The following is a 57671-nucleotide window of genomic DNA, read 5'->3' on the forward strand; positions in this document are numbered from 1 at the left end:
GGAGCGACACACGAGGTTCGAACTCGTGACCTCAACCTTGGCAAGGTTGCGCTCTACCAACTGAGCTAGTGTCGCATCAACAACGTTTCCGCTGTTTAGGGCTGCGAATTATAAGAGCATTTTTTTGTGATGCAAGTCCTTCCTTCAAAAAAACTTTATTTTTTTACTGAACGACGAAAAAGCAATCAAAAGCGATATAAATTACAACAATTTGGATCGCAACCTTAACAGTTAAATCTTGAAAATAGTACCTCGATAGTACTTAAGTTCTGCGATGGACTCACGAATGTCGTCCAAGGCCAAATGTGTTCCCTGTTTTGTGAACCCATTTAGCACCTCAGGTTGCCAGCGACGTGCTAGTTCTTTAAGAGTACTAACGTCAACATATCGGTAATGGAAGAACTCTTCCAACTCAGGCATATGCTTGTATAAAAAGCGGCGATCCTGCCCAATGCTGTTACCACATATTGGCGACGCCCCTTTTGGCACCCATTTTTCTAAAAATTCAATGGTTTGTGCGACTGCGTCTTGTTCTGAGATTTGACTGTTTCGAACGCGCTCCACCAAACCGCTTGCCGTATGCGTATTAGTACACCAGTCGTCCATTTTCGCCAGTTCTTCTTCCGGCTGATGAATCGCTAACACTGGACCTTCAGCCAAAATATTTAGTTCGCTATCCGTGACAATAGAAGCAATTTCGATGATTTTGTGCGTTTCAGGATCAAGCCCTGTCATCTCTAAATCAACCCAAATTAGGTTTTGATCGCTAAAGGACATGGTTACGCCGCCTATTTGTTTATCGATAAAAGAGGTACTATACCTCAAAATACGAGAAACACGATACTCATACACGGAGCCAAGAGTACGGCTCAACCATTTGAGTAAATTCACATAAAGTACAGAATTGTGGCAAAGAAGAAAAAGTTAACCAAAGGTCAGGTGCGACGCGTACGTAGCAACCAACAAAAGCGTTTGAAGAAGCAAGAAGATTCCATCCAGTGGGATGAAAACATGCTAGGCGCCAGCAAGCAAGGTCTCGTGATCACTCGTTTTGGTCAGCACGCGGACATTGAAGACCTTGAAACAGGCGAAATTCAACGCTGTAACCTCCGCCGTGGTATTGAGTCTCTAGTATCTGGCGATCGTGTTTTATGGCGCGAAGGATTGGAGTCTATGGCGGGCATCTCTGGTGTTGTTGAAGCGGTAGAACCTCGCTCTTCAGTGCTCACTCGTCCAGATTATTACGATGGTCTAAAACCCGTTGCAGCCAATATTGATCAAATGGTCATTGTCTCTTCGGTATTACCAGAGCTATCGCTAAATATTATTGACCGCTATCTCGTTGCATCAGAAACACTGAATATTGCGCCATTGTTGGTCTTAAATAAGGTCGACCTTCTAGAAGCCGATGACCGTGCAATGTATGAAGAATGGCTCAAAGAATATGAACGTATTGGCTATAAAGTGCTTCTGGTCAGCAAGAAGTCTGGAGAAGGCATTGCTGAACTAGAAACCCTACTGCGTGATCGAATTAACATCTTTGTTGGTCAATCAGGCGTAGGGAAATCCAGCTTAGTCAATGCGTTAATGCCGGAACTAGAGAGCGAAGTGGAAGAAGGCGAAGTCTCTGAGAACTCTGGCTTGGGCCAACACACCACGACGGCTGCACGTTTATACCACATTCCAACGGGTGGCGATTTGATCGACTCACCTGGAGTACGTGAATTTGGTCTTTGGCATTTGGAAGCAGAAGAAGTAACAAAAGCATTCGTTGAATTTCGACCATATTTAGGCGGTTGCAAGTTCCGAGATTGTAAACACAATGATGACCCAGGCTGCCTTCTACGCGAAGCTGTCGAGAACGGGGAAATTAACGAAACTCGCTTTGAAAACTATCATCGCATTTTGGAAAGCATGGTTGAAAACAAAGCAAATCGTCAGTATTCACGTAATAAAAAAGCCGATCTGTAATTGAGTTAAGGCTGTAACTGTGTAAAAAGTCTTCACCTAATACTGACAAGCAAATTAAATTTCAGTAACATCACGCGCCCTAAAGCGCGAATCTAACAGAAGTATCGGAATTAAAGATGGACAAGTTTAAAGTTGGACTGCAGTACTGGATCCCACAACACGGCCTCACTCGCCTAATGGGTAAACTGGCTTCAGCAAAAGCTGGCGGTCTAACAACAGCAGTTATTCGTTGGTTTATCAAACAATACAATGTGAATATGGATGAGGCAAAGCACTCAGATCCTAAGCATTTTAAAACGTTCAACGAGTTTTTCGTTCGTGAGCTAAAAGAAGGCGCACGCCCAATTTCTGAAGGCGAAAACGTCATCACTCATCCAGCCGACGCTTGTGTTAGCCAGTTTGGCCCTATTGAAGATGGTCAACTTATCCAAGCAAAAGGTCATCACTTCTCAGCACAAGAATTGCTGGGCGGTGACGCGAATTTAGCTGACGAATTTAAAGATGGTTCTTTTGCAACATTGTACCTATCTCCGCGCGATTACCACCGTGTACACATGCCATGTGACGGCACTCTGCGCCAAATGATTTACGTACCAGGTGACCTGTTCTCAGTAAACCCTCTGACAGCAGAAAACGTACCGAACCTATTTGCACGTAACGAGCGTGTGGTGTGTATCTTCGATACTGAGTTTGGTCCAATGGCACAGGTGCTTGTTGGTGCGACAATTGTTGGTAGCATTGAGCAAGTATGGGCTGGCACGATCACTCCGCCTCGTGGAAACACTGTCTACAAATGGGATTACCCAGCAGAGGGTGACAAGGCCGTGATCTTGAAAAAAGGCGAAGAGATGGGCCGCTTCAAACTGGGTTCTACTGTTATTAACCTGTTTGCCAAAGACGCGATTGAGTTTGACGCAAGCATGGAAAACGGTAAGCCAACCGTTATGGGCACACCTTACGCCTTGAAAAAATAAGCAAAACTCCGTTAAAGAGCCCTTTATTAAGGGCTCTTTTTATTGATAAAAAGCAAAACTCCGTTCGAAATTTAGCCTCTATTTCTCAAACTCATACCTGCCTCTAAGACCCTCATTCCACAATCAATTATCCTGCGCTTAGAATGAATATTTAGAGGGGCAGCCAATGCCAAAGATGAGTGTAAACACGTTGGCGAAATTGCTGGTGTGCTTTTTAATTCCGCTTGGTGTTTTGATGATGCCGATCGATGCTATTCCTATTGACGATCTCACTTTAATTCAGCATCGCCTGTTGGCTATTTTTCTTCTTGCTGCCCTACTTTGGGTTCTCGAGCCGGTTCCCGTTTTTGCTACGTCCATTTTTATTATCGCTCTTGAACTGATCATGATATCGGATAAAGGTTTGCATCTATTTCGCAATCCACCAGCGGGGCATGATTTAGGAGAGTTAATTGCTTACACCGATATTTTCTCGGCCTTCTCTTCACCGATCATTATTCTTTTTATGGGTGGTTTTGCTCTCGCGATTGCGGCTTCCAAATACGAGCTCGACAACAACCTCGCCCGAGTACTATTAAAACCATTCGGCACCCAACCTAAGTTCATCATGCTGGGCTTGATGTTAATTACCGCCGTTTTTTCAATGTTTATGTCCAATACTGCCACGACCGTGATGATGCTAGCCCTGCTTGGCCCCATCGTCGCTTCAGCACCTAAAGGGGATTTAGGGATTAAAGCGCTGGTGCTGTGCATTCCAATTGCCGCGAATACAGGCGGCATTGCGACTCCGATAGGCACGCCACCTAATGCGATAGCGCTTCAATATCTCACTGGGGAAAACGCGATAGACTTCCTATCGTGGATGACAATGGGTCTACCATTTGTGTTGGTACAACTCACTGTAGCTTGGTTCTTGTTGCAAAAGCTGTTTCCGTCTAGCGAACCAGAAATGAAACTAAAGCTAGATGGTACATTCAAAAGGAGCTGGCGCGCGATCGTCGTCTACATCACTTTTGCACTAACCATTGTGCTTTGGATGACGACAAAAGTGCACGGCATGAACACGTATGTTGTTGCGATTATCCCGCTTGCGGTCTTCACCTTAACGGGCATTATGGGCAAAGAAGAACTCAAGCTGATTAACTGGGATGTTTTATGGCTAGTTGCCGGTGGTATAGCAATTGGCATTGCCTTAGACAAAACGGGCTTAGCCGAAGCATTAGCGCACGCCATTGATTACAGCCTGCTATCACCATTTGCCGTTGTTTTAGCCCTATCAGTAGTGTGTTGGTTAATGGCGAACTTTATGTCTAATACCGCAACAGCAAACTTATTGATGCCTATTGCTGCCGCTATTGGTACATCCATGCCAAGCCTTATTGCGGTTGGTGGCCTACAAGGTTTACTTGTTGTCGTCGCCTTCTCCGCATCACTTGGCATGATCTTACCGGTTTCCACACCACCAAACTCTTTGGCTTATTCAACAGGCCTCATCGAGAGCAAAGACATGGCGAAAGTGGGGCTGATTCTTGGTTTGATTGGTCTACTTATCGTGTATGGCGCAGTTTTGGTACTGTTTTAATCGAAGAGCTCCATGAAAAAGCGTGTTGTCATGGAGCTGCTCTCCAGCTACTGCCCTTACAGAGCGGCTTTTACATCCCATAAATTTCGTGCATATTAAGACTCCTCTACTCTACAAGGACGTCGACACATCATGGGTTACGAATGGCTTGCTTTATGCTCCGCTTTTCTGTGGGCAGTTTCTAGCCTAATTTCGGTCATTCCTGCACAACACCTAGGCGCATTTTCTTACAGCCGCTGGCGTATGGGCTGCACAGCCGTGATCTTATCAACAATGGCCTGGATAACTGGCGGCTGGTTAACGGTTTCTTGGGAACATGTAACGCCAATGATGGCCTCAGGACTGATTGGTATTTTTATTGGCGATACCGCTCTATTCGCGTGTTTGAATCGTATGGGGCCAAGACAAGCCGGGTTACTCTTCTCTTGCCACGCCGTGTTCTCTGCCATCTTGGGCTACTTCTTATTTAGCGAAGTCATGACCACAATAGAACTACTGGGCGCATCATTGGTATTTAGCGGCGTGGTGATGGCGATATTCTTTGGCCGAAGAGGTCAAGTGAATAACGTCTTGGAAGACATTAAAGGTAACATCTGGGTGGGTATTGGACTTGGCTTAACCGCAGCAATGTGCCAAGCATTGGGCGGCATCATCGCCAAGCCAGTAATGCAAACCAGTATTGACCCAGTTGCGGCTTCTGCTATTCGAATGATCAGTGCCTTTTTCGCCCACAGCATGTTGTTAATTCTAGGAGTCAAAGTCGCTCGCTCGACGCAACACATTACTTGGCGCATATTTGGTATTACTGCGCTTAATGGTTTCTTGGCGATGGCCGTCGGCATGACGCTAATCTTATACGCACTGCAAGAAGGAAATGTAGGTATGGTTGCACTTCTATCTTCAACCACGCCAATTATGTTGCTACCACTGCTCTGGATTTACACTAAACGCCGACCAAACCGATTTGCATGGTTGGGCGCAGCCCTAGCTGTGATTGGTGCGGGCATTTTGGTTCAGTAACCTTACAGACCAGCCCTTATTGCCAGATACAAAAAAGCCCGAGTTTAAACTCGGGCTTTTGTCATTCGGAGCCGTTAGTTAATTATTTATTTAACTAATACTTCACCCGTCATTTCTGCTGGGATTTCTAGACCAGCTAGAGAAAGCATGGTTGGTGCAAGGTCAGACAGTTTACCGCCTTCTTTGAATTCAACCGCTTTGTCACCTACATAGATTAGAGGCACTGGTAGGTTAGTGTGAGCAGTGTGGATGCCGCCAGTTTCAGGGTCGATCATCATTTCCGCGTTACCGTGGTCCGCAGTGATCAATAGTTGACCGCCAACTTCTTTGATTGCTTCAACCACTTTACCCACGCTTTCATCTAGAGCTTCGATTGCTTTCTCAGCCGCTTCATAAACGCCAGTGTGACCAACCATATCTGCGTTCGGGTAGTTACAGATGATGGTATCGAACTTACCAGACTTGATAGCCGCAACCATCTTCTCTGTTAGTTCTGGAGAGCTCATTTCAGGCTGCATGTCGTACGTTGCAACTTTTGGTGAAGCAACCAATTGACGCTCTTCGCCTTCGAATTCGTTCTCAACACCACCGTTGAAGAAGAAAGTCACGTGTGCGTATTTCTCTGTTTCAGAGATACGTAGCTGAGTTTGACCTTGTTTAGATAGCCACTCACCGTAAGTGTTTTCTAGAGACGCAGGTGGGAATGCGATAGCTAGAGGGATATCAGCCGCGTATTGAGTCAGCATCACAAAGTTAATTGCTGGGAATGCTGCACGCTCAAAACCGTCAAATGCAGGAACGAATGCACGAGTGATTTGACGTGCACGGTCAGCACGGTAGTTCATGAAGATAACCGCATCGCCATCTTGCATGATTGCGTCTTCTTGACCTTCTGCTTTGATAGCTGTTGCTTTAACGAATTCGTCGTTTTCTTCACGAGCGTAAGCCGCTTCTAGACCTGCAACTGCCGTTTCTGCTGTGAACTCAGCTTTAGCTTGAGTTAGAAGATCGTAAGCAACTTGGACGCGATCCCAGTTGTTGTCACGGTCCATTGCGTAGTAACGACCTACTAGAGAAGCAACGCGGCCTTTACCTAGTTTCGCAAATAGGTCTTGGAAACGTTGTAGTGAGTTTTCAGCACTACGTGGTGGTGTGTCACGGCCGTCTAGGAAGCAGTGTAGGTAGATTTTCTCTGCGCCACGCGCCGCTGCCATTTCAACTGCTGCGTAAATGTGGTCTTCGTGAGAGTGAACACCGCCTGGAGACATCAGGCCCATGATGTGTACTGCTTTTTCAGCTTTCACAGCAGAGTCGATTGCTTCAACTAGCGCAGGCGTTTGTTCGAACTCACCATCAGCAATTGATTTAGTGATACGAGTCAGGTCTTGGTATACAACGCGGCCTGCACCAATGTTAGTGTGACCAACTTCAGAGTTACCCATTTGACCATCAGGAAGGCCAACATCCATGCCTGAAGCAGAGATTAATGTGTGTGGGTTATTCGCAATCAGAGCATCCATTACTGGTGTTTTCGCATTCGCAATTGCGTTACTTGCTGTGTCTTCACGGTAACCGTAACCGTCAAGGATAACTAGAGCCAATGGCTTCTTAGCTGACATAGTGATGACCTCATCAAATTTAAGTAACTTTTGGCGTAGGGCCTCGCTGCCCTATCTAACCTTGAAACAAAACTAGCGTAATTTTACTACACTTTTTAACCAAAACTGTAGGTTAAGATCAAATAATGTTTGCGATTTATTGTTGCTATCTTACAAGTTAAGCGAACAACGAGTCAGTGCCGACAATCGTGTTCCACAAGCATAGTCATTTCTAATACGCTTTGTACACCCCAGTCTAAGTTCGGTTTTCTTACGCTTCTCATTCTTATTTTTGCACTTGAAACAGCGCTAATTTAAAGCAACATCAAACAAGATGGGTTAATACCTATTGTTCTCTTTTCTCAGTAAAACAGAAGTCACTTAAACCGATAAGTCCAATAGGCAAAAACAATCAAGCTACCAGAGCAAAATGTACGGATAGTAAGGGCATAACGGGTTTATAGAGATCTCAATTATTCGTTAGAAAATTTTAACCCTCTCGCCTAAGAGCCGTAACCTCGCTATACTCCTGCTTTATTTTTCCGCCAACAGCGTAAGAGCTCAAGACATGCAAGAGTACATTGAATTTTTCCAACAGAACATGATTCTATCTTTGGTTTGGGTAGGTCTTCTTGTCGCCTTTATCATGAACATCGTGAAGTCAGCGACAGCCGCATACAAAGAAATCAACGTAAACCAACTGACTCATCTTATGAACCGTGAAAACGGCGTTGTAGTGGATATCCGAACCAAAGACGAGTTCAAAAAAGGTCATATCACCGACTCACTTCACATTTTACCGTCAGACATCAAAGCGGGTAACTTGGGTAGCCTTGAAAACCACAAATCAGACCCAATCATTGTGGTATGTAAGACAGGACAGACCGCTCAAGAAAGCGCAAACCTACTAGTAAAAGCAGGCTTCGAAAACGTGAGCCTACTAAAAAATGGTTTGATTGCGTGGAACGAAGCGAACCTGCCGTTAGTTCGCGGTAAGAAGTAGGAACGTGGCAAGAACGAAAGTTCGCGTTTAAACGCGCTTTTACCAAGCCTCGCGGACAAAAAACTGAGCAAATTGAAAGCAGTTGGAGCACTAAGTTGTGACGCTTTGCACGTAATACACGCTTCATCTAGTCAAGGTAGATTGGCTCAGTTAGTCTCAGGACATACCAGTTTTCTGAGCTTAGACGTTTCTAAGCTCAACAAATATTGATTTAAGGATTAAAAAATGGCTGAAGCAGCACCTCAAGACGCACAACAAAACTTCGCAATTCAACGCATCTTCCTAAAAGACGTTTCTTTTGAAGCGCCGAACTCTCCAGTAATTTTCCAGAAAGAGTGGAACCCAGACGTTAAACTAGACCTAGACACTCAAAGCCGTGAGCTTGGTGAAGGCGTTTACGAAGTTGTTCTACGCCTAACCGTTACTGTGAAGAACGAAGAAGAGACTGCGTTCCTATGTGAAGTTCAACAAGGTGGTATCTTCACTGCTGAACAAATGGAAGCTGGTCAACTTGCACATTGCCTAGGCGCATTCTGCCCGAACATCCTATTCCCATACGCTCGTGAAACTATCTCAAGCCTAGTCGTTAAAGGTACGTTCCCTCAACTGAACCTAGCGCCAGTAAACTTTGACGCGCTATTCATGAACTACCTACAACAGCAAGCTCAACAAGGCGAAGCTGAAGCGTAATTCACGTTTTATAAGTGACGAATAGCCACAGTGCTGACGTCACCGAATCAAATAAAATGCACAGAGCGTCTACCATCCGATGCAATGTGCATTTTTTATTTCTGACAAAAGTTCCTAGTTCCTAATCGCCAGAAGGCGTAAAATTTGACGATTAGGAACTAGATTCTACTAGTAGCAAGACAATTAGGCGGTAGCATGACACAAGCAAATACAAACAATGCTTACGGTAAAGACATCGCAATGACTGTGATTGGCGCAGGCTCATACGGCACCTCTTTGGCGATCTCACTCGCTCGTAACGGCGCGAACGTTGTCCTTTGGGGACACGAGCCAGAGCACATGGCTCGCCTAGAAGCAGACCGAGCTAACCATGCCTTCTTACCAGGTGTTGATTTCCCTGAAAGCTTGATCATTGAATCGGATTTAGAAAAAGCCGTTCAAGCAAGCCGAGATTTGTTGGTTGTGGTTCCAAGCCATGTCTTTGGCATCGTGCTAAACAGCTGTAAACCATTCTTGCGCGAAGACTCTCGCATCTGTTGGGCAACCAAAGGGCTTGAACCTGAAACGGGGCGCCTGCTGAAAGACGTCGCTTATGACATTATCGGTGAAAACTACTCACTAGCAGTATTGTCTGGCCCAACGTTTGCGAAAGAGCTCGCAATGGGTATGCCGACTGCAATCTCTGTTGCGTCTCCAGATTCTGAATTTGTTGCGGATCTACAAGAAAAAATCCACTGTAGCAAAACCTTCCGCGTATACGCCAATAGTGACTTTATTGGTATGCAATTGGGCGGCGCTGTGAAAAACGTTATTGCGATTGGTGCAGGTATGTCTGATGGTATCGGTTTTGGCGCCAACGCCCGTACTGCATTAATTACTCGTGGCTTGGCTGAAATGAGTCGCCTTGGTGCTGCGCTGGGTGCACAGCCAGAAACCTTTATGGGCATGGCGGGTTTAGGCGATCTTGTCCTGACATGTACCGATAACCAATCACGTAACCGACGCTTTGGCTTGGCATTAGGCCAAGGTAAAGACGTTGATACGGCTCAAGAAGAAATTGGTCAAGTGGTTGAGGGTTACCGCAATACAAAAGAAGTATGGCTACTTTCTCAACGTATGGGTGTTGAGATGCCGATAGTTGATCAAATTTATCAAGTATTGTATCAAGGAAAAGATGCGCGCTTAGCAGCGCAAGATTTACTTGCTCGTGACAAAAAAGCCGAAGGAAAGTAGCAATCTACCGCCCTTTGCAGCTCATCTGAGAAAAATTGAAGTTGTCGGGTCACGGAAGAACCACTCTGGATATTGAGAATGAAACACTGCGAAAAACAAAAAGTCTGGAACAAAATTGTCTCAGAAGCCCGTGAAATGTCAGAACAAGAGCCTATGCTGGCGAGCTTCTATCATGCCACCATTATCAAGCATGAAAGTTTGTGTGCCGCTCTGAGTTATATTCTGGCTAATAAATTGAACACCGCTTCCATGCCAGCGATGGCTGTACGTGAAGTGGTTGAAGAAGCCTTTGCAGCTGATCCAACCATCACTGACGGCGCGGCTTGTGATATTTGTGCCACGGTCAATCGCGACCCTGCTGTTTCAATGTACTCAATGCCATTGCTGTACCTAAAAGGCTATCACGCACTGCAAGGCTACCGAGTAGCAAACTGGCTGTGGAAGCAAGGTCGTCACGCTCTTGCGACTTACCTACAAAATCAGATTTCGGTAGCATGTCAGGTCGATATTCACCCTGCAGCACGCATTGGTAGTGGTATCATGCTCGACCATGCAACAGGCATCGTGATTGGTGAAACTGCCGTGGTCGAAAACGACGTGTCTATACTGCAAGATGTCACCCTTGGTGGTACTGGTAAAGAATGCGGTGATCGTCACCCGAAAATTCGCGAAGGCGTAATGATCGGAGCTGGTGCAAAGATTCTTGGCAATATCGAAGTCGGTGAAGGCGCGAAAATCGGATCTTGCTCTGTGGTATTGCAAGCCGTGCCTCCTCACACAACGGTGGCTGGCGTGCCTGCAAAAATCGTCGGACGTCCAAAAACGGACAAACCCTCTCTCGATATGGATCAAGGCTTTAACGGCAAGTCGCAAAGCTTTATCCATGGAGATGGTATTTAATCGTCAACAAACCTTTTTGACAACAACGTGGTAGGTAACTCTCAAGTGCGAAAACAAAATCACCCTGTTCTACGCTCGGCTATTTTATTAACTTGTGCTTTATCTGCCACTTATCCCATTACCTCCTCTGCTGTGAGTCAGCAAGAGCTCAAAGGCGTATCCAGTGAGATAAGCCGTCAGCGCAAATCGCTCTCTTCCCAAGAAAAGCAGCTCAATGAGTTACAGAAATCACTAAAAGATCAAGAGCTTGGTATTTCTAAGCTTGAGCGTGAAATACGACAAACCAAGTCTAACCTCGCACAAGCAGACAAAAACATAGAAAACCTGGAAGAGAAAATTGCCTTGCAAGAAGCACAGCGTCAAGAGCAAGAAGAAGAACTCAAACAGCTGCTGCAAACGTATTACGTAACCGAGCGAGCGAAGGCCAATGGTCACTTGTTAAATCAAGGTGTGGAAGAAGACCGCATGAGCCAATACTTCCAGCATTTAGCTAAAGCACGTGCTGAAGTGATTGATGCGATCACCAAAATAACCCAAGAATTAGCGCACAACAAAAACCAGCTCGAGCTAGAAAAAGAGCAAATCGAGACTCTGCTCAAGCAGCAATCCGAAAAACGTACAGCGCTAGCGAGTACACAATCCAAGCGTAAGCAAACCCTGAATAAAATTCAGAGCAGTATCAAGAATGACAAACGCTACTTAGCCGAGCTGCAACGCAACGAAACCCGTTTAAAAGCAGAGATCGCCAAAGCAGCGAAGCGTAATGCGGTGCCAATGGACGGACTCGGCAAACAGCGCGGTAAGTTGCCTTGGCCACTCAAAGGCAGTGTGTTACACAACTTTGGTACGCGACAAACCGGGCAGGTAAACTGGAAGGGCATGGTGCTGTCTGCCAACTATGGTCAACAAGTGAAAGCCGTTTATCCTGGTACTGTCGTATTTGCTGAGTATCTGCGCGGATACGGTTTAGTGGTACTGCTCGACCACGGAAAAGGTGACATGACCCTCTATGGTTACAACCAAGCGTTAACTAAAAAAGAAGGCGATCGAGTCACCGCAGGCGAAGTGATTGCTCTCGCGGGTGATACGGGCGGTCAAGACAGGCCATCGCTGTACTTCGAAATTCGTCGTAATAGTGAAGCGCAGAATCCGAAATCTTGGTTAAAGCGCTGATTATCTGACTTATTGACTTGTCATAAAAAAGGAGCCACTCGGCTCCTTTGTTGTATTCATGTTTTGGAAAATGCTATGCGTAGTAGGTTTCTACCGCATCAATAAAAGCATGCACATCATCTTTGCTTAACGCGTTGATTCCTGCCGCCGCCTCTCGCCCCCCACCTGTCGGGAACTGACCACACACGGCAACGGCACCTTGTTTATTGTTTAATGGGGCGCGGAGTGAAACCGTATAAGTACCATCTGCATTTTCAGTAAGTACCGCATGCGCAGAGTCAGGGGTTTGGTTTGCTAGCCAGTTGCCATAAACACCACTGATTCGGCGTGATGCCGCCGTGTTTGGTAACTCAAACAACTTCAGCTTACCACTCTCATGCATGGCAGGCACTGCGAGAGCCGCCTCCATGTCTTGTTGGTAAGCCGATTGCAATTGGTAGTATGGCGAGGCCGTATCTTCAATAGCTTCAAATGGTGACGTGTACTTCAGCAAAGCTCGGTACAGCTCCGCAGGGTGAAAGTGTAAATCTTCGACCTTCGATCCGTAGCCGTTGTAGTTAATTAAAGTACCCAGCTCTTTTAGCTGCTCTTTCTGTTGCTGCAACAAGCCCGCGTTATTCGCTAACTCATCGGCTTTAGCAATCATGTTATCGCCATAAGCCGCCGTAATCGCCCAGTCATGAAAACGCCCATCAAGCAACTTATCGACAATCAACGCCGTGCACATGTTGGCATCGAGATCGATGTGCGCATCCAAATTACCATGCTGAGGAATGTCGCCCGCTTTGTGATGATCGGCGTAAAAGACGTGCGCGCCTTGAGCCAAAGCTTGCTCTAGACCTGCCATGTTCTTTTCCATCGAAATGTCTAACACAGTCAGCTCATCACCCGCTTGCACGTCTACTTTTTCCACCAGCTTGATGTCGCGCTTTACACCGGTTATTAACTGGGCATCGACAGGATCAGCCAAACGCAATTGTAGAAGAGCAATGATGCCATCAGCATCACCATTAAAAATGTCGTAATTCATGGGGCGATAGTTCCTTTATCGAGAATCTTATCCCTGCAAGGGTTTTTAGCGTATGGGACTATTGTGCGTGGCATATTTGACAAGTCAACTCGAGCCACGACTCGAAAATGAGAGTGACTCTCGAAATATTAAGCAGTTTGACGTTTAACTGTGTAGATTGCTAACCGCATCTTCTAATAACAGTAGCTGCTCTAAGCCCTGCTCAGTTGCTAATGGCTTAACGACATTAAGCATCTGCAACATCCCTTGCTTCACCATTTGCTCGGTAATGTTGGTTTTTGAAGCCATCGCGGATTGATACGCCAACCAACTACACGCAATCAAGTGCAATGTACATACCAATGACTTCAACTGTTGTTGATCGACATTCAACAGCTTCATCGTTACGAACTCTTGCATAATAGCAATGAGGTTCGCTTGCAGCTTCTCTTGCACATCGATGTACTGTTCGTGTAGCTGTTCATCTCGTGACAAGATTTCTGGTAAGTTTGCGTAGAAAAAGCGGTATTTCCACATCAAGGTAAAAATAGAGTCTAGGTAGCTCTTCAGCATAGTCAGGCTCTCTTGCGAACCTTGAATAGGGGTAAATCTTTCTAAAAGTTCTGCTGAATAAAGCGCAAAGATCTCGCGAACGATTTCTTGCTTATTGCGGAAGTGGTAATACAGATTACCAGGGCTAATTTCGATGTGATCGGCAATGTGATTGGTGGTGATGTTGCGCTCACCATGTTGGTTGAACAACTCCAGTGCCGCGTAGACGATTTTGTCGCGCGTTTTCATTGTTATCGTGTTCCCTCTTCATTAACGAATCGAGTATAGCGACTTCACCAACCTAGGTCGATAGAGGCTCCAAATACGGTAACATAACAGACCAGTTAAGATGCCAGTTGAGTTGGCGAAAAGGTCTAACCAAGAAGTTTGTCGCCCTACATACCCTTGCAACCACTCAATAACGGCGCTGAATAGCAAAATACTAATCGCCACCGCCCAACGTTGACGCCAACGCCACACGCAAAAACAACCTAAAAACGCAAAGCCGCTGTACGCCATAGCGTGCTGCATTTTGTCGAGATACGCGATATTGCCCCAGTCTTGCAGTTCACCTGAACTCAGAGATAAAAAAGCGATCAATATGGCGTAGCTAAAGATGACGAAACGTGCAGCCGTCAGGTTCATTGGACGTCCTTATGCAATTGGAAATGGAAAGGCCGTCACTTGATCAATGTGGTCACAGCCTAGCGCCAGCATGATCAAACGATCGATACCCAACGCGACCCCTGCACAATCTGGCAACCCTGCTTCCAGTGCAGAGATCAGATGATAATCGATCGGCTGTGGTTTTAAACCCATTTCGATACGCTTTGCGTTATCTTGTTCAAAGCGCGCTAATTGCTCTTTCGGGTTATCCAGTTCATGAAATCCGTTCGCCAGCTCTATCCCCTTAAAGTACACTTCAAAACGATCCGCGACGCGATGATCTTGAGGATTGATTTTCGCAAGCGCCGCCTGTGATGCAGGGAAGTCGTACACAAAAGCCGGCACGTCCTGACCAATTTTGTTTTCTACTCCCACGCTAAATAGTAGTTGCAGCAGCGTATCGCGATCTTCTTCTGGCTCAGCAATGTCACTCAAACCCAGCTTGCTTGCCGCCGCTTTCAGCTCAGTCATCGAGCCTTCCAGTGGACACACACCCAACACATCAATGAAGGCTTGCTGATACGTCATGCGCTGCGCTGCGCCACACTTCAATACCAGCTGCAACAGGTCATCCATTTCATCCATCAATTTATGATGGTCAAAGCCAACGCGATACCACTCCAACATCGTGAATTCAGGGTTGTGGTAGCGACCATTCTCTTCATTACGAAATGCTTTGTTGATTTGATAAATACAACCGCTGCCCGCAGCCAAAAGGCGCTTCATATGGAATTCTGGGCTGGTCATAAAAAACAGCTTACTGCCATCGGCATAGCCTGGGCCAACAAACTCGGTTTGGAAAGTATGCAAATGGATGTCAGTCACGGTTGCGTGACTCATGGCTGGCGTATCGACTTCCATCACCTGTCGGTCAGCGAAGAATTGTCGAATCGACGCGATTAACGTCGCACGTTGACGAAGTTGGTCAATGGAAGCAGTAGGTTGCCAGTTGGTTTGCATAACAAGTCTCTCAAACTTTAATTCAGCGAGGAAAGGCTCATTCTACATGCTTTTTACTCTTCAAGAAGAGAGGAATATCCCTTCTTCTTTTTACTAATGTGCTCGCCAATTTGAGGCAAGAATTACTCGTGCCGCAGAACAAAAAACACTCAGTTAAAATCCTATTATCCATGCGGTTAATGTCACGCAACACGGGTTTAACATCCCTAATGTTAATGCTTGAGGACCAAAACCTCGATGCCGTGATAGCAGTCACATAACCTATAATTTCTATGCCCTTAAGTGCATTACCGAAGCAAAAACCCAATTACATCAATTTTTCTGCCATGTGGCTCATCTACACTAACCCTACTACTTTTGGGGAGTTCTTTTTAGGGAGCGCCTCGTAATGACAATAACAAGCGGATTTCCGCAATCACACACTGGAGGATAACTGTGCAAATTATCACCACAGATATCGCAGTCATCGGCGCAGGCGGCGCTGGTCTTCGTACTGCTATTGCAGCGGCTGAAGCAAACCCAGACTTAGAAGTCGCTCTGATTTCTAAAGTTTATCCAATGCGCTCCCACACGGTCGCTGCAGAGGGTGGCTCAGCAGCAGTTATCAAGGATGAAGATAGCTTAGACAACCACTTCAACGACACTGTTGGCGGTGGTGACTGGCTATGTGAACAGGATGTTGTTGAATACTTTGTAGAGAACGCGACTCGCGAAATGATCCAAATGGAGCAATGGGGTTGCCCATGGAGTCGTAAAGAGAACGGTGAAGTCAACGTACGCCGCTTTGGTGGTATGAAGGTTGAACGTACTTGGTTCGCTGCAGACAAAACTGGCTTCCACATGCTTCATACGCTATTCCAGACATCAATGAAGTACAGCAACATCAAACGTTTTGATGAGTACTTTGTGGTGGATCTGCTTGTTGATGAAGGCGAAGTTCAAGGTCTGATTGCTATTCACATGTCTGAAGGCGAGCTTGTTACTATCAAAGCAAAATCTGTTGTTCTAGCAACAGGTGGCGCGGGCCGTGTTTACCACTGTAACACCAACGGCGGTATCGTAACGGGCGATGGTATGGCAATGGCTTACCGTCACGGCGTTCCTCTACGTGATATGGAATTCGTTCAATACCACCCAACCGGTCTTCCTGGTACAGGTATCCTGATGACGGAAGGTTGTCGTGGTGAAGGCGGTATCATCGTTAACAAGAATGGCTACCGTTACCTACAAGATTACGGCATGGGTCCTGAAACTCCAGTTGGCCAACCGAAGAACAAATACATGGAACTGGGTCCTCGTGACAAAGTTTCTCAAGCTTTCTGGCACGAACAACAGAAAGGCAACACCATCAAACACCCACTGGGTGACGTGGTGCACCTAGACCTTCGCCATCTTGGTGAAGAGTACCTACAAGAGCGTCTACCGTTCATCTGTGAGCTAGCAAAAGCTTACGTAAACGTGGACCCTGCAAAAGAGCCAATTCCAATTCGTCCAACCGTTCACTACACCATGGGTGGTATTGAAACGGACGGCGGATGTGAAACTCGCATTAAAGGCCTATTCGCGGTGGGTGAATGTGCGTCTGTTGGTCTTCACGGTGCAAACCGTTTAGGGTCTAACTCACTGGCTGAGTTCGTGGTATTTGGCCGCGTAGCGGGTGAAAACGCAGTGAAACGCGCAGCAGAATTCAAAGGTTGGAACGACGCGGCAATTGACGCGCAAGTCAAAGCCGTTGAAGAGCGCATCGCGAAACTGATGAACCAAGAAGGCGACGAAAACTGGGCAGAAATACGCACAGAAATGGGCCACACCATGGAAGCGGGCTGTGGTATATACCGCCAAGAAGATTTGATGCAAGCGACTATCGACAAAATCACTGAGTTGAAAGAACGCTACAAACGCATCAGCATCAAAGACAAAGGTAAAGTGTTCAACACAGACCTTCTATACGCAATCGAAGTGGGTTACGGCCTAGAAGTCGCAGAAGCGATGGTTCACTCTGCGATTCTACGTAAAGAGTCGCGCGGCGCGCACCAACGTCTAGACGACGGTTGTACAGAACGTGATGACGTGAATTTCCTAAAACACTCACTTGCTTTCTACAAGCCAGAGTCAGCACCAAGTATCGATTACAGCAATGTGACCATCACTAAGTCACAGCCAAAAGCTCGTCTATACGGTGAAGCAGCAGAAAAAGCAGCGGCTGAAGAGAAGAACGCAGAGGAGCAAGCATAATGTCAGCAAATCGCATTCAAAAAGTAGACATCCTGCGTTACGACCCAGAGAAAGATGCAGAACCATACAAGCAAACATTCGAAGTCCCATTCGATGAAACCATGTCTGTACTTGACGCACTTGGTTACATCAAAGACCACCTAGACAAAGATCTGTCTTACCGTTGGTCTTGCCGTATGGCGATCTGTGGTTCTTGCGGCATCATGGTGAACAACGTACCGAAACTTGCTTGTAAGAGCTTCCTACGTGACTACCCAGACGGTGTGACTATCGAGCCTTTAGCGAACTTCCCAATCGAGAAAGACTTGATTGTTGATATGACGCCATTCATCGAGCGCCTAGAAGCAATCAAACCATACATCATTGGTAACGATCGTAAACCAGAAGACGGTACGAACTTGCAAACGCCAGAACAGATGGCGAAATACAAACAGTTTGCTGGCTGTATCAACTGTGGTCTGTGCTATGCAGCATGTCCTCAGTTTGGTCTTAACCCAGAGTTCATCGGTCCTGCTGCACTAACGCTAGCCCACCGCTACAACCTAGACAGTCGTGACAACGGTAAAGATGAGCGCATGAAGCTTATCAACGGTGAAAACGGTGCTTGGGGTTGTACGTTTGTTGGTTACTGTTCTGAAGTTTGTCCGAAGAACGTTGACCCAGCAGCGGCAGTAAACCAAGGCAAAGTGGAGTCTTCTATGGACTTCGTGATTGCTATGTTGAAACCTGATGGTTCACCAAAGAAAGTGGAGGCATAAGGATGAGCAATCGTAAACCTTACGTTCGTGAAGTAAAACGCACTTGGTGGAAGAACCATCCTTTCTACCGCTTCTACATGCTACGTGAAGCTACGGTGCTTCCGTTAATTCTATTCACTCTGTTCCTAACTTTCGGTTTAGGTTGCTTGGTGAAAGGTCCTGAAGCATGGCAAGGTTGGTTAGCGTTCATGGCGAACCCAATCGTAGTCGCAATCAACATCGTTGCACTACTCGGTAGCCTATTCCACGCTCAAACTTTCTTCAGCATGATGCCACAAGTAATGCCAATTCGTTTGAAAGGCAAACCAGTGGACAAGAAGATCATCGTATTGACTCAGTGGGCCGCGGTTGCGTTCATCTCACTGATCGTTCTCATCGTGGTGTAAGGAGCTGAGCAATGAAACCGAATTATAGTGTAAACACATCACCAAAACGTTCTGATGAGCCAATCTGGTGGGGTCTGTTTGGCGCAGGTGGTACTTGGTTCGCGATGATCACGCCAATCACCGTTCTTGTGCTAGGTATCTTGGTCCCACTAGGCGTGATTGACGCAGAAGCGATGAGCTACGAGCGTGTCTCTGCCTTCGCAACCAGCATCATCGGTGCGCTATTCATCATTGGCACGCTAGCATTGCCAATGTGGCATGCAATGCACCGTGTACACCACGGCATGCACGACCTTAAATTCCACACTGGTGTGATTGGTAAAATTGCATGCTATGCATTTGCAGGCCTCATCACTGCACTAGCAGTTATCTTTATCTTCATGATTTAAGAGACTGACCAAAAAAGAAAAAGCTGGCTAAATGCCAGCTTTTTTATTGCTTTGGGTTACCCATGATCTTTTTGCTTTTTAAGCTTTTGACCACCCATGATCTTATTGCTGTGCGACCTTCTTTGTCTGGTCCATAAGACCCAGAGCACCAAAGCCAGTAATCACATCTAGGTTTGTTTTCAAGCCCGTTTCGTCACTTCCACCGATGTAGTTTTGTGGCATCTGAACTTGGAAGTTTTGCAAGTTGTTGTACAACGAGTTCGCTACGTCTCGATTTAATTCCGCCAAGTAAACTTCACGGTTTGCTCCTAACGCCGCATACTTACCTTTTAGGACTTCAGATTCTGCGCGACCTTTCGCTAATATCGCTTTCGCTTCAAACTCTGCGGAAAGTGCGTTTGCTTTTTGAATCGCTAAGTTAGCCTCGGCGATAGCTAGCTCTTTCTCCTTCTCGACTTCAGCAAGTCGTTTGGTTTTTTCCACTTCAACGATTTCACGCTCTGCAATCTGACGCGCCACTTCCACTTCTTTTTGTTGAGCAATAATTGCGAGTTCTTTACCACGCTGGGCGTCTTGCACCTCACGTGTTCGTTGAATCTCTTTGCGTAACTGCTCGGTCTCTGCCTGTGCTTTCGACGTTTCTTGTTCCTGAATCGCGCGAATACGATCCGCCACTAAACGCTTTTTATCTGCCAATAGCTGATCTAATTGCTTTTCTGGCTGCGGGTCACCAATGGTCACCTGCGTCACTTGAATACCGTATTGTTGTAACGGATTGTCTTGACGAATCGGTTGCCCGGTTTTGTCTACGACAGGTACGGTTTTCCAAACCAGTTGATTGGTGCGCTGTAATTGGTTCGGATTAGCTTGATTCGCCCCAACAGGCGCAAGATCCAACTCTTCCACTTCAACCTGACGTCGCTCTGTTAGATAAATCCCCTCTCGTAACTGATCGCCAAGTTTCGATTTGAACTGGTTCAAACCACCTTGGAAAAACTCTTCACCCGTGTATTGGGTTGCGGTAATCACCGTTACGTTACGTGCGTTCTTTACAAGCAGCGCATCGATCAAGTTACTGTTGTTGCGGAACTCTTTATGCATCTTCTTCACCGCTTCAGGGTCATTACTAAGCTTAAAGCGGAATGTTACGGGGATCTGACCAATATAGGTGTCGGCAAATCGAACCTGAATCGCATCAAGACGTTGATAAAAATCTTCGCCCTTGCTGTTACCGAATGACACGGTGATCACTTGATCATACTTGGTGATTTTGGACAGAAATGGCATACGAAAATGAATGCCAGGTTCAGTAAACACATCCAACTCACCAGTAATATTATTCTGATGCACGTAGCTGTAACCCGCATCGGTCATCAGCACCGAGCTATTAATCGTTAAGCCTATTGCCAACAGCGGTACGCCAAATACGGCTGCTTTTAATCCTTTATGTAGTAACTGACGTCTTTCTTCCACCTTTAAACCCCTTCCTAAACCTCTGCTTTCCATTTTGTTCTCCTTTTTGGATTGTTACTGAGTTAAATCGATAAAAATCAGATTGCTATGCAACTCAGCGACAAGTACTAATGTATCAAAATGTTACATTAAGGAATAATCGACAGATTCATGGAATAAATAAGATTTTTACGAATAATACAAAATCATCAAAAATTTGCGGAGGATATCGATGTTTTACGCAGAGGGATTAAAAGAGAAGAATCACAGGCAATAAAAAAGGCCGCCGAAGCGACCTTTCTAACAATCATATAAAGTGCTTACTTCACACGACCTACGTATTCAGCAGTACGAGTATCTACGCGAATCACTTCACCAATTGAGATGAACAGAGGAACACGAACAACAGCGCCAGTTGATAGCGTCGCTGGTTTACCGCCAGTACCTTGAGTATCACCTTTCAGGCCTGGGTCTGTGTCTACAACTTCTAGCTCAACGAAGTTTGGTGGAGTAACAGTAATTGGGTTACCGTTCCAAAGAGTGATCATACAAGTGTTGTTTTCTACCAACCACTTAGCGTTTTCACCTACCGCTTTTGCATCCGCTGCGATCTGTTCAAACGTTTCACTGTTCATAAAGTGGTAGAATTCGCCGTCTGAATATAGATAATCTAGGTCGATATCCATTACGTCTGCCACTTCACAAGTGTCACCAGACTTGAATGTTTTCTCTAGCACTTTACCAGAAAGAAGTTTACGAATTTTAACACGGTTGAACGCTTGGCCTTTACCTGGTTTAACGTATTCGTTTTCCAGAATTACACAAGGCTCGTTATCAAGCATTAACTTAAGACCGCCTTTAAATTCATTGGTGCTAACTGTAGCCATTTTTTCCTCTTACATTCTTAGAGCTAAATTCAATGCCGCACATAATAACCCGAAAAGTCGAATCTGTTGAGCAAAACTGGCTCAAACAGTTGGCGAATGGGATCTCTGATCCTGCAAAATTGCTCGAAATACTGGAAATTGATCCTTCACCGTGGCAAGACGGGTTTGCCGCGCGCAAGCTGTTTGCACAGCGTGTACCGCAAAGTTTTGTCGATAGGATGGAGAAAGGCAACCCTAAAGACCCTCTTTTACGTCAGGTTTTACCACTGAGCGACGAATTTGAGGTGCATCCGGGTTACTCCAATGATCCATTGGAAGAGCAAGACAATGAAGTCCCTGGCCTGCTACACAAGTATCGCAACCGCGCCCTGATGATTGTCAAAGGTGGCTGCGCGGTAAATTGCCGTTACTGTTTTCGTCGTCACTTCCCTTATCAAGAGAACAAAAGCGGGAAACAAGCCTGGACCAAGTGCTTAGAGTACATGGCACAACAACCAGAGTTGAACGAAGTCATCTTCTCAGGTGGTGATCCATTAATGGCAAAAGACGATGAGATTCATTGGCTTTTAGAGCACATTGCTCATATTCCTCACATCAAACGTCTGCGTATTCATAGCCGTTTACCTGTGGTGATTCCAGCTCGAGTCACTGATGAACTATGCCAACTGCTGCAAGCATCAAGGTTACAAATCATCCTCGTCACTCACATCAACCATGCCAACGAAATCAATGACGAATTTGCTGAACAGATGTTCAAGCTCAAAAGAGCGGGCGTTACGCTTCTAAACCAAGGCGTTCTGCTGAAAGGCGTGAATGATTCGGTAGAAGCTCAAGTGGCATTAAGTGAGGCCTTATTTGACGCGGGTATCTTGCCTTATTACCTCCACGTTCTTGATAAGGTGCAAGGCGCAGCGCACTACTTTATTTCGGACGAAGAAGCGAGAGCTATTATGCGCGGACTCATCACGCGTGTATCGGGTTATCTGGTGCCAAAACTCACACGAGAAATTGGTGGCAGGCCAAGTAAAACGCCGTTGGATTTGCATTTAGAATAAGCTCCAACGCTCAATTAAATTTGTCGTCTAGATTGATTATTTTTGTTCGCTTTGCACGGTAAGTCTATGCATACTCCGCACTTTTGGAGGTCAAGATGCATACTGCATTCGAACAAATTTTCGATCTTGGCCCATTCAGTTGGCCTGCCCTACTATGCTGCGCCATTAATGGGCTCATGATCGGTATAGAGCGCCAAACTCGTGGTAAACCGGTTGGCATTCGCACAGCAATACTAATTATTTCAGGCACCTACCTGTTTATGTCGATGGCCGTGTCGTTATCGCCAAATACACTTGATCAAGCACGAGTGCTTGGTCAGATCATTACTGGCGTCGGCTTCTTAGGCGCTGGCGTTATGATGACACTTGATGGAAAAATCCATGGCGTAACATCCGCGGCTGTAATATGGGTGCTAGCAGGTTTAGGTTTGATGATAGGTTTGGGTTATTTAACGCAGTCGGTGGTTATTACTCTCCTGACATTAACCGTGTTGTTAGGTGTGGATAAAGCAGAAAACCACATCAAAGCATTACGCCGCGGTGTTCATCAAAGAATTCAACAACGCAAAACTTCATCACGATTAATTAAATAGTTAACGCTCCGAGAAACTCGCTTCATCCCATCTGTAATTAAAAAGCCCTCGACGAACATCGAGGGCTTTCTGTATATAAAGATTCTGACTTTCTCAGGGATTACTTAGCAAAGTTGATGAGTGGGAAACACTTGAAGAAACCGTTATCCGCACAGTTCAAAAGACCAATTTGCACGCCATCGATTTGATCGGTCATGTTGAAGAAACCAAACTGGAAATTAGACTTCTTAGAGATACTCGCTAAGCCCACATCCGCCATGGTGTAGCCTTCAGAATAGTTCACCGCGCTCCAGTTCAAGCCTTTTACGTTGTTCGTAATGTTAACAGCACCCAAGTTAACACCCGTCGTCTGACCTTGGTTCCAGTTAACTAAGCCTAAAGACGCGCCTTTCATTTCTTGATTTACTTTTGCTGCACCAAAAAACAGACCGAAGTTCACACCTGTCGTACGATCCGTTTCTGACATACCAAGCAGTGAAAAGTCGACACCTTTAACCTCATTTACCTGCCCATGCAACACAGCTAAACGAACGCCACCTACTGAAGAATTAGAGGGTGCGTTTGTGTTATCGATAGTAGAGAACATCACAGGTGTACTGTCGGCAAAAGCAACAGGTGATACGATAGCGGCTGCAACCGCCAATGACGTCATAAGCTTTTTCATTTTCATCTCCATGATGGGAAGCAACAATTTACAACATAGTGTAATGTTCAGATTTTGCTCTGTCCCCGTTCAAAAAGTGTTAGCAATAGGTCAGATTTAACCATCTGACTCAAAAGAAAAAATATTTCTCTTCGATTTTTTGCTTCTGAAATGGCGCTTTTTACGCTCAAAAGTTTCATGATAAGCCACACCAGAACGTCATGTTTCTCAGGTGACACGCATAAAAAAGTCGAGGCATCTGCCTCGACTTTTAAGGGTTTGGTCGGTTATCTTTCCGCTATAAGGTTTCCCTAGAGCGATGAGATAAGCTGGCTGTCGGGTAGCAGCGACGCATTACTGCGCCACCGCCCCCTAAGAACCGTACGTGCGAGTTTCCCCGCATACGGCTCAAGCCTTTATAAGCCCGTACTTGCGTACGAGCCAGCAACAAAGATAAGCACTTCAATTAATGAAGTAGCGTCTCTCCGAATTTCTACTGATTATCACTCTTGTAAGCAAACCAGAAGACTACACCCACTAAGGCGATAGTTACTAACAAGCCTAACAGCCAGTACCACATATACATGACGAACCTCCTTCCTATTCAAAACGTATTGTAGGGATTACCGTCAGAATCGACATCGATACCTTTGTGACCCATCATAGGTAGCCCCGTGGCTGGATTGTAGGATTTTCGTTTACGACTAACCCTAGGATGATTGTGTGCGTTGTCCTTCACAAACCTAATTACAGTTATAAGCAGGAACACGCTGAACGAAGCCAAAGCAAACTGCCAATGCACGAAAGTAACCCCAAGCCAAAATACTAACGCTGCAAAGCGATTTTTATGGATGAGGTTCAATAAGCGCATGAGCCAGAACACAATAGGAATGGCCATAACGCCCCATCCCCAAACTGTGTCAGTTACCATAACAAAACCCAATAACAGGAGAAACAGCCCAAAAACATTTACTAGATGTCTCATGACGCTCTCCCTACTGTTGGTTTTTCATTCAGTTGATTTGAGTCTATCTCAAGTTCCTTTTCGAGAGTAGCCCCCTCTGAATGTTGTCTATGGTGCAATTGCCTGTGACAGTTAATATGCAACATCATCAAATTCGAGCTTATGTCCGTGCCGCCATCCACTCTTCTGACGATATGGTGAATATCCCATTCATCTTCTGAGTGAAACTGCTGGTGACACACCGCACATTTGTAGTCTTGTCTTTCGACAATCTTCCATAGCTTCCAGTTACCCGCCAAAGATTTCTTCAATCTTTGCATTTTCAGACGCTCAAAATATTGCTCGTCTTCCGGTAGGTAACAATTCGCTGTTGCCCGAATTTTCACATGTTTATCAACTTTCACTCTCGCTGCACTCAGCAAGCGGTAGTGACCGTCTTCCCCTTTCGGTTTCGGTGCGCTGAATACCCAGTTTCTATCACCCACTGTTTTAAAGTATTTGTCTTTAATCCAGCGCTTACGGCGATTCGAATGTATTCGGCGGCACCACTGCCATATCATTTTCCAGATCCTGTAATCGATATACTTGAATGTCTCACTCGCACATACCCAGCGATGGTAGTTACACCATCCTCTGATCATCGGATTCAACTTCACTATCACCGCTGAAGCTGGCACCGTTTTATGGCTGTTGAGATAATCTCGTATACCGCGCAGAAAATTCTTCACGTTTTTCTTTGACGGCTTGATCAACATCTTGCCGTCGTATTTACGCAAATTCTGTCCAAGAAAGTCGAACCCGTCGTCTATGTGCGTAATCAGCGTTTTTTCTGCTGACAATTGCAACCCACGTTCTGCCATAAAGGCTTCAACTATTGGTAAGACCTTATCTTCTAGTAGCTCTTTCGAGATCCCAGTGATGATAAAGTCATCTGCATAGCGCACATAATTGACCTTAGTTTTGTAACTGGCTTTCGTGTTCTTCTTCCCGAAGTGGGATTCGAGCACCGTTTCCAGTCCGTCTAAGGCCATATTAGCGAGTACAGGTGAGATAATCCCACCTTGCGGTGTACCCGCCTCCGTCGAGTTAAACTTCCCAGATTCCATGAATCCGGCTTTCAGCCACTTCTTGAGTATCGCCTTATCCAAAGGAATATTGGCGATAAGCCAATCATGGCTGATAAAGTCAAAACACCCTTTGATATCCCCCTCCAGTACCCAACGGGCACTAGCCTTGCGGCTGAGGTTCACGAAACATTGTTCGATCGCATCAGCACAAGAGCGATTAGGGCGAAAGCCATAGCTGTTTCGATCCGCCGTGGTTTCCGATATAGGTTCAAGAGCTAACAGGTATAGTGCCTGCATTGCTCTATCACGCATGGTTGGTATTCCCAGCGGCCTACGCTTGCCATTAGCTTTAGGAATATAGACTCGCCTCAACGGCCTAGGCTTATAACCTTTACGCGTCAGCTGATCTATGGCTCCCCACTTCAAAACCGGAGTGTTCCAAATTTCTCCATCAACACCCGGAGTGTTTTTCCCTCTGTTTTCGGTGACACGCCGAATGGCTATCACCTTGGCAGCAAACGAACGAGTTAACATACGTTGCAGTCGTTTGACTTGTCGCCAGTCAGATTTTTTCGTTGCCTTTGCGATCCGTACCTGTAGCCCTCTCACCTTACGATACATTAGTGACCAGTCGATGCTGTGCCACTGCTGTGTCTGGTGGGAGGATGCAGATACGTCAATTTGCATTGAAGTATGCACCTTGCTTTCCTCCATTAACGATAAGTTAATCAAACAACACAAGGCGCATCTGTACCCTATAGGGCAGAGATTTACCCTATGAGGCTTGAGTTTGTTGCTGTCAGTACCCGAAATCCTCAAATAGGAAAGGTAATGTCCACGATTGGACTCTGACAGTTTCAATTACCGTAAAACTTAACGGCTTTACTGATTTTCACACAATTAAAGACCAAGCAGACGTGGGCCCCGTTTCCGGTGAAAGCACGTTGTCTTTCTATCCAGCTCATTACAACCTGGCTTTCGCTTTTTCTGCTCTCCTATGCCCGCACCCTCGACAGTTTCTCTTGCGAGTTACCTGCCTATTGATAGGCAAGGATACGGGGTTTCCGAGTTCCGTTTTCATTACATGAATTACTTAGGTTCTACCTATCCACCGATGGCGCATGAGTCAGCGTATCCCCAGATGTAAAAGAGATAACCGGCCATATACCTTTTGGTCGGAGCGTTAGTGACGAGTAATCCTCCCAAAGGGATAATTAATCGACACGACAATAGCGTTACGCTCATCGCGGCTGACGGTGTTTATCAGTAGTTCACTTACGTTAACCATATAACCCAGCCTAGCCCCTAAACCGCCTGCTATTAGCGATTGTCTTAACCTTCACTTCGCAGCAAGGATTAACCACTTGCGTGGGGGTACATTATCAGGAAGCTCCGCACACCGCGTTACCGCAGATGCACTATCCCTAGGCTACTATTGGCTGAACAACAGGTCTTACTATCCAATAACCTACCCGTACGAGTAAGAGATTGGTTAAGACAATAATGAAAACAGCTTCGCACCGTGCAGGTGGCTCAAGCTTAAATAAGACACGAATATTCCCGTTACTTCACAGTCACTGATAGCGCTGCTTCAACGTATATCATTCGCCTAAAGCGAGGGACACAGACTTTCGCCCATGCCTAAAATCGGACCTCTTACGAGGACCGATATTCGGGCTTGGGTTAAGCCCGAATATCGGGTTTTATTTATTTACTATTTCGGCGGGTGGGATAGTAACCACAACATAAAGTTAGTGGTTACTATGGACGTAGCCCGCTCGGCTAGCTACCTACGCGACTCTCGTCGCACTACATCATGCCGCCCATACCGCCCATGCCACCCATGCCGCCCATGTCAGGCATCGCTGGCGCGTCTTTTTGCGGTAGGTCAGTAACCATCGCTTCAGTTGTGATCATCAGACCTGCAACCGATGCTGCGAATTGTAGTGCAGAACGAGTAACTTTAGTTGGATCTAGGATACCCATTTCTAGCATGTCGCCGTATTCGCCTGTTGCCGCGTTGTAGCCGTAGCTACCTTCACCCGCTTTCACGTTGTTCGCAACAACTGAGTCTTCCTCACCTGCGTTCTTCGTGATTTGACGGATTGGCGCTTCCATTGCACGTAGTGCAACGCGGATACCAACGTTTTGTTCTTCGTTGTCACCCGTTAGGTGAGCAATCTTAGATGCCGCGCGGATAAGTGCAACACCACCACCAGCAACAACACCTTCTTCAACCGCTGCGCGAGTTGCGGCTAGCGCATCTTCTACACGGTCTTTCTTCTCTTTCATTTCAACTTCAGTCGCAGCACCAACTTTGATTACTGCAACACCGCCAGCCAGTTTAGCTACGCGCTCTTGTAGTTTCTCTTTGTCGTAGTCTGAAGTTGCGTCTTCGATTTGTTGACGAATCTGAGCAACACGGCCAGAGATCATCTCTTCTTCACCGATACCATCGATGATAGTCGTGTTTTCTTTCGTGATAGAAACACGCTTCGCTTGACCTAGATCTTCTAGTGCAACTTTTTCTAGCTCTAGACCGATCTCTTCAGAAATCACAGTACCGCCAGTTAGGATAGCGATGTCTTGTAGCATTGCTTTACGGCGGTCACCGAAACCAGGTGCTTTCACAGCTGCAACTTTTACAATGCCACGCATGTTGTTCACAACCAATGTTGCTAGCGCTTCGCCTTCTACATCTTCTGCAATGATAAGCAGTGGACGAGATGCTTTCGCGACAGCTTCTAGCGTTGGAAGAAGCTCACGAATGTTTGAGATCTTCTTATCAACAAGAAGAATGAATGGGTTTTCTAGATCAACACTGCCTGATTCTTGGTTGTTGATGAAGTAAGGAGACAGGTAACCGCGGTCGAACTGCATACCTTCTACTACGTCTAACTCGTCTTGTAGCGCCTGACCTTCTTCAACCGTGATAACGCCATCACGACCCACACGCTCCATTGCTTCTGCAATGATATTACCTACGCTTGCGTCTGAGTTTGCAGAGATAGTACCAACCTGCGCGATCGCTTTTGTGTCGTTACATTCAACAGAAAGCTCTTTTAGTTGCTCAACTGCCGCGGCAACAGCTTTGTCGATACCACGCTTAAGATCCATTGGGTTCATGCCCGCTGCGACTGCTTTTAGACCTTCGTTAACGATAGATTGTGCTAGTACCGTTGCTGTTGTTGTACCGTCACCCGCTGCGTCGTTTGCTTTAGACGCAACTTCTTTAACCATTTGTGCGCCCATGTTCTGGAATTTATCTTCCAGCTCGATTTCACGCGCTACTGATACACCATCTTTAGTGATAGTCGGTGCACCAAAAGATTTGTCTAGAACGACATTACGTCCTTTAGGACCCAGTGTTACTTTTACTGCGTCAGCCAGAACGTTTACACCTTCCAGCATTTTAACTCGTGCGTCATTACCAAATTTAACGTCTTTAGCAGCCATCTTTGATTTCCTTTCTAAAATTCTTTGTGTGTAATTTCGTAATTGAATCTGAGCAAAAAATTACTCAATGATTGCTATTATTCAACGATCGCCATGATGTCGTTTTCAGACATGACAAGCACTTCTTTACCGTCGATTTTTTCAGTTTTTGTACCGTAACCTTCAGCGAAGATAACGGTATCACCGACTTTAACGTCTAGTGGCAGTACGGTGCCGTTTTCTAGGATGCGGCCTTTACCCACAGCTAGAACAATACCGCGAGTCGATTTTTCTGCAGCAGAACCAGTCAGAACGATGCCACCAGCAGACTTAGATTCAACTTCTTTACGTTCAACGATAACTCGGTCATGTAATGGACGAATGTTCATCGGTCGTCTCTCCTGAAAATTTCCATGTTTATTTGATAATTGTCCTTAGGGACTGTAGCCCCAGACACGTGATCCCTATATAAGGGGTCGAAGCAGCGATCCCAAGGGGGTGGCACAAAATTTTTGTGACTTAGTTAAAATAACGAACAACTAGGCAACGGTTTGCGTTAGAAATGCTCACTCGCTCGGCATCTCGCTTTCTTGTATCCTTGCAGTTTGCTCACCAGATAGTTGTCACACATGCAGGAAAATAACAAGCTGGAACCCCAAGCGACCGATAAGCATGGTTTGTTGACCGCACCCATTCCTGAAACGCTGCGGAAAATGACCGTACCCATGACCATGGGCATGATCGCGATTTTGATGTTTAACTTGGTCGATACCTTCTTCATCTCGTTATTAGGCACTCAAGCGCTAGCGGCTATCAGCTATACCTTCCCTGTCACCTTTGCGGTTAACTGCATTACGATGGGGATTGGGATGGGACTATCGACCAATATTGGTCGCTTGCTTGGGCAAGGTCATGCACCACAAGCTGCACGGTTCACCACCCACGGTTTGTTATTAGCCGTGTTACTTGTGGCTATCGCGTCTTCTATTGGCTTTACCACCATTGCGCCATTGTTTCGTTTTCTTGGTGCGTCTGATGATCTCATCCCTCTTATTGAGCAGTATATGCAGGTCTGGTATCTCACCATTCCTCTGCTAGTGATCCCAATGGCGGGCAACAGTGCTATCCGAGCTACTGGCGACACAAAAACACCAGCAAAAGTCATGATGTTGGCTGGTTTGATTAATGGCATGCTCGATCCATTGTTGATTTTCGGTTATGGCCCTTTTCCGGAACTTGGCATTCAAGGCGCAGCCATAGCAAGTGCCTTTAGCTGGTTAGGTGCTTTGTGTGGCTCATTCTATGTGCTAATTAAACGGGAAAAATTGCTTGCTCAACCCCAATGGGCTTTGCTGAAACAAGACTGGCAACAGACACTAAAAATTGGTACCCCTGCAGCGTTATCAAACGCGATGAATCCGTTGTCCGGTGCCATTCTGATGATGCTGTTATCCAACCACGGTACAGCGGCGGTTGCTGCTTACGGCGCAGCGCAGCGTATTGAGTCCATATTGATTTTAGTATTGATGTCGCTGACCTCTGCCCTCACACCGTTTATGGCACAAAATTTAGGAGCCAAACAACCGCAACGAGCCTTTTCCGGTTTATTTATTAGCATGCGTTTTGCAGTGGTATTCCAAGGGTTTATCTTCTTGATGATGGTGCCACTGAGCATTCCTCTGGCTGCGCTGTTTTCTCAGGAAGATGCGGTGAAAAACCTGCTTTGGCATTATTTACTGGTGGTGCCATTTAGTTATGGCTTCCAAGGCATCGTAATGATGTTAGTCAGTGGTTTGAATGCGATGCACAAGCCATTGCGTGCATTCCAGTGGAGCTTTATGCGGCTGTTCATTTTTACCTTGCCATCGGCGTGGGTCGGGAGCCAAATCTACAGCATTGAAGGCTTGTTTATCGGTATCGCGGTTGGGAATACGTTGGGTGGGCTACTGGGCTACTTGTTTGCGCTGCGCGAGCGAAAATTAACGCTCATAGAGCAGAGCAGCGTGTCTTAACACTCGTCTATCACTAGTTTCTTTTTGTTGATTCTCAAATACAACAAAACCGCGGAAAGCCGCGGTTTTGTTTATCTATTTCAAGCTTGCTTAGAACAACTCTTCAGCAACTTTGTATAGATCGTTGCGTACTGGACGCTTCATGTTTTCGATTGCGTCGATGATATCGTGGTGAACAAGTTGCTCTTTCACGATACCTACACAACGACCACCATGACCTTCGATCAATAGGTGAACAGCGTAGTTACCCATACGAGATGCTAATACGCGGTCAAATGCAGTTGGACGACCACCACGTTGGATGTGACCAAGTACTGTTGCACGAGTTTCACGACCTGTCGCGGCTTCGATGTCACGTGCTAGTTCATTAGCATCCATCATTAGCTCAGTAAGCGCGATGATCGCGTGTTTCTTACCTTTAGCGATACCATCTTGGATGTTGCTGATCAGCTTGTCTTTGTCTAGACCAGTTTCCGGAGTGATGATGTATTCACAACCGCCCGCAATTGCAGACATCAGAGTCAAATCACCACAGTGACGGCCCATGATTTCTACAATTGAAATGCGTTGGTGAGATGAAGAAGTATCACGTAAACGGTCGATTGCATCGATAACGGTGTTTAGTGCACTTAGGTAGCCCACAGTGTAATCCGTACCTGCGATATCGTTGTCGATTGTGCCCGGAAGACCGATACATGGGTAACCCATTTCAGTCAGTTTCTTCGCACCCATGTACGAACCATCACCACCGATTACCACTAGTGCATCGATACCATGTTTTTTCAGGTTCTCAATCGCTTTTTCACGAACTTCCACTTGTTTAAATTCAGGGAAACGTGCAGAACCTAGGAACGTACCACCTTTGTTGATCACATCTGAAACGCTAGAACGATCTAGCTTCTCGATGCGGCCTTCGTATAGGCCTAGGTAGCCGTCGTACACACCGAATACTTCCAATCCTTCGGATAGTGCTGTACGTACTACGCCGCGTATCGCAGCGTTCATACCAGGTGCGTCACCGCCACTTGTTAAAACACCGATCTTCTTAATCATGCTCACCCTCGATCTTTGGCAATCAATTATTTAATTTTCTTTTAGGCCCCTTGTTACCAAGCAACCTGCATAATCCAGAACTGTGCGTTATGTTACATTTCCTCTACAGGATTACCAATGAAAACGCACTTTTTTATGTAACTTTTCTACTTATGTAAGAGTATTACAGTTTCTCTATGAAACTTTGTTGATTCATATCAGGATCACGAATCTTAATAAGTATTGATGGAAAGATAGTCAATAAGTACCTGTTTGTCGTCGGGCACTGATGGATTTTTCAAGCCGACCAATCTTGTGCTTTCTGCTCTTTCTCTGGTCCGAAAACGACAGACAATGGATCTTGATGGATCAATACATCCGCATCAGGAAACAGATCCAATAAATTATCTTCCACTTTATCAGCGATGTAATGCGCCTCAATTAATCGTAAGTTATCGTCTAGCTCTAAATGCAACTGTATAAAGCGCGTCGGTCCGGACATTCGCGTGCGTAACTGATGCACGCCCAATACCCCTTTTACGCTCAAACAAGCTTGGTTAATTTGCTCAAGCTCTTCATCGGGCAACTTTCTATCAAGTAAGGTTTGAATCGCTTCGCTGACCATTTTGAAAGCGCTATAAAGAATGAAGACACCAATACCAATCGCAAACACAGCATCCGCTTGAGTCACTCCAAAATAACTGAGCCCCAGAGCCACCATGATCGCAGCATTCATATACAAGTCAGTCTGATAATGCAGAGAATCCGCCGCTATTGCTTGGCTCCCCGTCACGCGAACCACATGTTTTTGGAACATCACCAAGCCAAGTGTGACCACAATCGCAAACAGCGATACATACACACCTAACTCCGGTGCGTGTAAAGCATGTGGGCGGAAAAATCGGTCAATCCCGTTAAGAATCAAAAATACTGCCGAGCCCGAAATAAACATTGCTTGGGCTAGGGCCGCTAAGGACTCAGCTTTACCATGTCCAAACGTATGTTCGCGGTCTGCCGGTTGTAAGGCGTAACGAACCACCACAAGATTCACAACCGAAGCCGCGATATCTAACATGGAGTCAATCAATGACGCCAATAAGCTCACTGAGCCGGTTACCCACCACGTGATGACTTTTACTATCAGAAGAAGCGTCGCCACAATGGTTGCAGTCCAAGCGGCGGTCGTAACTAAACGTGCGTATTGCTGTTTCATAATCAAAGAGTTAACTAAAACCATACGTTGAGTATATTGAATGACCATGAAATAACCAGATCAAAAAGAGGCAACCAATGGCTGCCTCTTTATATAACATCAATTCATGACTTAATTATTGCGCGACTTTTCCATGCGCTTGTGCATTCTGTCGCCACACTCTTGCATACGTTCATTTTGTAGCTCAACAAATTTCGCTTTCTGCTCAGGTGTTAATACGCTAAGCATTTGGTGCTTTCTTTCTAGCATTTGCACGCGACGTTCCGTTTGGCGCTCAACCATCTCTTTTGCTAATTCGCTAGCTTGAGCTTCATCAAAGTTATCCGCCAGCAAAAGCGATTGTACTTTTGCGTGATGCGCTTGACGCTCAGCCATACGTGCTTCTTTGCCATCAGCGAATTTTGCTTTCATTTCTGCTTTGTTTGCTTCACGCATTTCTTTTAGCTGATCTTTTTGTGCATCAGTCAGGTCTAGTTGACGCATGACACCTCGGTCCATACCCATGCCGCATTCGTCACGAGGACCTTTATGATGGTTTTTACCACCGTAAGCGAATGCGCTTGCGGCGCCAAGAGTAAGAGGTAGAACAACAGCAGCTAACACAAGTTTTTTTGCAGACTTCATAATACGATTCCTTACACAGGTGAGTGGTTCTTCTGAGCTGTTCTCACAGCGCTTGAGTATAGAATACGACCCGCTAGGTAAAGCGACGTATAGGGAGCGTAAAGAATCGTAAAGAGTGATTTTTCTCCTCTTCGTTGCGCATCATTCCAATGTAATATTAGGCTATCGGTAACTTACTATAGGTGCCCCCATGGCAAACATTCTTTTAATCGATGACGATATCGAGCTAACCAGCTTATTAAAAGAAGTACTCAGTTTCGAAGGGTTTGACGTCAGCGAAGCAAATGACGGTGAAGCCGGCTTAGCCGCGATCAATGATAAGATTGATTTGATTTTGTTGGATGTCATGATGCCAAAACTCAATGGCATGGAAACGCTGAAACGCTTACGTGAAAATTGGGAAACTCCCGTCTTGATGCTGACCGCTAAAGGGGAAGAAATTGATCGCGTGATCGGCTTGGAACTGGGCGCGGACGACTATTTACCAAAACCTTTTAGTGACCGAGAGCTGTTAGCGCGTATCCGCGCGATTTTACGCCGCACTAGCAGCACACAAAAAAATACCAAAAACAGCGATTGCATTGAGTATCAAGAAATCCGCCTCTATCCCGGTAAGCAAGAAGCGTATTGTGAGCAACAGTTACTCGATCTCACAGCAACCGAGTTTGCGCTACTCACCCACTTCGTACAAAACCCAGGACAAGTGCTGACCAAAGAGACACTGAGCTTAGATGTGCTTGGTAAACGACTCGCTGCTTTTGATCGCGCTATCGATATGCATGTCTCGAACTTACGTAAAAAATTACCAGATCAAAGCAATGGCAAGCCGCGAATTAAAACCCTGCGTGGTCGTGGCTACATGCTGCTTGAGGAGGATTAATGCGCCTATCACGCATCAAACTGCCAAACATCAATAGCCTGTATGGACGCATCTTTGCCATTTTTTGGTTCACCATGTTATTAGTATTGATAGCCGTGCTATCACTGCCACATTTGGACCCACGCAAAGCTCGCGATATTCCAGAAGAACACTACAAACGTATGGTAGAAACGCGTGACTCAATCCAACAAAAATACAGCCAGCAAACTGATTTAGGCCGCATACTTTTTCGTATCGAGGGCAACCGCCACGGCAAGCACGACCCTCGCCCACGAGTGTTTTTTTCTGACTACAGCGGTAATGTTCTTACGACAGAAAAACGCAGCAATTTTCAATTGCGTGCCATGCAAAACTTTGTCACCAGTATCGAAGATTACAATAATCCAAAGCAGAAGCTGTATGGTCGATACATGATTGCGGGCCCAATTCCTATCACTTTGGCAGGTTCCGATATCTTGATGTACGTGGGCTTCAAGTGGAATGAGCCACCACCTCTACTCCTGCGTCTGTTTGATCACCCATTCCAGCTCTTGCTTGCGGTCATGTTGGTTAGTACACCATTGCTGTTATGGCTTGCTTGGGCTTTGAGTCAGCCTGCACGTCGTCTTGAAGCCGCTGCTCAACGTGTAGCGAAAGGTGAATTTGTCACAGACCCTAATTTAGAAAAAGGCACGGCGGAGTTTCGTCAAGCAGGTAGCAGCTTCAACCAGATGGTCGAAGCGGTTAATCAGATGATTTCAGGACAACAACGTTTGCTATCCGATATCTCTCACGAGCTGCGCTCACCTTTAACTCGTCTGCGCATGGCAAGCGCATTAGCGACGCGTAAACAAGGCGAAAGCCCAGAACTGACTCGTATCGATACCGAAGCGCAGCGCTTGGAACAGATGATCAGCGAACTACTAGAGCTTTCTCGCATGCAGGCGAACAGTCATATGACTCGCGAAACACAGCCACTAGAAAGTTTATGGGAAGAAATCATTAAAGATGCGCAGTTTGAAGCAGAGCAAATGGGCAAACAGCTACACTATTCAGAATTACCTAAGCGCGATATTTCCGGTAACCCTAAACTGCTGATGAGTGCGGTGGAAAATATCGTTCGTAACGCCATTTACTACGGAAAAGATGAGGTACAAATCGACATCAAAGCCGATGACGATACGCTTCGTATCACGGTTGACGATAATGGAGAAGGTGTACCAGAAGAGGAACTGGCCGCGATTTTTCGCCCGTTTTATCGCGTTTCGACTGCCCGCGATCGCCACTCTGGCGGCACAGGTCTCGGCCTAACCATTACCGAAAGTGCCATTCGCCAGCACAGTGGCACGATCGCAGCCAGCCGAAGTCCTTTAGGCGGATTGCGTATGAGTATCACCTTACCGATCAATTGTTAGTCTCAATTTGATGAACTAACAATAATTCGCACCATATTTCTAGAGTGAGTGATTCACAGCCCCACCCTCACTTTAGAAATTGGTGAGGCTTCTTAGAATACCCTTACAAAGATTAAAGTTGATAATAATTATCGTTAGCATTAAAGTGAATTTTCCAATTAAGGAGGATTTACTATGTCACATACATTTCCCGCTCTGCCTTACCCGTACGATTCACTAGAGCCGTACATCGACGCGAAAACCATGGAAGTGCATTACAGCAAACACCACAAGACGTACTTTGATAAGTTTGTAAATGCCGTTGAAGGGAGCGAGCTCGAAACTCAGTCATTAGACGAGATCTTTGACAATATCTCTAAGCTCAGTCCAGCAGTACGTAATAATGGTGGCGGCTATTACAACCACATCATTTATTGGAATTGCATGTCACCAAACGGTGGCGGAGAGCCTCAAGGCGCGCTTGCTCAAGCAATTAACGATAAATTTGGTAGCTTTGCGCAATTTAAAGAGGCGTTTGCCCAAGCTGCCATCAATACCTTTGGGTCTGGCTTTGCATGGCTGATCGTAAAAGATGGTGAGATTCACATTACGTCCACCAGTAATCAAGACAACCCTCTGATGGATGTAGTGGATGTGCGCGGTGAACCAATCCTCGCATTAGACGTGTGGGAGCACGCGTATTACATCAGCTACCAAAACCGTCGCCCAGAATATATTGATGCGTGGTGGAACGTCGTCAACTGGCGAGCAGTTGAAGAAAACTATGCTCACGCTCTCTTATAAAGAGCATCGCTACTTACGGTATTAACATCCGCGCTAATGCCTGCTTTCATACCCAGGTCAATCTTGCTGAATCTCGCATATCTCGGTGACTTGGGTATATACTGCCCCTCTCTTTGACCAACTCTATTTCAATACCATGTTTGATATCGCTTTATACGAACCAGAAATCGCGCCGAACACCGGCAACATCATTCGACTATGCGCCAACTGCGGTGCAAACCTTCACTTAATTGAACCTCTGGGTTTCGATCTTGAAGAGAAAAAAGTCCGCCGCGCTGGTTTGGATTACCATGATTTAGCTCGCGTAACGCGTCATAAAAACTATCAAGCGTTCTTAGAATATTTAGAGAAAGAGAAGCAAGGTAACTACCGATTGTTTGCCTGCACCACCAAAACCACAGGCCACCACGTTGATGCACAATACCAAACGGGTGATGTTTTGATGTTTGGTCCAGAAACTCGTGGATTGCCTGCTGAAATCATCGATAGCTTGCCAATGGAGCAGCGTATTCGCATTCCAATGATGCCAGATGCGCGCAGCCTAAACCTTTCGAATGCCGTTGCGATCATTGCTTTTGAAGCATGGCGTCAAATGGGCTTTGAAGGCGCATTGTAAGCAGCACGAATTCCAAATACAGAAAAGGGCGCTTGGTGCGCCCTTTTGTTTTCTTTACTGTCTAACTCAATCAGTTGAGCTTGTTGCGATCATCATCGTCTTTACGCTCGTATTCCCCTTCGAAGGTCTTGCCATTATCTGACTGGGAATAAAATGGGTCACGACGGAACGGGTCTTGCTCAAATGGCCCCTGGTTAGAGAAACCACCTTGGAAGCCACCACCATGCATGGTTTTCACCACCATTTTGCTCATCAAGTATTTAGCTATCGCGGCGCGTGGCGCAGGAAGCAACACCAACATACCAAGGGCATCGGTCATAAAGCCCGGGGTTAACAGTAGCACGCCAGCCACCGCTAGCATTACGCCTTCAAAAATTTGCTGGGCTGGAATTTCACCTTGTTCAAGACGCCCCTGTACTGACATCAGTGTTTGTATACCTTGGCTACGAACCAACGACGCACCAACAAATGCAGTGATTAAGACTAGTGCAATGGTCGGCCATAAACCTAAAAAGCCGCCCACCTGAATAAATAAGCCGATTTCAATGATCGGAACAAAAATAAACGCTAATAATAAGATAGGAAACACACGCCCTCCTTTGTTTAATTCAGTGTAATGGTAAAAGCAGACTAAGCTCAAACGAATCGTTGTAAAAAAGCGTGTTCATACTGGTCTCCTTCTTTTTTAGACAAAGTAGCGGGAGCGCGTTTCATTCAATTGCATACCGATTTTTTCGTGCTTTTAAAGTGCTAATTTCGAACTCTAAAAACTCATGTTTGTCGAGGAAAATCGAGTACCCATAAAGGGTTATTAATAACCCGTTCATACTTTGCAAATTATTGACTCATGAAAAACGAAAAAGGTGATCTAGTTACTATTTTTATGCGCTAGGTGCAGTATCATGTGCCACATAAGTCAGGACGGATTTTCCAGCCAAAAATTCTGATGAATGGATTCTAGATTGCAGAAATGGCTAATAAATAACTTTATTATCAGAATTATCATCTAAGGATCCTGCTATGGCTACCCTATCTGATGCTCCAAAAACAGCAAACCCAGCCACTCGTATTGAAGAAGATCTATTAGGTCAACGTCATGTCCCTGCAGATGCGTACTACGGTATTCATACGCTACGTGCGATCGAGAACTTCAACATCTCCAATATGACCATCTCTGACGTACCAGAATTTGTACGCGGCATGGTAATGACCAAAAAAGCAGCAGCGTTAGCAAACAAAGAACTTGGCGCTATTCCAAAAGACGTTGCAAACTACATCATCGAAGCGTGTGATTTGATCCTAGAAACTGGCAAGTGTATGGATCAGTTCCCATCAGACGTATTCCAAGGCGGTGCAGGCACTTCAGTTAACATGAACACGAACGAAGTGATCGCAAACGTTGCGCTTGAGTTGATGGGTAAAGAGAAAGGCCAATACGAATTTGTTAATCCAAATGACCATGTAAACAAGAGCCAATCAACCAACTGTGCGTACCCAACAGGCTTCCGTATTGCGGTATACAACAGCGTACACAAGCTAATGGAAGCAATTGAGTACCTAAAAGGCGCATTCGAACTTAAAGCCGTTGAGTTTAAAGATGTACTGAAAATGGGCCGTACTCAGCTTCAAGACGCAGTACCAATGACAGTAGGTCAAGAGTTCCATGCGTGGGCGGTAACACTAAACGAAGAGATTCGTGCTCTAGATTACACATCTAAACTCCTCCTAGAAATCAACCTAGGCGCAACCGCAATCGGTACTGGTCTAAATACACCAACTGGCTACCAAGCGCTTGCAGTAAAACACCTAGCGGAAGTAACAGGCCTTGACGTTGTTGCAGCAGAAGACCTTATCGAAGCAACGTCTGACTGTGGTGCATACGTAATGACTCACGGCGCACTAAAACGCCTAGCAGTGAAACTATCGAAGATCTGTAACGACCTTCGTCTACTTTCTTCTGGTCCTCGTGCGGGTCTAAATGAATTGAACCTACCTGAAATGCAAGCAGGCTCTTCAATCATGCCAGCTAAAGTAAACCCAGTTATCCCAGAAGTAGTAAACCAAGTTTGCTTCAAAGTTCTCGGTAACGACAACACGGTTTCTTTCGCAGCAGAAGGCGGTCAGCTACAGCTAAACGTAATGGAACCAGTTATCGCACAAAGCGTGTTTGAGTCTATCTCTCTACTACACAATGCGTGTGTGAACCTACGTGATAAATGTATCGACGGCATCACTGTGAACAAAGAAGTTTGCGAAAACTACGTTTACAACTCTATCGGTATCGTCACTTACCTAAACCCATACATCGGCCACCACGAAGGTGACATCGTAGGTAAGATTTGTGCAGAAACTGGCAAGAGTGTTCGTGAAGTCGTGCTAGAGCGCGGTCTGCTTACAGCAGAGGAGCTTGATGAAATCTTGTCAGTAGAAAACTTCATGCATCCTACTTACAAAGCAAAACGTTACGAGTAATAACGAATCCGAAGGGGGCCACTCAGGCCCCTTTTTTAGGCTCTCATACGGTTAACCACATTTTTTATATGCTTTTATTGCCGCTAAACCACTAGGTTCTCATTCTCTGAGCATTTACTCCTGTTCCTGAGTGTTCAAAAAATCAGAATCAAATAAAAAACTAAAGAGGTATCAATATGGTCATGGTCGAACTCTTCGTGGTTCTGCTCTTCATCTATTTGGGGGCAAGAATCGGTGGTATCGGCATTGGTTTTGCCGGTGGTGCTGGGGTCATTGCGTTGTCTTTGATCTTGGGCGTACCAACAAGCCAAGCTTACATTCCCGTTGACGTAATTTTGATCATCATGTCTGTAATCACCGCTATCGCAGCAATGCAGGTAGCGGGTGGTTTAGACTGGATGGTGCAAGTTGCTGAAAACTTTTTGCGCAAGCATCCTGAGCGCATCACCTTTTATGCGCCTATCGTAACTTACCTAATGACATTAATGGCGGGTACTGGCCACACGGCATTCTCTACTTTGCCAGTGATTGCAGAAGTAGCGAAAGGCCAAGGCGTGCGCCCTTCTCGTCCACTGTCTATCGCGGTCGTAGCATCGCAAATCGCTATCACCGCATCACCAATCTCAGCGGCTGTTGTAGCGTTCGCGGCAATGCTGCACCCATTTGGCGTTGACTACCTAACACTACTAGCAATCTGTATCCCAACGACGTTCATCGCGTGCATGATCGGTGCGTTCGTGGCGAACTTCATGGGCTGTGAGCTAAAAGACGATGCTGAATACCAAGAGCGTCTAGAAAAAGGCTTAATCAAGCTAAATACAGAAGCAAAACGCGAAATCCTACCAACAGCGAAGAAAGCCACCTTCATCTTCCTAGGCGCAATCGCATTTGTCGTGTGTTACGCAGCAGCAATTTCTGGCTCTGTGGGTCTTATCGAGAACCCTGCTCTAGGCCGTAACGAAGCTATCATGACGGTAATGCTAGCAGCTGCGGCAGCTATCGTAATGAGCTGTAAAATCGATGCTGGCAAAATCCCAGCCGCAGCAACATTCCGCTCTGGTATGACAGCGTGTGTGTGTGTTCTTGGTGTGGCATGGCTAGGTTCTACGTTCGTTAACGCGCACGTTGACGGCATCAAAGAAGTGGCTGGTGCGCTACTAGCAGACTACCCATGGATGCTAGCACTCGTTCTATTCTTCGCTTCAATGCTGCTTTACTCACAAGGTGCAACCACTGTTGCGCTGATGCCAGCAGCACTAGCAATCGGTGTCGCACCACTTACCGCAGTTGCATCTTTCGCAGCAGTAAGTGCGCTATTCGTGCTGCCAACTTACCCAACGCTTCTAGCAGCGGTTGAGATGGACGACACGGGTTCAACTCGTATCGGTAAGTACGTATTCAACCACCCATTCTTTGTACCTGGTGTGGTAACCATCGCTTCTGCGGTAGCACTTGGCTTCGCATTCGGTGGTCTACTGATCTAGTAGAAACAGAGTCTTACTCGGGGAGCTTCGGCTCCCTTTTTTATTGCCTGTTGTCTTGATTTATGCTCAATAAATCTTCATTTTCATGAAACTTATTGACTCGCCTCCGGGTCTGATTGAGTTACACTAACGGCAATTATCTAAGATGAATTGACTCTTTTATGCGCGCATTACTTTCCGTTTTACTCTTAGGGCTCATTACCTTTTCCACTCCGTCTTTAGCTTTATTTGGCAAAGACCAGTTTAACAGTAGCCAGAACAACAGTTTTGGTAGCAGCAGCGACAGCTTTGTTCCGGTTGATCAGGCGTTTCCATTTAACTTCTACCAGCAAGATGACAAATTGATGCTCGATTGGCAGGTACGTGACGGGTACTACCTATATCAAGAGCGCTTGTCTGTAGCTGGTGAGAAAGTATCGCTAGGCGAACTGCAAATGGAAGACGGCACACCGCATAAAGATGAATTCTTTGGTGACGTGCATATCTATACTCAACCTCTCTTCGTTAATGTACCAATGCATGATTGGCAAGACGGTGCGCGCGTGGTGGTGCAATACCAAGGTTGTGCGAAAGCAGGCTTCTGTTACCCGCCAGAAACTCGCGTGATTCCTATCAGCGCGTTTACTTCGTCGAACTCAGATTCAACAGCGGCGACGACAATACCAAAAGCAGAACAAGCACCAACAGCAACGCCACCAGCGGCGCAATCATCTACGTCTGATGACACATCATCAGCGCCAGTAACACAGCAAGATAGCCTTGCAGCCAACCTTGCTGATAACTGGTGGACACCACTTCTGTTCTTGGCGCTTGGTGTGGGCTTGGCGTTTACACCTTGTGTGCTGCCGATGTACCCAATTCTGACCAGCATCGTGCTTGGCAGTGGCAAACTGAGTCAGCGCCGTGCGCTAGGCTTGTCGTTTGTCTATGTACAAGGCATGGCGCTGACTTACACCCTACTCGGCCTTGTGGTGGCATCTGCAGGTATGCAGTTCCAAGCAGCAATGCAACACCCTTATGTGCTGATTGGCTTGAGCGTACTGTTCATCGCACTCGCTTTGTCTATGTTTGGTCTGTACTCATTACAGCTACCAAGCAACGTTCAAACATGGTTGAATAACTTAAGTAATAAGCAACAGGGCGGCAGCAGTGCAGGCGTATTCGCCATGGGGGCGATTTCTGGACTGGTGTGCTCACCATGTACCACGGCACCTCTGTCTGGTGCGCTACTTTACGTGGCACAAAGCGGCGATTTGCTTACCGGTGGTATCGCGTTATACGCGCTGGCGATGGGCATGGGTATTCCGCTGATCCTTGTAGCGGTATTTGGCAACAAGTTGCTACCAAAAGCCGGCGGTTGGATGGACCGCGTGAAAACGCTGTTCGGCTTTATTCTGCTTGCCGCACCTATCTTCTTACTAGAACGCATCATGCCAGAAATGTGGTCAACGATTCTGTGGTCAGCACTGGGTATTGCTGCTTTTGGTTGGCTATACCACATCAAAAACAGTCTAGAGTTTGGTGGCTGGAAACAAAGTGCCGTGGGCATAATCGCCGTCTTAGGTTTGCTAGCCGCAGCACAACCTATCTTAAATTACTGGTTTGGCAACAGCACAACACAAACTCAGCAAGCCACTGTTAGCTTTACTCGCATTGCTAACGTGGCGGAGCTTGAAGAACAACTGGCACTTGCGAAAGCGGCAGGTAAACCCGTCATGCTCGATTTCTACGCCGATTGGTGTGTAGCATGTAAAGAGTTTGAAAAGTACACCTTCCATGACCCAAGCGTCGAAGCAAAACTGCAAGACTTCGTTCTTCTGCAAGCGGACGTGACCAAAAACCAAGTGCAAGACATCGAACTACTGAAGCACATGAATGTACTTGGTTTACCAACAATTGAGTTTTGGGATGCCAGTGGCGAACACGTTTCAAACGCTCGTTTGACGGGATTCATGCAAGCTGAGCCTTTCTTAGAGCATATCAAGCAGTTCTGATAACCAGATATTCAAACGCCAGTGATGTCCACTGGCGTTTTTTATTGCTCAGATTTGAATAAGAACATTGCGTTTATATGCAATTTTCCTAATAAAAGTCGATTTGGTTCAGACTTTTAGCGAATAAATATTGTCCACTCTCTCAAAGCTGGACAATAATAAATTTAACGAAATAGTCAAAAGTGTTTAACGTCATGGATTCGACCTACACCATCATTATTGCAGATGATCACCCACTCTTCCGGAATGCCTTGTTTCAATCTATCCACATGGCTATTAGTGGTGCAAATTTGCTGGAAGCGGACTCACTCGACGCACTTCTGGCTTTGTTGGAGCGAGAGGAAGAGCCAGATTTAGTGCTATTGGATCTCAAAATGCCAGGAGCAAATGGTATGTCTGGCTTGATTCATTTGCGAGCAGAGCATCCAGATTTACCTATCGTCGTCGTTTCAGCGAGTGAAGAGCCGGCGATCGTGACGCAGGTGAAAAGCCATGGTGCATTTGGTTTTATTCCCAAGTCCAGCGACATGCGCGAATTAGTGAACGCGCTCAATCAAGTGCTGAATGGCGACCCATACTTCCCTGAAGGGTTGATCACCAATAACGCGGCATGTAATGACTTAGCGGAAAAGATTGCTGCGCTAACACCGCAGCAATATAAAGTGTTGGGAATGTTGTCCGATGGCTTGCTGAACAAGCAAATCGCTTACGAATTGAATGTTTCGGAAGCTACCATAAAAGCGCACATGACAGCGATTTTCCGTAAGCTCGGTGTAAAGAACCGCACGCAAGCCGTGATTATGCTGACGGAAATGAGCGACTAGATTGACATCTTATCGTCAGACTTACTTTTTTCGTTTGGCAATCGGATACCGACTTTAGTGACCTGCTGATCAACAACATCAGCGACGATCCAATGCAAACCTTGCCACTCGAAATGGTCTCCCAATACTGGCGTGCTACCTAATTGCTCTTCGACAAGGTTTCTCAAACTTTTATCCAGCGGTTCATCCCCCAGATTCAAACCATACATCACGGCAATATCGGCAAGCTTCACTTCAATATCGAGGAAGAAGTCACCGAAGAATCGCGCTAGCGACGCTTTCTCTGGGGCTTCACTAAACAGTAAGCTCAGTGCATCTAAATCCTTTTCTTGTGCTAATACACACAAGGTATCATCTTCCTCAAGACGCGTACTGCCGGATGGGTGCAATAGCTCTTTACTGCGAAATACAGCGGCGATACGCGTTCCTTCCGGCATCGAAAGACTACGTAATGGCTCACCAATGCACCATTTATCTGCTTTAAGTCTATAGATAAACAGCTCCCACTCACTGGTCGGGTAAATCTCTACACCCGTACGCGAAATTGGCTCAGGCTTAGAAGGTAGCTCGACCTTTGCAAGAGACATCGCCTTAGTCAACGTGCCCCCTTGTACTATCAAAGACACCATTACTACAAAGAATGCCAAATTGAAGTACAGTTGAGCATCTGGCAACCCTGCCATCATCGGAAATACCGCGAGGATGATAGGTACAGCACCACGCAGTCCTACCCAAGAGACAAACCACTTTTCACGTGGCGTGAAACTCTTGAATGGCAGTAAACCAATCCAAACAGAGATTGGTCGGGCAAACAAAATCATCCCGAAAGCAAGCGCAAGACCTGGCAACGCAATAGAGAGTAAATTGGATGGCGTAACCAACAAACCAAGCACCAAGAACATACCAATTTGAGCTAGCCACGTCATACCATCTAAAACATGAAGAATAGAGTGGCGGCTGCGTGTTGGACGGTTACCTAATAAAAGACCAACAAGGTAAATCGACAAAATACCACTGCCACCCAAAGTGTTAGATAAAGCGAAAATAAGCAAGCCACCACTGACCGTTAAAATAGAATACAGCCCATCTGGTAATTGATTGCGATTGATAACTTTCCATAAGATCCAGCCACCAGCGAAGCCAAGTAACGCGCCAATACCAAACTGCTTAAGAAAACTGAACGCCAAAAAGCCCGCACTTAAATCTGCGCCAGGGTTCGCTAAAATAGCAATCAGAGTTACGGTCAGAAACACCGCCATTGGGTCATTGGTGCCGGATTCAATTTCCAGCGTTGAACCAACACGTTCGTTCAGGCTACGACCTTTGAGTAGAGAGAAGACCGCGGCAGCATCGGTGGAACCAACAATCGCACCAACCAATATGCCTTGCAATAAATCTAAGTCGAATAACCACGTTGCCATCAGCCCGGTCAAAATGGTGGTGATCGCAACGCCAAATGTCGCCAAAGAGACCGAGGGCCATAACGCAACCCTAAAGCTGGCGACCCGCGTTCTCATCCCACCATCAAGCAAAATGATGGCTAATGCGAGGTTACTAACCAAATAAGCGATCGAAAAGTTATCGAATAAAATGCCGCCTAAGCCGTCTTCCCCCGCTAGCATTCCAACGGCTAAAAATACCAAAAGAATTGGGATTCCCAACTTAGAAGACACTGGGCTTAAAAGAACGCTAAGTGCGATTAACAACGCACCTATTAGAAAAAAACTGTTAATGGTGTCTGCGTCCATTCTCACCCTCCCTTAATGAAAAACGATAATAATTGTGATGAGCAAGGCTACTTCGTTAATGAGGTAATGCCCTAATCTGCCTCCCCTTTACACCGTCTCAAAATGCGAGGTTGTACGAGAATGACTCAGTTATATTACTTTATTGTGCGTTAAAACGGTGATTTGATGCGAAAACTTTATGTAAATAAATTACTTGTGAGCTTTCTTATCTACGCCTTCTCTCTTTAAGAGCCACAAGATCACCACCAATACTTACACAGCATCTCCAAGTTCAATGAAGAAAAGATTAATGGCCCGTCTTAATCATGCCTGTTTATCCAATCAACCTTTAGACCTTTGGCTAACTTAACAGTTTATTAACATAACGTTTTACCCCTTTTTTCGCTGCAAAAGCCCATAATATGGGGGTTCTTCATTTTTAACACCCCGACTAAAGTTGAAAAGAGTTATTGCCAACACCTTGCTAATGTACATATTGAAACATTTCATTAACAACAATACCAATCGTAAGGAGACGGCAATGGCATTTGAAAGCGAAGAAAGAGCCAAAGCCTATTGGGACAAAAACGTGAAGCTCATGATCGGCCTAATGGTCATCTGGTTCGTCGTGTCTTTCGGCTGCGGCATTTTATTTGTCGACGTACTAAATCAATTTCAACTAGGCGGTTACAAACTCGGTTTCTGGTTTGCTCAACAAGGCTCCATCTATGCGTTCCTAGGAATTATTTTCTATTACGCATGGAAGATGCGCCAAATTGACCGTGAATTCGGCGTGGACGAATAAGGAGTCACTCAGATGGATTTGAAAACTATTACCTACCTGGTCGTTGGCGCCACGTTCATCCTGTACATCGGGATTGCTATTTGGGCTCGCGCCGGCTCAACCAAAGAGTTTTATGTTGCTGGTGGCGGTGTAAACCCGATTGCAAACGGTATGGCAACCGCAGCCGATTGGATGTCCGCAGCGTCGTTTATCTCAATGGCAGGCTTAATTGCCTTCATGGGCTATGGCGGCTCAGTATTTCTAATGGGTTGGACTGGTGGTTACGTTCTGCTTGCGCTGTTGCTAGCACCTTACCTACGCAAATTTGGGAAGTTTACGGTGCCAGAGTTCGTTGGTGAACGCTTTTACTCCAATACCGCACGTATCGTAGCGGTTGTTTGTCTTATCATCGCATCAGTGACTTATGTTATCGGTCAGATGAAAGGCGTGGGTGTTGCGTTTGGTCGCTTCTTAGAAGTGGACTACTCCACTGGCCTATTAATTGGTATGTGTATCGTTTTCATGTACGCGGTTCTTGGCGGCATGAAAGGCATCACTTACACGCAGATTGCTCAATATTGCGTACTCATTCTTGCTTACACTATCCCTGCAATCTTTATCTCTCTGCAACTCACTGGTAACCCAATCCCACAAATTGGTCTGGGGAGTACCATGGCTGGTACCGATGTCTATCTACTCGATCGGCTTGACCAAGTTGTGACCGAACTCGGATTTAGTGAATACACGACCCAAGTACGTGGCGACACACTTAATATGTTTGTCTACACCATGTCACTGATGATTGGTACTGCCGGTCTACCACACGTAATTATCCGTTTCTTTACCGTGCCGAAGGTTCGCGACGCACGTACATCAGCAGGCTGGGCTCTGATCTTCATCGCAATCCTTTACACTACAGCACCAGCGGTATCAGCGATGGCTCGTCTCAACCTAATGAATACGGTAAATCCAGCTCCGGGTCAGCACCTAGCGTATGACGAGCGTCCTGCGTGGTTCAAAAACTGGGAAACAACTGGACTACTCGGTTTTGACGATAAAAATGGCGATGGCAATATCCAATACACTTCAGATGCGTCCACCAACGAACTGCGCGTTGATAACGACATCATGGTATTGGCTAACCCAGAGATCGCTAAACTACCAAACTGGGTGATCGCACTTGTGGCAGCAGGTGGTCTTGCAGCTGCACTATCTACCGCAGCAGGTTTACTACTCGCCATTTCTTCAGCTATTTCCCATGACTTAATCAAAGGGGTTATCAATCCGAACATATCCGAGAAAAAAGAGCTACTTGCTAGTCGAATATCAATGGCAGTAGCGATAGCAGCCGCAGGCTATCTCGGTCTAAATCCGCCTGGATTTGCCGCAGGTACGGTAGCACTCGCCTTTGGTCTTGCCGCTTCATCCATCTTCCCTGCATTGATGATGGGCATCTTCAGCAAGAGCATCAACAAAGAAGGCGCAATCGCCGGTATGATTGCGGGTATCAGTATTACGCTGTTCTACGTATTCCAACACAAAGGCATCCTTTTCGTTGCTGATTGGAAGTATCTAGAAAGCTGGGGAACAAACTGGTTCCTAGGTATTGAGCCAAACGCGTTTGGTGCTATCGGCGCACTATTTAACTTCATCGTCGCATTCGCTGTCTCCAAAGTAACAGCAGAAACGCCACAAGAAGTAAAAGACCTAGTCGAACACGTTCGCGTGCCAATAGGTGCTGGTAGTGCAGTGGATCACTAAAAACTAATCAAAACCACAAAAGCCCCGCTTGGAACCAGCCGTCCGGGGCTTTTTTATTCTCACTTTTCAGTTACCATATTCGCAGTATGTCGTTGCAAGGAAGCCAAGATGTTCAAAAACAAGCACTTTATTCTCGCTCTACTGATTGCGCCAGTTCTCTCTTTGATCGCTTACTTCGGTACCGATATGGCCCTCAGCGAGAAACCCCACGCGGCGCAAGAAGGGGAAACTTACAAACTCGCGAGTAAGTCTAATTGTCGTTACACCAGTGGTCTGTGTGATATGGAAAATGGCGATTTTAAAGTGAAATTTCGCTCTGAAAAACTCACTAAAAATAACTTAGAATTGTCACTCAACGCCGCTTACCCACTCGAAGGGGTTAAAGTTTCTATTGTGAGTGACAAAGAGAAAAACGCTCAACCGATTGATATGAAGCCCGCCGATCAAGCAGGCCAAAGCTGGTACATCACCTTACCAAAGCCTGCATCTGCAGAAAGCTGGTTAAGAGTCGTCATTCAATCAGGCGGCACACTGTATTATGGTGAAACACAAACCGCATTTGTGAAGTACGAAACCTTATTTACTGAATAACGGCGACAAGCTAATTCACCGGTATTCAAACGACAGTGACTTAGTTTCACTCAGCATAAATGAATTCCTACTCAGCCGACGCCTTTGCGTCGGCTTTTGTTTCCGTAAGTCTTTCTTCAACAACCTCTTACTCTAAAAAGGGTTGCCAACCCACAACTTAATTGATAATAATTATCATTACATTTAATGAGAGGTGGTTATGGACAACAAACGGGACATCTTTAACGCATTTTTTAAAGCCCAAGATAGATTCCTTCTCGCCGCACCACATGGCTTTGAGCCAGACGTGATTCATGACTATATTCATTGGGGAATGGTGTTGTCTTCTTGTTATGAACACGATGCCGATGAAGAAAATCTATTGTTGTGTGAGCTGTTTTTACGTCAGGTTTATTTCCATTTACTAGACGCAATTCAAGACTCAACTCGCAGTCGTATCTTCCGTCGTGTCTGTCTCGATTCTATCCATACGCCATTATTTTGCCTCAAACGCTATTACTACCAGTTTGAACAAGGCGACGTGAAATTTCTCGCACTACAACAACAATTACGCCTGATTCAAATCTCACTCGATTAACCAAAAGGATCCCTACCATGAGCACCGAATTCCGCATAGAAACTGACAGTATGGGCGAAGTAACGGTCCCTGCAGATGCTCTCTACCAAGCCCAGACTCAACGCGCCGTCGATAACTTCTCATTCAGTCAACATAAAATGCCATCTGGTTTTATCAAAGCGTTAGCACACATCAAGCAGACTGCGGCACTCACCAACGCACAGCTAGGGCTGCTTGAGGGAGATATTGCCAACGCGATTGCTGACGCAGCTCAAGCAATTATCGAAGGCAATCATATTGAGCAATTCCCAATTGACGTATTTCAAACCGGATCAGGTACTAGCTCAAATATGAATGCGAATGAGGTAATTGCAACACTGGCCTCCCAGCATCTAGGCGGCACTGTCAGCCCTAATGATCACGTCAATATGGGACAAAGCAGCAACGATGTGGTACCAACGGCCATTCAAGTTAGCGCAGCATTAGCCATTGAAAAACAGCTCTTCCCGGCCCTGTCACACCTAAGCCAAACACTAGAGTCTAAGCAACAAGCATTGAAAGATGTTGTAAAAACCGGTCGCACCCACTTAATGGACGCGATGCCAATTACCTTTGCTCAAGAACTTGGCGGTTGGCAGTTCCAAATCGAGCATGCAAAACAAGCGATTGAACAAACACTTCCTGCTGTAAAAGCCTTAGCCCAAGGTGGTACGGCGGTTGGAACGGGGATCAATGCCGATCCACGCTTTGCAGACTTATTCGCTAGCAACCTAACCCAGTCAACTCGTATTCAGTTCATGGCCAGTGATAACTTCTTTTTCAATTTAAGCAGTCAAGATGCGATCGTCGCTCTGTCGGGACAGCTCAAAACAGCAGCAGTTGCGATCATGAAGATCGCAAATGATCTTCGTTGGATGAATTCAGGTCCATTGGCTGGTTTAGGTGAGATTGAATTACAAGGCTTGCAACCGGGTTCTTCCATCATGCCTGGCAAAGTAAATCCTGTGATCCCAGAAGCCGCAGCTATGGCATCAGCGCAAGTCATTGGTAATGACACCACCATTACCGTCGCAGGCCAAGCGGGCAACTTCCAGCTTAACGTCATGCTGCCAGTTATTGCTCATAACGTATTGGAGAGCATCGAGTTACTCTCTAACAGCGCAACCGCTTTAGCTGACAAAGCCATTGCGACGTTTGAAGTTCGCCAAGATAACTTGGATGTAGCACTCGCCAAAAACCCTATTTTGGTCACGGCTCTCAACCCGGTCATTGGTTACCTAAAAGCGGCAGAAGTCGCGAAAAAAGCCTACAAACAGGGACGCGCGATTATTGATGTCGCGGAAGAAGAAACTGATTTGGATAGAGCCACACTAGAGCGATTGCTTAATCCAGCCAAACTGACTCAAGGCGGCGTCGCAGAATAAGCGGCAAACTCAGCCTATCAACTAAGATTACAAACATCGAGACCTCCATTCGGAGGTCTCTTTTTATAGCGATTTTTCAAACACTCCAATCCTAAGCGACTCGATTGAGCACCGAACGCAGCTTAAGCGGCTTAACTGGCTTAGCAATAAAGCTGAACCCATTTGCTTTGATGCCATCAAGCATATCATCGGTACGATCTGCACTGATGATGACGCCTTCAAAGCTGTGGCCTAATCTTAGGCGGCATTGCTGTAGCACTTCTAAACCAGTACGACCATCATCAAGTCGGTAATCGGAGAAAATTACATCCGGAATCCAACCATCCTCAAGCGCTTGTAGACTTTCAACTAAATCAATCGCAACTCGTGTATCGCAGCCCCATCGGGAAAGTAAGTTTTCCATGCCGACTAGAATGTCAGGCTCATTATCGACACATAGGATTCTCAGATGACCAAGTTCAGATTGCTTACTCATTGCCACGTGAACTGGATGAGGCTGAACATGATCAGCTTTATCTAGGGTGATGGAAAAAACACTGCCTTTTCCAACCCAAGAGCGCATCGAAATTTCATGCCCAAGTACCTGAGCAATTCCTTTCGAAATCGCCAAACCAAGTCCGAGGCCTTGGTCGGAACGAACTTGAGTTCCGCGATTAAACTCTTCAAAAATCTCTTGCTGCTTCTCTTCTTCAATCCCCACTCCATTATCCCATACATCAATACGCACTCGCCCTTTCACGCGGCGAACACCGAGTGCGACTTTGCCATTCGGGTTATAACGAAACGCATTGGTCAGGAAGTTTTGCACCACACGGCGCAGCAGTTTGGGATCCGACTTAACCATGAGTGAGGACGGAATCATGGTGAACTCTATACCTTGCTGTTTGGCTAACGCACTAAACTCAGCATTCAAATTCGATAACACATCATTTAACGCAAAGCCATGCACGTTGACTTCCAACTTGCCCGATTCCAAACGCGAGATATCCAGCAAATCTCCAATTAAGTCTTCGGCAGCCTCTAAAGCACTTTCAATGTGTGCTGACAGCTTTTTGGCTTCGCTGTCTTTGGCGACTTCCGATAGTGAAGATGCGAATAGACGCGCCGCGTTGAGCGGTTGCATCAAGTCATGGCTTACTGCCGCCAAGAACCGTGATTTGGACTTCGATTCCAAATCAGAGCGCTGCGTCGCTTCCACCAGCTGCTTGTTGAGTTGTTCTAATTCTCGAGTCCGCAGACGTACCCTTTCTTCCAATGTCTCGTTGGCGTCTTTCAGTGCTTGCTCTGCATCACGGAATACGGTGATGTCGGTAAAGCTCATCACAAAGCCACCACCTGGCATTGGGTTACCTTGCACCTCTATCACGCGACCATCGGGACGAACCCGAGAAGAGGTGTGCCGAGTCCCTTGCTCAAGGTGATAAACACGGCGACGAACGTGGTCATCAGGGTCACCAGGGCCACACAACCCCTGCTCTGCATTGTGCCGAATCACATCCGCAATCGGTCGACCTACTTGAATCAGGCCTGGCGGAAATTCAAAGAGTTCTAAATAGCGTTGGTTCCACGCTACCAAGCGTAGTTGCTTATCGACGACCGCAATACCTTGTCCAATATGCTCAATCGCGCCTTGGAGTAAACCCCGACTAAAATCGTACAGTTCAGAGGCTTCATCGACGATAGTCGCCACCTCTTCAAGCTGCATGTTTCTTCCTTGCAGAGCAGAAGTAAGTACTAACTTAGCAGAAGATGCTCCAAATACCCCTGCTAGCACACGCTCCGTATGCCGAATCAGAGAAGATGGCGCTTGTTGATTCGGCATCAACTCTTCTCGTTGCTGGCTCCAGTAGGCTTGAAACGCCGCTTTAACTCGCGTTCGTCCTACAAATCTAGACGCTAGCATTTCCAGTTCTGCAACCGTAACGCGGCTCTGGTACAGACTCATATTTTCGCTTTCAGGCAGCGGTGTACCAACGAATGATGCCGATTGTAAGCGCTCACTTAGGCTTGGTCGGGTAGCCATAGAAACCACAACAAAACACACTGCATTAGCGACCACACTGAGGATCATCCCCCAATCTGAAATCGCGATATCAAAACTAGCCAATACCTCTGGTGGCGTAATCAACCAGATCAGGAAGTTATTACTGGCGTCTCCGGCAAGCATGTCTGTTTGGCTCATTAACGTAATCAACCAGGTAGCAAAACCCACCGCGAGGCCAACATACACACCTTTCTTATTCCCTTGACGCCAATACATACCGCCAACCAGCGCAGGAGCGAATTGCGTGATAGCCGCGAACGAGAGAAAGCCGATAGCAGACAGTGAATGAATAGTGTCCAACGCTTGATAGAAACACCACGCGCCAATCAACAAAACTAATATCAAACCACGGCGGATCCGCAGTAATAATTCAGAAAAATGGTGATGGTTACGCTGCGTCAGTCGCATGCGACGCAATAGCAATGGCATAACCAAGTCATTCGAGACCATGATCGCTAAGGCAATCGTCGATACGATAACCATGCCACTTGCCGCTGAAGTACCGCCTAGAAACGCAAGTAAGGCGATTTCACTCGCCCCTACCGACATCGGCACACTGATGACATAAGTATCAGGCGAAGCGCCACTCAAGAGACCTTGCCCTACCCACGCAATAGGTAAAACAAAAATCCCCATTAAGATCAGATAAATGGGGAACAACCAACGAGCCACGTGCAAATCTTGAGCACGTTCATTTTCCACAACCATCGTATGGAATTGTCGCGGAAGGCAAACGATCGCCAGCATCGTGAGTACAGTATGAATCAATATAGTCGGGATATTTGGTGACTGATACGTCTGTGCGGCAACATCAATTAAGCTCAAATTCTCGGTGTTCATCGCCAACCAAACAATGAAAACACCAACCACTAAAAAAGCCAGCAGTTTGATAATGGATTCGAAGGCAATTGCCATCATCATCCCACGATGGTGTTCCGTGTTATCAATGTGGCGGGTACCGAATAGCATCGTAAAAATCGCCAATGCGACCACAACAAACCACGACACGCTATCGTTTTGATAACCAAAATCAGTAGCCAGCTCCGGAGCAATGATTTCAAGCCCCATAGTGATACCACGCAGCTGTAAAGCGATGTACGGCAAAATTCCCGCAACCGCTATGAGCGTAACAACCACGGCCAAACCTTGGGATTTACCGTAGCGTGCTCCGATAAAGTCAGCAATCGACGTGATGTGTTCCCGTTTAGCAATCAAAATAAGCCGAGCTAAAACGCGCCATCCGATGGTAAACACTAAAATGGGAGCAATATAGATAGGCAAGAAAGACCAAGGATTACTGCTGGCCTGCCCGACCGTGCCGTAGAAGGTCCACGATGTACAGTACACCGCAATGGAAAGGCTATAAATCCAAGGCCGCCAGCGCGCTAGCCACCTTTTCTGAATGTCGCCGTACCACGCGATGATAAATAAAGCTCCCAAATACGCTAAAGAAACGGGAACCACCAGCCATCCTTGCATCCGATATCCTTTCTTGCCTTTCTTGCTACTTTTAAAGCAAGAGAATAAAAAAACCTCTCCATGAGGGAGAGGTTTCATTTAACACTGCTTTGATAACGGAGACAAAGCTTAGTTTTTAACCTTTGTTACATAAGTCTAATTCTGTGTTTCAAGTGGCTTGTCTGATACATCAACCACCTGATGTGGGTCTTGCGAATCAAGCTTGATGAACAGAGCCAATAACCCCATCGCGGCCATGCCCCAGAACACAAGCGATCCCCAGTGCTCATAACCCCAGCCACTCAATACGGTCATTAACGCGATAAATGCGCCCAACGGAATCGCGTTATACAACGCTTGCAACGCTACGATCTTATTTTCTTCGGAGTTTTGGATATATTGGATCGCGGCAATGTGTGCGGTAGCGAAAGTCACACCATGCAATAGTTGAACAACCACCAAAGCAATAATTGATGTTGTCGACGCCGTAATACCCCAACGCATCATTACACCAACGGCAGCAGCAATAAACAGCGCGCGTATTGACCAACCTACGAATAAGCGCTTACTCAATGCAAACACTGCCACTTCTGCGGCCACTCCTAAGCTCCACAAGTAGCCAATGACATCTTCCGAGTGACCAGCGGCCTTCCAGTGAATCGCACTAAAGCCGTAGTAAGCCGCATGACTGCCCTGAATTAGTGACACCAACACTAAGAATTTTAGTATCGGCTTGTCGGTCAAAAGAGCGGTCAGCTTTGGACGTTCTGCGCTTTGCCCACCGTGCGTTACAGGCATTGGGTTAGTCGGTCGCATAGCAAACAGCAACGAGATAAACACGCCGAACATCGCAGTGTACAAGATCATATCGGAGCCAAATTCAGCCACCAGGTAGCCCACTGCCGTCGAGCCTGCGATAAAGGCGATCGAACCCCATAGCCGCGTGCGGCCATAATCGAGCATTTTCAGGCGAGCGTAGTAATTTGCCATCGCGTCCGACAACGGAATAATCGGTCCACAACAAAGATTGAACAACACTGTCGCTAGTGCCATTAACCAAAAGCTACCACCCGTAAAAAAGTGAAATCCAACAAAAAGGAGGGCAGCGAAACTCAACCAACGTAAAGCAGGCATAAGATGTTCGACTTTGTGTACTCGTGGGGTGATCACGATATTGGCAACACAACGTGTCGCAAGGCCTAACCCGACCAGCAAACCGATATCTGTCGAAGATACGCCCTGATCCTTAAACCAAAGTGACCAAAATGGCAGATACACGCCATACGCAAAGAAGAATCCGAGAAAGTACTGGGAAATCCAGCCATACGGAGAAGGTTTCAACATTACTAATATCCTAAAACGGGAACACCAACGTTCGAGCCGGGAATTATGGATCGCCATGCGTATTATAAAAAGGGAAGAATAAGAAACTTATCGTTTCCTCGATGGAATACTAACTTTGCGACATTTGGCATCTTCAAGCGAAAACATCGTAATTTAGACCAAAGTCGTCTGGCTTCCGGTAAGAAATTTGTCAGACTTAGAGAGTGTTCCTTCCATCATTATTGGGTGTTCTCATGCCTGACAAATTTAACATGCAATCTCCACCGTTCGATCGCTTAACTGAAGCACAACAAACGCGACTGCGATCGTCTCTGGACGTCGCCTACTATCGAGCTCGAGATGTTATTTTATCCTGCGGACAGAAGAACCCCCACTTACATATTCTGATCAAAGGCGCGGTAGAAGAGCGCTCCAACGATCAACAGGAAGTGTTCGCACATTATGCCAACGACGATATGTTCGATGTACGCTCGTTACTTGAAGACAAGGTACGTCATCACTACATCGCGCTTGAGGACACGCTCTCTTACCTACTGCCGAAAGAAGTTTTCCTTGCCCTTTACAACGAAAATGGCCAGTTTGCAGCCTATTTCGATAACAATTTATCGAAACGGCAAGAGCTCATCGAAGCGGCCCATCAACAGCAAAACTTAGCGGAGTTTATTCTCACTAAAGTTGACCGCAGCATTTATCACCCACCGATGATCCTTGAACCAAATACACCAATTCACGAGGTAACGCGTGCCTTAAAAGAAAATGGGATTGACGCTGCATTGGTTCAACTCCATGGCGATGATCCACGATTGGAAAAATGGCCATCAGCCCACCCGTACGCAATAGTGACTCGTACTAATATGCTGCATTCTGTGATGATAGATGGTTGCGCGCTCGACACACCAGTGGGTGAGATCGCGAGCTTTCCTGTTTATCACGTTGATGATGGTGACTTTCTATTCAACGCCATGATCACAATGACCAGAAATAGAATGAAACGCCTCATGGTATGTGAAGGCAACAGAGCCGTCGGCATGCTGGATATGACCCAAATTCTCAGCGCGTTCTCAACCCACTCTCACGTGTTAACGCTCAGTATTGCTCGAGCAAGCAGCGTGGAAGAGCTCGCTTTGGCCTCAAACCGCCAACGTCAATTGGTCGAGAGCTTATTGAAAAACGGCATCCGCACTCGCTTCATCATGGAGCTTATCTCAGCCGTAAACGAACAAATTATCGAGAAAGCGTTCGAGTTAGTGATACCACCAGCCTTGCACGACCATTGTTGCTTGATCGTACTCGGCTCTGAAGGCCGAGGAGAGCAAATTCTCAAAACCGATCAAGACAATGCCCTGATTATTCAAGATGGTTTGGAATGGCCTCATTGCGAACAAGTGATGCGATCCTTCACACACACCCTACAACAGCTCGGTTATCCACTTTGCCCTGGTAAAGTGATGGTTAACAA

Annotated in this window: 50 protein-coding genes and 1 tRNA gene (1 of these 51 running past the window's edge); 30 read left to right on the forward strand and 21 right to left on the reverse strand. The window is 46.2% G+C overall.

Going from position 1 to position 57671, the window contains the following annotated elements; all coding sequences use genetic code 11:
- Positions 1-2 precede the first annotated feature (2 nt).
- A tRNA-Gly gene (locus R7E29_RS09180) sits at positions 3-75 on the reverse strand.
- Between the two features lie 156 nt (positions 76-231).
- Positions 232-777, reverse strand: coding sequence for an oligoribonuclease (gene orn / locus R7E29_RS09185; RefSeq protein ID WP_017635574.1), 546 nt, complete (start codon positions 775-777; stop codon positions 232-234).
- A 129-nt stretch (positions 778-906) separates the two neighbouring features.
- Between orn and rsgA the strand changes: the two genes are divergently transcribed.
- From rsgA to R7E29_RS09205, 4 genes are all read left to right on the forward strand, one after another.
- Entirely contained in the window at positions 907-1971 is a 1065-nt protein-coding gene (rsgA, locus tag R7E29_RS09190) for a small ribosomal subunit biogenesis GTPase RsgA (RefSeq protein WP_005386419.1), read from the forward strand.
- Positions 1972-2087: 116 nt separating this feature from the next.
- Entirely contained in the window at positions 2088-2945 is an 858-nt protein-coding gene (asd, locus tag R7E29_RS09195; RefSeq protein ID WP_005381465.1) for an archaetidylserine decarboxylase, read from the forward strand.
- Between the two features lie 166 nt (positions 2946-3111).
- Positions 3112-4527, forward strand: coding sequence for an SLC13 family permease (locus tag R7E29_RS09200; protein ID WP_132937282.1), 1416 nt, complete (start codon positions 3112-3114; stop codon positions 4525-4527).
- A 132-nt stretch (positions 4528-4659) separates the two neighbouring features.
- Positions 4660-5547 (forward strand): DMT family transporter, encoded by an 888-nt coding sequence (locus R7E29_RS09205; protein WP_132937283.1) that lies wholly within the window; start codon positions 4660-4662, stop codon positions 5545-5547.
- Between the two features lie 86 nt (positions 5548-5633).
- On the opposite strand, the gene gpmM is transcribed toward R7E29_RS09205, so the two are convergent.
- Complete coding sequence (gene gpmM, locus R7E29_RS09210; RefSeq protein WP_132937284.1) at positions 5634-7166, reverse strand: 2,3-bisphosphoglycerate-independent phosphoglycerate mutase; 1533 nt, start codon at positions 7164-7166, stop codon at positions 5634-5636.
- A 547-nt stretch (positions 7167-7713) separates the two neighbouring features.
- Between gpmM and R7E29_RS09215 the strand changes: the two genes are divergently transcribed.
- The 5 genes from R7E29_RS09215 to R7E29_RS09235 all read left to right on the forward strand — a co-directional run bounded on the left by R7E29_RS09215 (position 7714) and on the right by R7E29_RS09235 (position 12144).
- A complete protein-coding gene (locus R7E29_RS09215) occupies positions 7714-8148 on the forward strand; it encodes a rhodanese-like domain-containing protein (RefSeq protein WP_005386415.1) in 435 nt (144 codons plus the stop codon).
- A gap of 225 nt (positions 8149-8373) precedes the next feature.
- Positions 8374-8838, forward strand: coding sequence for a protein-export chaperone SecB (gene secB / locus R7E29_RS09220; RefSeq protein ID WP_005386410.1), 465 nt, complete (start codon positions 8374-8376; stop codon positions 8836-8838).
- Positions 8839-9033: 195 nt separating this feature from the next.
- Complete coding sequence (gene gpsA, locus R7E29_RS09225; protein ID WP_005381474.1) at positions 9034-10071, forward strand: NAD(P)H-dependent glycerol-3-phosphate dehydrogenase; 1038 nt, start codon at positions 9034-9036, stop codon at positions 10069-10071.
- A 78-nt stretch (positions 10072-10149) separates the two neighbouring features.
- A complete protein-coding gene (gene cysE / locus R7E29_RS09230) occupies positions 10150-10971 on the forward strand; it encodes a serine O-acetyltransferase (RefSeq protein ID WP_005381475.1) in 822 nt (273 codons plus the stop codon).
- A 27-nt stretch (positions 10972-10998) separates the two neighbouring features.
- Positions 10999-12144: a murein hydrolase activator EnvC family protein gene (locus R7E29_RS09235; RefSeq protein ID WP_005381476.1), complete on the forward strand. Its 1146-nt coding sequence runs from the start codon at positions 10999-11001 to the stop codon at positions 12142-12144.
- A 73-nt stretch (positions 12145-12217) separates the two neighbouring features.
- Here the strand turns inward: R7E29_RS09235 and R7E29_RS09240 are convergent, their stop codons facing one another.
- From R7E29_RS09240 to epmA, 4 genes are all read right to left on the reverse strand, one after another.
- Complete coding sequence (locus R7E29_RS09240; RefSeq protein ID WP_182039315.1) at positions 12218-13174, reverse strand: DHH family phosphoesterase; 957 nt, start codon at positions 13172-13174, stop codon at positions 12218-12220.
- A 144-nt stretch (positions 13175-13318) separates the two neighbouring features.
- Entirely contained in the window at positions 13319-13954 is a 636-nt protein-coding gene (locus tag R7E29_RS09245; protein WP_005381480.1) for a TetR/AcrR family transcriptional regulator, read from the reverse strand.
- Positions 13955-13975: 21 nt separating this feature from the next.
- A complete protein-coding gene (locus tag R7E29_RS09250; RefSeq protein WP_258631112.1) occupies positions 13976-14350 on the reverse strand; it encodes a VanZ family protein in 375 nt (124 codons plus the stop codon).
- A 9-nt stretch (positions 14351-14359) separates the two neighbouring features.
- Positions 14360-15331: an elongation factor P--(R)-beta-lysine ligase gene (gene epmA / locus R7E29_RS09255; protein WP_005381485.1), complete on the reverse strand. Its 972-nt coding sequence runs from the start codon at positions 15329-15331 to the stop codon at positions 14360-14362.
- A gap of 435 nt (positions 15332-15766) precedes the next feature.
- On the opposite strand from epmA, the gene frdA reads away from it, so the two are divergent.
- The 4 genes from frdA to frdD are packed head-to-tail and all read left to right on the forward strand — an operon-like array spanning position 15767 to position 19099.
- Positions 15767-17566: a fumarate reductase (quinol) flavoprotein subunit gene (frdA, locus tag R7E29_RS09260; RefSeq protein ID WP_005381487.1), complete on the forward strand. Its 1800-nt coding sequence runs from the start codon at positions 15767-15769 to the stop codon at positions 17564-17566.
- Positions 17566-18324 (forward strand): succinate dehydrogenase/fumarate reductase iron-sulfur subunit, encoded by a 759-nt coding sequence (locus R7E29_RS09265; RefSeq protein ID WP_005381489.1) that lies wholly within the window; start codon positions 17566-17568, stop codon positions 18322-18324. The genes frdA and R7E29_RS09265 overlap by 1 nt, the downstream gene beginning before the upstream one ends.
- 2 nt (positions 18325-18326) lie before the next feature.
- On the forward strand, positions 18327-18710 hold the full coding sequence (gene frdC, locus R7E29_RS09270; protein WP_005381491.1) for a fumarate reductase subunit FrdC: 384 nt from the start codon (positions 18327-18329) through the stop codon (positions 18708-18710).
- 11 nt (positions 18711-18721) lie between these two features.
- Entirely contained in the window at positions 18722-19099 is a 378-nt protein-coding gene (gene frdD / locus R7E29_RS09275) for a fumarate reductase subunit FrdD (RefSeq protein WP_005381493.1), read from the forward strand.
- A 102-nt stretch (positions 19100-19201) separates the two neighbouring features.
- Here the strand turns inward: frdD and R7E29_RS09280 are convergent, their stop codons facing one another.
- Complete coding sequence (locus R7E29_RS09280; protein ID WP_005386397.1) at positions 19202-20605, reverse strand: SPFH domain-containing protein; 1404 nt, start codon at positions 20603-20605, stop codon at positions 19202-19204.
- Positions 20606-20871: 266 nt separating this feature from the next.
- Positions 20872-21438, reverse strand: a complete 567-nt coding sequence (gene efp, locus R7E29_RS09285; RefSeq protein ID WP_005381500.1) for an elongation factor P — start codon at positions 21436-21438, stop codon at positions 20872-20874.
- Positions 21439-21470: 32 nt separating this feature from the next.
- Here efp and epmB point away from each other — a divergent pair, with 32 nt between their 5' ends.
- Positions 21471-22493 carry an EF-P beta-lysylation protein EpmB gene (epmB, locus tag R7E29_RS09290; protein ID WP_225455802.1) on the forward strand — a complete coding sequence of 341 codons (1023 nt, stop codon included), beginning with the start codon at positions 21471-21473 and terminating at the stop codon, positions 22491-22493.
- 95 nt (positions 22494-22588) lie between these two features.
- Complete coding sequence (locus R7E29_RS09295; protein WP_005381504.1) at positions 22589-23086, forward strand: MgtC/SapB family protein; 498 nt, start codon at positions 22589-22591, stop codon at positions 23084-23086.
- Positions 23087-23186: 100 nt separating this feature from the next.
- Here R7E29_RS09295 and R7E29_RS09300 read toward each other — a convergent pair whose 3' ends face one another.
- From R7E29_RS09300 to R7E29_RS09320, 5 genes are all read right to left on the reverse strand, one after another.
- Positions 23187-23750: a VC2662 family protein gene (locus R7E29_RS09300; RefSeq protein ID WP_213973482.1), complete on the reverse strand. Its 564-nt coding sequence runs from the start codon at positions 23748-23750 to the stop codon at positions 23187-23189.
- Positions 23751-24333: 583 nt separating this feature from the next.
- Positions 24334-24714, reverse strand: a complete 381-nt coding sequence (locus tag R7E29_RS09305; protein ID WP_021024079.1) for a hypothetical protein — start codon at positions 24712-24714, stop codon at positions 24334-24336.
- A complete protein-coding gene (ltrA, locus tag R7E29_RS09310) occupies positions 24711-26447 on the reverse strand; it encodes a group II intron reverse transcriptase/maturase (RefSeq protein ID WP_258631119.1) in 1737 nt (578 codons plus the stop codon). The genes R7E29_RS09305 and ltrA overlap by 4 nt, the downstream gene beginning before the upstream one ends.
- Before the next feature lie 1122 nt (positions 26448-27569).
- Complete coding sequence (gene groL / locus R7E29_RS09315; protein ID WP_005381509.1) at positions 27570-29216, reverse strand: chaperonin GroEL; 1647 nt, start codon at positions 29214-29216, stop codon at positions 27570-27572.
- Positions 29217-29293: 77 nt separating this feature from the next.
- Positions 29294-29584: a co-chaperone GroES gene (locus tag R7E29_RS09320; RefSeq protein ID WP_031855216.1), complete on the reverse strand. Its 291-nt coding sequence runs from the start codon at positions 29582-29584 to the stop codon at positions 29294-29296.
- A gap of 240 nt (positions 29585-29824) precedes the next feature.
- Here R7E29_RS09320 and R7E29_RS09325 point away from each other — a divergent pair, with 240 nt between their 5' ends.
- The gene (locus tag R7E29_RS09325) at positions 29825-31207 is read left to right on the forward strand and encodes an MATE family efflux transporter (protein ID WP_017635565.1); all 1383 of its coding nucleotides are present in this window, start codon (positions 29825-29827) and stop codon (positions 31205-31207) included.
- A 90-nt stretch (positions 31208-31297) separates the two neighbouring features.
- On the opposite strand, the gene pfkA is transcribed toward R7E29_RS09325, so the two are convergent.
- The 3 genes from pfkA to R7E29_RS09340 form a co-directional block, all read right to left on the reverse strand.
- On the reverse strand, positions 31298-32260 hold the full coding sequence (gene pfkA / locus R7E29_RS09330; protein WP_005381521.1) for a 6-phosphofructokinase: 963 nt from the start codon (positions 32258-32260) through the stop codon (positions 31298-31300).
- Positions 32261-32537: 277 nt separating this feature from the next.
- The gene (gene fieF, locus R7E29_RS09335; protein ID WP_213908169.1) at positions 32538-33452 is read right to left on the reverse strand and encodes a CDF family cation-efflux transporter FieF; all 915 of its coding nucleotides are present in this window, start codon (positions 33450-33452) and stop codon (positions 32538-32540) included.
- A gap of 111 nt (positions 33453-33563) precedes the next feature.
- Entirely contained in the window at positions 33564-34076 is a 513-nt protein-coding gene (locus tag R7E29_RS09340) for a CpxP family protein (protein WP_005386388.1), read from the reverse strand.
- A 190-nt stretch (positions 34077-34266) separates the two neighbouring features.
- Here R7E29_RS09340 and R7E29_RS09345 point away from each other — a divergent pair, with 190 nt between their 5' ends.
- The 4 genes from R7E29_RS09345 to trmL all read left to right on the forward strand — a co-directional run bounded on the left by R7E29_RS09345 (position 34267) and on the right by trmL (position 37749).
- Entirely contained in the window at positions 34267-34956 is a 690-nt protein-coding gene (locus R7E29_RS09345; RefSeq protein WP_005382384.1) for a response regulator, read from the forward strand.
- On the forward strand, positions 34956-36350 hold the full coding sequence (cpxA, locus tag R7E29_RS09350) for an envelope stress sensor histidine kinase CpxA (RefSeq protein ID WP_132937289.1): 1395 nt from the start codon (positions 34956-34958) through the stop codon (positions 36348-36350). Before R7E29_RS09345 ends, cpxA begins: the two co-directional genes overlap by 1 nt.
- Before the next feature lie 174 nt (positions 36351-36524).
- Positions 36525-37133: a superoxide dismutase gene (locus R7E29_RS09355; RefSeq protein WP_005382382.1), complete on the forward strand. Its 609-nt coding sequence runs from the start codon at positions 36525-36527 to the stop codon at positions 37131-37133.
- Positions 37134-37269: 136 nt separating this feature from the next.
- Positions 37270-37749 carry a tRNA (uridine(34)/cytosine(34)/5-carboxymethylaminomethyluridine(34)-2'-O)-methyltransferase TrmL gene (gene trmL / locus R7E29_RS09360; RefSeq protein WP_025768811.1) on the forward strand — a complete coding sequence of 160 codons (480 nt, stop codon included), beginning with the start codon at positions 37270-37272 and terminating at the stop codon, positions 37747-37749.
- Positions 37750-37819: 70 nt separating this feature from the next.
- Here the strand turns inward: trmL and R7E29_RS09365 are convergent, their stop codons facing one another.
- Positions 37820-38338, reverse strand: coding sequence for an FxsA family protein (locus R7E29_RS09365; protein ID WP_132937290.1), 519 nt, complete (start codon positions 38336-38338; stop codon positions 37820-37822).
- A 431-nt stretch (positions 38339-38769) separates the two neighbouring features.
- On the opposite strand from R7E29_RS09365, the gene aspA reads away from it, so the two are divergent.
- The 4 genes from aspA (at position 38770) to R7E29_RS09385 (ending at position 44523) form a co-directional block, all read left to right on the forward strand.
- On the forward strand, positions 38770-40221 hold the full coding sequence (gene aspA, locus R7E29_RS09370; protein ID WP_005382379.1) for an aspartate ammonia-lyase: 1452 nt from the start codon (positions 38770-38772) through the stop codon (positions 40219-40221).
- Positions 40222-40397: 176 nt separating this feature from the next.
- Positions 40398-41705, forward strand: coding sequence for an anaerobic C4-dicarboxylate transporter (locus tag R7E29_RS09375; RefSeq protein ID WP_005382378.1), 1308 nt, complete (start codon positions 40398-40400; stop codon positions 41703-41705).
- A 161-nt stretch (positions 41706-41866) separates the two neighbouring features.
- Complete coding sequence (locus tag R7E29_RS09380; RefSeq protein ID WP_054577279.1) at positions 41867-43699, forward strand: protein-disulfide reductase DsbD; 1833 nt, start codon at positions 41867-41869, stop codon at positions 43697-43699.
- Between the two features lie 194 nt (positions 43700-43893).
- A complete protein-coding gene (locus tag R7E29_RS09385) occupies positions 43894-44523 on the forward strand; it encodes a response regulator (RefSeq protein WP_005382375.1) in 630 nt (209 codons plus the stop codon).
- On the opposite strand, the gene R7E29_RS09390 is transcribed toward R7E29_RS09385, so the two are convergent.
- A complete protein-coding gene (locus R7E29_RS09390) occupies positions 44520-46271 on the reverse strand; it encodes a potassium/proton antiporter (protein ID WP_054577280.1) in 1752 nt (583 codons plus the stop codon). The two genes, R7E29_RS09385 and R7E29_RS09390, sit on opposite strands and share 4 nt — an antisense overlap.
- Positions 46272-46791: 520 nt before the next feature.
- On the opposite strand from R7E29_RS09390, the gene R7E29_RS09395 reads away from it, so the two are divergent.
- The 5 genes from R7E29_RS09395 to R7E29_RS09415 all read left to right on the forward strand — a co-directional run bounded on the left by R7E29_RS09395 (position 46792) and on the right by R7E29_RS09415 (position 51366).
- Positions 46792-47055, forward strand: coding sequence for a DUF4212 domain-containing protein (locus tag R7E29_RS09395; RefSeq protein WP_005382373.1), 264 nt, complete (start codon positions 46792-46794; stop codon positions 47053-47055).
- Between the two features lie 12 nt (positions 47056-47067).
- Positions 47068-48795: a sodium:solute symporter family protein gene (locus tag R7E29_RS09400; RefSeq protein ID WP_054577281.1), complete on the forward strand. Its 1728-nt coding sequence runs from the start codon at positions 47068-47070 to the stop codon at positions 48793-48795.
- Between the two features lie 108 nt (positions 48796-48903).
- Positions 48904-49386, forward strand: a complete 483-nt coding sequence (locus R7E29_RS09405; protein ID WP_005382371.1) for a hypothetical protein — start codon at positions 48904-48906, stop codon at positions 49384-49386.
- A gap of 199 nt (positions 49387-49585) precedes the next feature.
- A complete protein-coding gene (locus R7E29_RS09410; RefSeq protein WP_005382370.1) occupies positions 49586-49963 on the forward strand; it encodes a hypothetical protein in 378 nt (125 codons plus the stop codon).
- Between the two features lie 17 nt (positions 49964-49980).
- On the forward strand, positions 49981-51366 hold the full coding sequence (locus R7E29_RS09415) for a class II fumarate hydratase (RefSeq protein ID WP_054577282.1): 1386 nt from the start codon (positions 49981-49983) through the stop codon (positions 51364-51366).
- Between the two features lie 91 nt (positions 51367-51457).
- On the opposite strand, the gene R7E29_RS09420 is transcribed toward R7E29_RS09415, so the two are convergent.
- Both R7E29_RS09420 and R7E29_RS09425 read right to left on the reverse strand, forming a co-directional pair.
- Positions 51458-54889: a PAS-domain containing protein gene (locus R7E29_RS09420; protein WP_054577283.1), complete on the reverse strand. Its 3432-nt coding sequence runs from the start codon at positions 54887-54889 to the stop codon at positions 51458-51460.
- Positions 54890-55024: 135 nt separating this feature from the next.
- Complete coding sequence (locus tag R7E29_RS09425) at positions 55025-56212, reverse strand: 3-phenylpropionate MFS transporter (RefSeq protein WP_042523701.1); 1188 nt, start codon at positions 56210-56212, stop codon at positions 55025-55027.
- A 233-nt stretch (positions 56213-56445) separates the two neighbouring features.
- Between R7E29_RS09425 and R7E29_RS09430 the strand changes: the two genes are divergently transcribed.
- Positions 56446-57671: the 5' portion of a DUF294 nucleotidyltransferase-like domain-containing protein gene (locus R7E29_RS09430; RefSeq protein WP_054577284.1), read on the forward strand. 601 nt of this gene lie beyond the right edge of the window; only the first 1226 of its 1827 coding nucleotides appear in the window; it begins with the start codon at positions 56446-56448; its stop codon lies off the right edge, out of view.

The organism is Vibrio sp. Vb1729, from assembly GCF_033338655.1.
Classification (GTDB): domain Bacteria; phylum Pseudomonadota; class Gammaproteobacteria; order Enterobacterales; family Vibrionaceae; genus Vibrio; species Vibrio alginolyticus.

What these genes read in the sequence shown, in the direction of transcription:
- orn (WP_017635574.1), bottom strand. Translation starts at nt 777, where the DNA reads ATGTCCTTTAGCGATCAAAACCTAATTTGGGTTGATTTAGAGATGACA.
- asd (WP_005381465.1), top strand. Translation starts at nt 2,088, where the DNA reads ATGGACAAGTTTAAAGTTGGACTGCAGTACTGGATCCCACAACACGGC.
- R7E29_RS09200 (WP_132937282.1), top strand. Translation starts at nt 3,112, where the DNA reads ATGCCAAAGATGAGTGTAAACACGTTGGCGAAATTGCTGGTGTGCTTT.
- R7E29_RS09205 (WP_132937283.1), top strand. Translation starts at nt 4,660, where the DNA reads ATGGGTTACGAATGGCTTGCTTTATGCTCCGCTTTTCTGTGGGCAGTT.
- gpmM (WP_132937284.1), bottom strand. Translation starts at nt 7,166, where the DNA reads ATGTCAGCTAAGAAGCCATTGGCTCTAGTTATCCTTGACGGTTACGGT.
- R7E29_RS09215 (WP_005386415.1), top strand. Translation starts at nt 7,714, where the DNA reads ATGCAAGAGTACATTGAATTTTTCCAACAGAACATGATTCTATCTTTG.
- secB (WP_005386410.1), top strand. Translation starts at nt 8,374, where the DNA reads ATGGCTGAAGCAGCACCTCAAGACGCACAACAAAACTTCGCAATTCAA.
- gpsA (WP_005381474.1), top strand. Translation starts at nt 9,034, where the DNA reads ATGACACAAGCAAATACAAACAATGCTTACGGTAAAGACATCGCAATG.
- cysE (WP_005381475.1), top strand. Translation starts at nt 10,150, where the DNA reads ATGAAACACTGCGAAAAACAAAAAGTCTGGAACAAAATTGTCTCAGAA.
- R7E29_RS09240 (WP_182039315.1), bottom strand. Translation starts at nt 13,174, where the DNA reads ATGAATTACGACATTTTTAATGGTGATGCTGATGGCATCATTGCTCTT.
- R7E29_RS09245 (WP_005381480.1), bottom strand. Translation starts at nt 13,954, where the DNA reads ATGAAAACGCGCGACAAAATCGTCTACGCGGCACTGGAGTTGTTCAAC.
- R7E29_RS09250 (WP_258631112.1), bottom strand. Translation starts at nt 14,350, where the DNA reads ATGAACCTGACGGCTGCACGTTTCGTCATCTTTAGCTACGCCATATTG.
- epmA (WP_005381485.1), bottom strand. Translation starts at nt 15,331, where the DNA reads ATGCAAACCAACTGGCAACCTACTGCTTCCATTGACCAACTTCGTCAA.
- R7E29_RS09265 (WP_005381489.1), top strand. Translation starts at nt 17,566, where the DNA reads ATGTCAGCAAATCGCATTCAAAAAGTAGACATCCTGCGTTACGACCCA.
- frdC (WP_005381491.1), top strand. Translation starts at nt 18,327, where the DNA reads ATGAGCAATCGTAAACCTTACGTTCGTGAAGTAAAACGCACTTGGTGG.
- frdD (WP_005381493.1), top strand. Translation starts at nt 18,722, where the DNA reads ATGAAACCGAATTATAGTGTAAACACATCACCAAAACGTTCTGATGAG.
- R7E29_RS09280 (WP_005386397.1), bottom strand. Translation starts at nt 20,605, where the DNA reads ATGGAAAGCAGAGGTTTAGGAAGGGGTTTAAAGGTGGAAGAAAGACGT.
- efp (WP_005381500.1), bottom strand. Translation starts at nt 21,438, where the DNA reads ATGGCTACAGTTAGCACCAATGAATTTAAAGGCGGTCTTAAGTTAATG.
- epmB (WP_225455802.1), top strand. Translation starts at nt 21,471, where the DNA reads ATGCCGCACATAATAACCCGAAAAGTCGAATCTGTTGAGCAAAACTGG.
- R7E29_RS09295 (WP_005381504.1), top strand. Translation starts at nt 22,589, where the DNA reads ATGCATACTGCATTCGAACAAATTTTCGATCTTGGCCCATTCAGTTGG.
- R7E29_RS09300 (WP_213973482.1), bottom strand. Translation starts at nt 23,750, where the DNA reads ATGAAAAAGCTTATGACGTCATTGGCGGTTGCAGCCGCTATCGTATCA.
- R7E29_RS09305 (WP_021024079.1), bottom strand. Translation starts at nt 24,714, where the DNA reads ATGAGACATCTAGTAAATGTTTTTGGGCTGTTTCTCCTGTTATTGGGT.
- ltrA (WP_258631119.1), bottom strand. Translation starts at nt 26,447, where the DNA reads ATGCAAATTGACGTATCTGCATCCTCCCACCAGACACAGCAGTGGCAC.
- groL (WP_005381509.1), bottom strand. Translation starts at nt 29,216, where the DNA reads ATGGCTGCTAAAGACGTTAAATTTGGTAATGACGCACGAGTTAAAATG.
- R7E29_RS09320 (WP_031855216.1), bottom strand. Translation starts at nt 29,584, where the DNA reads ATGAACATTCGTCCATTACATGACCGAGTTATCGTTGAACGTAAAGAA.
- R7E29_RS09325 (WP_017635565.1), top strand. Translation starts at nt 29,825, where the DNA reads ATGCAGGAAAATAACAAGCTGGAACCCCAAGCGACCGATAAGCATGGT.
- pfkA (WP_005381521.1), bottom strand. Translation starts at nt 32,260, where the DNA reads ATGATTAAGAAGATCGGTGTTTTAACAAGTGGCGGTGACGCACCTGGT.
- fieF (WP_213908169.1), bottom strand. Translation starts at nt 33,452, where the DNA reads ATGAAACAGCAATACGCACGTTTAGTTACGACCGCCGCTTGGACTGCA.
- R7E29_RS09340 (WP_005386388.1), bottom strand. Translation starts at nt 34,076, where the DNA reads ATGAAGTCTGCAAAAAAACTTGTGTTAGCTGCTGTTGTTCTACCTCTT.
- R7E29_RS09345 (WP_005382384.1), top strand. Translation starts at nt 34,267, where the DNA reads ATGGCAAACATTCTTTTAATCGATGACGATATCGAGCTAACCAGCTTA.
- cpxA (WP_132937289.1), top strand. Translation starts at nt 34,956, where the DNA reads ATGCGCCTATCACGCATCAAACTGCCAAACATCAATAGCCTGTATGGA.
- R7E29_RS09355 (WP_005382382.1), top strand. Translation starts at nt 36,525, where the DNA reads ATGTCACATACATTTCCCGCTCTGCCTTACCCGTACGATTCACTAGAG.
- trmL (WP_025768811.1), top strand. Translation starts at nt 37,270, where the DNA reads ATGTTTGATATCGCTTTATACGAACCAGAAATCGCGCCGAACACCGGC.
- aspA (WP_005382379.1), top strand. Translation starts at nt 38,770, where the DNA reads ATGGCTACCCTATCTGATGCTCCAAAAACAGCAAACCCAGCCACTCGT.
- R7E29_RS09375 (WP_005382378.1), top strand. Translation starts at nt 40,398, where the DNA reads ATGGTCATGGTCGAACTCTTCGTGGTTCTGCTCTTCATCTATTTGGGG.
- R7E29_RS09380 (WP_054577279.1), top strand. Translation starts at nt 41,867, where the DNA reads ATGCGCGCATTACTTTCCGTTTTACTCTTAGGGCTCATTACCTTTTCC.
- R7E29_RS09385 (WP_005382375.1), top strand. Translation starts at nt 43,894, where the DNA reads ATGGATTCGACCTACACCATCATTATTGCAGATGATCACCCACTCTTC.
- R7E29_RS09390 (WP_054577280.1), bottom strand. Translation starts at nt 46,271, where the DNA reads ATGGACGCAGACACCATTAACAGTTTTTTTCTAATAGGTGCGTTGTTA.
- R7E29_RS09395 (WP_005382373.1), top strand. Translation starts at nt 46,792, where the DNA reads ATGGCATTTGAAAGCGAAGAAAGAGCCAAAGCCTATTGGGACAAAAAC.
- R7E29_RS09400 (WP_054577281.1), top strand. Translation starts at nt 47,068, where the DNA reads ATGGATTTGAAAACTATTACCTACCTGGTCGTTGGCGCCACGTTCATC.
- R7E29_RS09405 (WP_005382371.1), top strand. Translation starts at nt 48,904, where the DNA reads ATGTTCAAAAACAAGCACTTTATTCTCGCTCTACTGATTGCGCCAGTT.
- R7E29_RS09410 (WP_005382370.1), top strand. Translation starts at nt 49,586, where the DNA reads ATGGACAACAAACGGGACATCTTTAACGCATTTTTTAAAGCCCAAGAT.
- R7E29_RS09415 (WP_054577282.1), top strand. Translation starts at nt 49,981, where the DNA reads ATGAGCACCGAATTCCGCATAGAAACTGACAGTATGGGCGAAGTAACG.
- R7E29_RS09420 (WP_054577283.1), bottom strand. Translation starts at nt 54,889, where the DNA reads ATGCAAGGATGGCTGGTGGTTCCCGTTTCTTTAGCGTATTTGGGAGCT.
- R7E29_RS09425 (WP_042523701.1), bottom strand. Translation starts at nt 56,212, where the DNA reads ATGTTGAAACCTTCTCCGTATGGCTGGATTTCCCAGTACTTTCTCGGA.